Source organism: Bdellovibrio bacteriovorus (assembly GCF_001592735.1).
Taxonomy (GTDB): domain Bacteria; phylum Bdellovibrionota; class Bdellovibrionia; order Bdellovibrionales; family Bdellovibrionaceae; genus Bdellovibrio; species Bdellovibrio bacteriovorus_D.
Genome location: NZ_LUKE01000006.1, coordinates 1 through 57,671 on the forward strand (window position 1 = coordinate 1; position 57,671 = coordinate 57,671).

Annotated in this window: 53 protein-coding genes and 1 riboswitch; of the genes, 25 read left to right on the top strand and 28 right to left on the bottom strand. The window is 45.8% G+C overall.

Features of this window, described 5'->3' with window-relative positions:
- Positions 1-346: 346 nt before the first annotated feature.
- Complete coding sequence (locus tag AZI86_RS16865; RefSeq protein WP_061836468.1) at positions 347-1,267, top strand: hypothetical protein; 921 nt, start codon at positions 347-349, stop codon at positions 1,265-1,267.
- A 111-nt stretch (positions 1,268-1,378) separates the two neighbouring features.
- A complete protein-coding gene (locus AZI86_RS16870; protein ID WP_061836469.1) occupies positions 1,379-2,119 on the top strand; it encodes a hypothetical protein in 741 nt (246 codons plus the stop codon).
- 91 nt (positions 2,120-2,210) lie between these two features.
- Here the strand turns inward: AZI86_RS16870 and AZI86_RS16875 are convergent, their stop codons facing one another.
- Both AZI86_RS16875 and AZI86_RS16880 read right to left on the bottom strand, forming a co-directional pair.
- Positions 2,211-3,251, bottom strand: a complete 1,041-nt coding sequence (locus AZI86_RS16875; protein WP_437340146.1) for an alpha/beta fold hydrolase — start codon at positions 3,249-3,251, stop codon at positions 2,211-2,213.
- Positions 3,248-3,706 (bottom strand): hypothetical protein, encoded by a 459-nt coding sequence (locus tag AZI86_RS16880; protein ID WP_061836471.1) that lies wholly within the window; start codon positions 3,704-3,706, stop codon positions 3,248-3,250. Before AZI86_RS16880 ends, AZI86_RS16875 begins: the two co-directional genes overlap by 4 nt.
- Before the next feature lie 250 nt (positions 3,707-3,956).
- Here AZI86_RS16880 and AZI86_RS16885 point away from each other — a divergent pair, with 250 nt between their 5' ends.
- The 7 genes from AZI86_RS16885 (at position 3,957) to AZI86_RS16915 (ending at position 9,655) form a co-directional block, all read left to right on the top strand.
- On the top strand, positions 3,957-5,096 hold the full coding sequence (locus AZI86_RS16885; protein WP_253716001.1) for a hypothetical protein: 1,140 nt from the start codon (positions 3,957-3,959) through the stop codon (positions 5,094-5,096).
- 150 nt (positions 5,097-5,246) lie between these two features.
- Entirely contained in the window at positions 5,247-5,942 is a 696-nt protein-coding gene (locus AZI86_RS16890; RefSeq protein ID WP_253716002.1) for a FliG C-terminal domain-containing protein, read from the top strand.
- Positions 5,943-6,053: 111 nt separating this feature from the next.
- A complete protein-coding gene (locus AZI86_RS16895; protein WP_061836474.1) occupies positions 6,054-7,763 on the top strand; it encodes an alpha/beta hydrolase family protein in 1,710 nt (569 codons plus the stop codon).
- Positions 7,756-8,367, top strand: a complete 612-nt coding sequence (locus tag AZI86_RS16900; protein WP_061836475.1) for a pyroglutamyl-peptidase I — start codon at positions 7,756-7,758, stop codon at positions 8,365-8,367. The genes AZI86_RS16895 and AZI86_RS16900 overlap by 8 nt, the downstream gene beginning before the upstream one ends.
- A 51-nt stretch (positions 8,368-8,418) precedes the next feature.
- On the top strand, positions 8,419-8,853 hold the full coding sequence (locus AZI86_RS16905) for a Spy/CpxP family protein refolding chaperone (RefSeq protein ID WP_061836476.1): 435 nt from the start codon (positions 8,419-8,421) through the stop codon (positions 8,851-8,853).
- A gap of 14 nt (positions 8,854-8,867) precedes the next feature.
- A complete protein-coding gene (locus AZI86_RS16910) occupies positions 8,868-9,359 on the top strand; it encodes an RNA polymerase sigma factor (protein ID WP_061836477.1) in 492 nt (163 codons plus the stop codon).
- On the top strand, positions 9,356-9,655 hold the full coding sequence (locus tag AZI86_RS16915) for a hypothetical protein (RefSeq protein WP_061836478.1): 300 nt from the start codon (positions 9,356-9,358) through the stop codon (positions 9,653-9,655). The genes AZI86_RS16910 and AZI86_RS16915 overlap by 4 nt, the downstream gene beginning before the upstream one ends.
- Before the next feature lie 51 nt (positions 9,656-9,706).
- Here the strand turns inward: AZI86_RS16915 and AZI86_RS16920 are convergent, their stop codons facing one another.
- Positions 9,707-10,795, bottom strand: a complete 1,089-nt coding sequence (locus AZI86_RS16920; protein WP_061836479.1) for an OmpA family protein — start codon at positions 10,793-10,795, stop codon at positions 9,707-9,709.
- Positions 10,796-11,009: 214 nt separating this feature from the next.
- Between AZI86_RS16920 and AZI86_RS16925 the strand changes: the two genes are divergently transcribed.
- Positions 11,010-11,573: a hypothetical protein gene (locus AZI86_RS16925; RefSeq protein ID WP_061836480.1), complete on the top strand. Its 564-nt coding sequence runs from the start codon at positions 11,010-11,012 to the stop codon at positions 11,571-11,573.
- A gap of 55 nt (positions 11,574-11,628) precedes the next feature.
- On the opposite strand, the gene AZI86_RS16930 is transcribed toward AZI86_RS16925, so the two are convergent.
- From AZI86_RS16930 to AZI86_RS16945, 4 genes are read right to left on the bottom strand one after another with little or no spacing between them, the layout of a single operon-like run.
- Positions 11,629-12,876 (bottom strand): TolC family protein, encoded by a 1,248-nt coding sequence (locus AZI86_RS16930; RefSeq protein WP_061836481.1) that lies wholly within the window; start codon positions 12,874-12,876, stop codon positions 11,629-11,631.
- 6 nt (positions 12,877-12,882) lie between these two features.
- Entirely contained in the window at positions 12,883-13,299 is a 417-nt protein-coding gene (locus AZI86_RS16935) for a hypothetical protein (protein WP_061836482.1), read from the bottom strand.
- Positions 13,296-16,415, bottom strand: coding sequence for an efflux RND transporter permease subunit (locus tag AZI86_RS16940; protein WP_061836483.1), 3,120 nt, complete (start codon positions 16,413-16,415; stop codon positions 13,296-13,298). Before AZI86_RS16940 ends, AZI86_RS16935 begins: the two co-directional genes overlap by 4 nt.
- Positions 16,416-16,467: 52 nt before the next feature.
- Complete coding sequence (locus AZI86_RS16945; protein ID WP_157684750.1) at positions 16,468-16,836, bottom strand: hypothetical protein; 369 nt, start codon at positions 16,834-16,836, stop codon at positions 16,468-16,470.
- Between the two features lie 177 nt (positions 16,837-17,013).
- Between AZI86_RS16945 and AZI86_RS16950 the strand changes: the two genes are divergently transcribed.
- Together AZI86_RS16950 and AZI86_RS16955 are read left to right on the top strand one after the other, a co-directional pair.
- On the top strand, positions 17,014-17,454 hold the full coding sequence (locus AZI86_RS16950; protein ID WP_061836485.1) for a hypothetical protein: 441 nt from the start codon (positions 17,014-17,016) through the stop codon (positions 17,452-17,454).
- Between the two features lie 82 nt (positions 17,455-17,536).
- Positions 17,537-20,113, top strand: a complete 2,577-nt coding sequence (locus AZI86_RS16955; RefSeq protein WP_061836486.1) for a hypothetical protein — start codon at positions 17,537-17,539, stop codon at positions 20,111-20,113.
- Between the two features lie 3 nt (positions 20,114-20,116).
- Here AZI86_RS16955 and AZI86_RS16960 read toward each other — a convergent pair whose 3' ends face one another.
- Positions 20,117-20,548 carry a hypothetical protein gene (locus tag AZI86_RS16960; RefSeq protein ID WP_157684751.1) on the bottom strand — a complete coding sequence of 144 codons (432 nt, stop codon included), beginning with the start codon at positions 20,546-20,548 and terminating at the stop codon, positions 20,117-20,119.
- Positions 20,549-20,619: 71 nt separating this feature from the next.
- Positions 20,620-21,828, bottom strand: coding sequence for a phospholipase D-like domain-containing protein (locus AZI86_RS16965; RefSeq protein WP_061836488.1), 1,209 nt, complete (start codon positions 21,826-21,828; stop codon positions 20,620-20,622).
- A 140-nt stretch (positions 21,829-21,968) separates the two neighbouring features.
- Here AZI86_RS16965 and AZI86_RS16970 point away from each other — a divergent pair, with 140 nt between their 5' ends.
- Positions 21,969-22,700, top strand: a complete 732-nt coding sequence (locus tag AZI86_RS16970) for a DNA alkylation repair protein (protein ID WP_216635930.1) — start codon at positions 21,969-21,971, stop codon at positions 22,698-22,700.
- Here AZI86_RS16970 and AZI86_RS16975 read toward each other — a convergent pair.
- The 3 genes from AZI86_RS16975 to AZI86_RS16985 all read right to left on the bottom strand — a co-directional run bounded on the left by AZI86_RS16975 (position 22,697) and on the right by AZI86_RS16985 (position 26,771).
- A complete protein-coding gene (locus AZI86_RS16975) occupies positions 22,697-23,944 on the bottom strand; it encodes an NAD(P)/FAD-dependent oxidoreductase (protein ID WP_061836489.1) in 1,248 nt (415 codons plus the stop codon). The genes AZI86_RS16970 and AZI86_RS16975 overlap by 4 nt on opposite strands.
- Positions 23,945-23,992: 48 nt before the next feature.
- Complete coding sequence (locus tag AZI86_RS16980; RefSeq protein ID WP_061836490.1) at positions 23,993-24,763, bottom strand: TIGR02147 family protein; 771 nt, start codon at positions 24,761-24,763, stop codon at positions 23,993-23,995.
- Between the two features lie 160 nt (positions 24,764-24,923).
- Positions 24,924-26,771 carry a M3 family oligoendopeptidase gene (locus AZI86_RS16985; RefSeq protein ID WP_061836491.1) on the bottom strand — a complete coding sequence of 616 codons (1,848 nt, stop codon included), beginning with the start codon at positions 26,769-26,771 and terminating at the stop codon, positions 24,924-24,926.
- A gap of 204 nt (positions 26,772-26,975) precedes the next feature.
- Here AZI86_RS16985 and AZI86_RS16990 point away from each other — a divergent pair, with 204 nt between their 5' ends.
- Entirely contained in the window at positions 26,976-27,230 is a 255-nt protein-coding gene (locus tag AZI86_RS16990) for a zf-TFIIB domain-containing protein (RefSeq protein WP_061836492.1), read from the top strand.
- Between the two features lie 31 nt (positions 27,231-27,261).
- Here AZI86_RS16990 and AZI86_RS16995 read toward each other — a convergent pair whose 3' ends face one another.
- Positions 27,262-27,627 (bottom strand): STAS/SEC14 domain-containing protein, encoded by a 366-nt coding sequence (locus AZI86_RS16995; protein WP_061836493.1) that lies wholly within the window; start codon positions 27,625-27,627, stop codon positions 27,262-27,264.
- Positions 27,628-27,761: 134 nt separating this feature from the next.
- Positions 27,762-27,820: riboswitch (guanidine-III (ykkC-III) riboswitch) on the top strand.
- A gap of 21 nt (positions 27,821-27,841) precedes the next feature.
- On the opposite strand from AZI86_RS16995, the gene AZI86_RS17000 reads away from it, so the two are divergent.
- From AZI86_RS17000 to AZI86_RS17025, 6 genes are all read left to right on the top strand, one after another.
- Positions 27,842-28,162, top strand: coding sequence for a DMT family transporter (locus tag AZI86_RS17000; RefSeq protein WP_061836494.1), 321 nt, complete (start codon positions 27,842-27,844; stop codon positions 28,160-28,162).
- A 117-nt stretch (positions 28,163-28,279) separates the two neighbouring features.
- The gene (locus tag AZI86_RS17005; protein ID WP_061836495.1) at positions 28,280-28,729 is read left to right on the top strand and encodes a helix-turn-helix domain-containing protein; all 450 of its coding nucleotides are present in this window, start codon (positions 28,280-28,282) and stop codon (positions 28,727-28,729) included.
- Between the two features lie 72 nt (positions 28,730-28,801).
- Complete coding sequence (locus tag AZI86_RS17010; protein ID WP_157684752.1) at positions 28,802-30,403, top strand: hypothetical protein; 1,602 nt, start codon at positions 28,802-28,804, stop codon at positions 30,401-30,403.
- A complete protein-coding gene (locus AZI86_RS17015; protein WP_061836497.1) occupies positions 30,400-32,076 on the top strand; it encodes a hypothetical protein in 1,677 nt (558 codons plus the stop codon). The genes AZI86_RS17010 and AZI86_RS17015 overlap by 4 nt, the downstream gene beginning before the upstream one ends.
- A gap of 2 nt (positions 32,077-32,078) precedes the next feature.
- The gene (locus AZI86_RS17020; RefSeq protein ID WP_061836498.1) at positions 32,079-32,990 is read left to right on the top strand and encodes a hypothetical protein; all 912 of its coding nucleotides are present in this window, start codon (positions 32,079-32,081) and stop codon (positions 32,988-32,990) included.
- Positions 32,987-34,102 carry a hypothetical protein gene (locus AZI86_RS17025; RefSeq protein ID WP_061836499.1) on the top strand — a complete coding sequence of 372 codons (1,116 nt, stop codon included), beginning with the start codon at positions 32,987-32,989 and terminating at the stop codon, positions 34,100-34,102. The genes AZI86_RS17020 and AZI86_RS17025 overlap by 4 nt, the downstream gene beginning before the upstream one ends.
- On the opposite strand, the gene AZI86_RS17030 is transcribed toward AZI86_RS17025, so the two are convergent.
- On the bottom strand, positions 34,099-34,689 hold the full coding sequence (locus AZI86_RS17030) for a hypothetical protein (protein ID WP_061836500.1): 591 nt from the start codon (positions 34,687-34,689) through the stop codon (positions 34,099-34,101). The two genes, AZI86_RS17025 and AZI86_RS17030, sit on opposite strands and share 4 nt — an antisense overlap.
- Entirely contained in the window at positions 34,676-35,860 is a 1,185-nt protein-coding gene (locus AZI86_RS17035) for a hypothetical protein (protein ID WP_157684753.1), read from the bottom strand. The genes AZI86_RS17030 and AZI86_RS17035 overlap by 14 nt, the downstream gene beginning before the upstream one ends.
- Before the next feature lie 207 nt (positions 35,861-36,067).
- Here AZI86_RS17035 and AZI86_RS17040 point away from each other — a divergent pair, with 207 nt between their 5' ends.
- Complete coding sequence (locus AZI86_RS17040) at positions 36,068-40,564, top strand: IPT/TIG domain-containing protein (RefSeq protein WP_061836502.1); 4,497 nt, start codon at positions 36,068-36,070, stop codon at positions 40,562-40,564.
- A gap of 24 nt (positions 40,565-40,588) precedes the next feature.
- Here the strand turns inward: AZI86_RS17040 and AZI86_RS17045 are convergent, their stop codons facing one another.
- On the bottom strand, positions 40,589-41,668 hold the full coding sequence (locus AZI86_RS17045; RefSeq protein ID WP_061836503.1) for a hypothetical protein: 1,080 nt from the start codon (positions 41,666-41,668) through the stop codon (positions 40,589-40,591).
- Between the two features lie 189 nt (positions 41,669-41,857).
- On the opposite strand from AZI86_RS17045, the gene AZI86_RS17050 reads away from it, so the two are divergent.
- The 3 genes from AZI86_RS17050 (at position 41,858) to AZI86_RS17060 (ending at position 43,548) form a co-directional block, all read left to right on the top strand.
- On the top strand, positions 41,858-42,283 hold the full coding sequence (locus AZI86_RS17050) for a helix-turn-helix domain-containing protein (protein WP_061836504.1): 426 nt from the start codon (positions 41,858-41,860) through the stop codon (positions 42,281-42,283).
- 86 nt (positions 42,284-42,369) lie between these two features.
- Positions 42,370-43,134, top strand: coding sequence for a TIGR02147 family protein (locus AZI86_RS17055; RefSeq protein ID WP_061836505.1), 765 nt, complete (start codon positions 42,370-42,372; stop codon positions 43,132-43,134).
- Between the two features lie 99 nt (positions 43,135-43,233).
- Positions 43,234-43,548 carry a KH domain-containing protein gene (locus AZI86_RS17060; RefSeq protein WP_061836506.1) on the top strand — a complete coding sequence of 105 codons (315 nt, stop codon included), beginning with the start codon at positions 43,234-43,236 and terminating at the stop codon, positions 43,546-43,548.
- Positions 43,549-43,550: 2 nt separating this feature from the next.
- On the opposite strand, the gene AZI86_RS17065 is transcribed toward AZI86_RS17060, so the two are convergent.
- The 7 genes from AZI86_RS17065 to AZI86_RS17095 all read right to left on the bottom strand — a co-directional run bounded on the left by AZI86_RS17065 (position 43,551) and on the right by AZI86_RS17095 (position 49,366).
- Positions 43,551-43,928, bottom strand: coding sequence for a hypothetical protein (locus tag AZI86_RS17065; RefSeq protein WP_061836507.1), 378 nt, complete (start codon positions 43,926-43,928; stop codon positions 43,551-43,553).
- Entirely contained in the window at positions 43,918-44,520 is a 603-nt protein-coding gene (locus AZI86_RS17070; protein WP_061836508.1) for a hypothetical protein, read from the bottom strand. Before AZI86_RS17070 ends, AZI86_RS17065 begins: the two co-directional genes overlap by 11 nt.
- Positions 44,517-46,274: a FliG C-terminal domain-containing protein gene (locus tag AZI86_RS17075; RefSeq protein WP_061836509.1), complete on the bottom strand. Its 1,758-nt coding sequence runs from the start codon at positions 46,272-46,274 to the stop codon at positions 44,517-44,519. Before AZI86_RS17075 ends, AZI86_RS17070 begins: the two co-directional genes overlap by 4 nt.
- Positions 46,271-46,867 (bottom strand): tetratricopeptide repeat protein, encoded by a 597-nt coding sequence (locus tag AZI86_RS17080; RefSeq protein ID WP_061836510.1) that lies wholly within the window; start codon positions 46,865-46,867, stop codon positions 46,271-46,273. Before AZI86_RS17080 ends, AZI86_RS17075 begins: the two co-directional genes overlap by 4 nt.
- Position 46,868: 1 nt before the next feature.
- The gene (locus AZI86_RS17085) at positions 46,869-47,597 is read right to left on the bottom strand and encodes an OmpA/MotB family protein (RefSeq protein WP_061836511.1); all 729 of its coding nucleotides are present in this window, start codon (positions 47,595-47,597) and stop codon (positions 46,869-46,871) included.
- 1 nt (position 47,598) lies between these two features.
- Positions 47,599-48,387 (bottom strand): motility protein A, encoded by a 789-nt coding sequence (locus AZI86_RS17090; protein ID WP_157684754.1) that lies wholly within the window; start codon positions 48,385-48,387, stop codon positions 47,599-47,601.
- Between the two features lie 97 nt (positions 48,388-48,484).
- Positions 48,485-49,366 (bottom strand): hypothetical protein, encoded by an 882-nt coding sequence (locus tag AZI86_RS17095; protein ID WP_157684755.1) that lies wholly within the window; start codon positions 49,364-49,366, stop codon positions 48,485-48,487.
- Here AZI86_RS17095 and AZI86_RS17100 point away from each other — a divergent pair.
- Entirely contained in the window at positions 49,349-50,830 is a 1,482-nt protein-coding gene (locus AZI86_RS17100; protein WP_172798022.1) for a SpoIIE family protein phosphatase, read from the top strand. The two genes, AZI86_RS17095 and AZI86_RS17100, sit on opposite strands and share 18 nt — an antisense overlap.
- A 1-nt stretch (position 50,831) precedes the next feature.
- Here the strand turns inward: AZI86_RS17100 and AZI86_RS17105 are convergent, their stop codons facing one another.
- The 5 genes from AZI86_RS17105 to AZI86_RS17125 all read right to left on the bottom strand — a co-directional run bounded on the left by AZI86_RS17105 (position 50,832) and on the right by AZI86_RS17125 (position 57,595).
- A complete protein-coding gene (locus tag AZI86_RS17105) occupies positions 50,832-54,923 on the bottom strand; it encodes a tail fiber domain-containing protein (protein ID WP_061836515.1) in 4,092 nt (1,363 codons plus the stop codon).
- A gap of 1 nt (position 54,924) precedes the next feature.
- Positions 54,925-55,215, bottom strand: a complete 291-nt coding sequence (locus AZI86_RS17110; protein WP_061836516.1) for a hypothetical protein — start codon at positions 55,213-55,215, stop codon at positions 54,925-54,927.
- A complete protein-coding gene (locus tag AZI86_RS17115) occupies positions 55,212-56,369 on the bottom strand; it encodes a LysM peptidoglycan-binding domain-containing protein (RefSeq protein WP_061836517.1) in 1,158 nt (385 codons plus the stop codon). The genes AZI86_RS17110 and AZI86_RS17115 overlap by 4 nt, the downstream gene beginning before the upstream one ends.
- Before the next feature lie 510 nt (positions 56,370-56,879).
- Complete coding sequence (locus tag AZI86_RS17120; RefSeq protein WP_061836518.1) at positions 56,880-57,275, bottom strand: HEPN domain-containing protein; 396 nt, start codon at positions 57,273-57,275, stop codon at positions 56,880-56,882.
- On the bottom strand, positions 57,272-57,595 hold the full coding sequence (locus tag AZI86_RS17125) for a nucleotidyltransferase domain-containing protein (RefSeq protein ID WP_157684756.1): 324 nt from the start codon (positions 57,593-57,595) through the stop codon (positions 57,272-57,274). Before AZI86_RS17125 ends, AZI86_RS17120 begins: the two co-directional genes overlap by 4 nt.
- Between the last annotated feature and the right edge of the window lie 76 nt (positions 57,596-57,671).

The following is a 57,671-nucleotide window of genomic DNA, read 5'->3' on the forward strand; positions in this document are numbered from 1 at the left end:
AGATTGGGTTTTTTTTTGCCTCGGGCTCCTGCCCTCAACCCTTTTGAGCCTTTTTTTCTCTTCGAACGAAGAACGTCTCTTATAAGCTTTTTGCTGAAGGCATAGAAAATAGCCACCATAAAATTCTAAGGCTCTTGTGCTTGGGGTTTTAAGAAACGATAGACGAGTTACCACCGATGCGGTTCTGCGACGTGTCGGTTGCCGATCGTTGTGAGGCAATTTTTTACTTTCGAATTAATTGGACTAAGCCAATTTAAAAAACGTAATGCATGTGCAAGCTAATTACTTTGACCCACTAACTAATTCTTGAAATCATCTTCTTCATCTACATTTAAGAGGGGGAGCGATGAGAACTTGGGGGATGGTTTTCGGGGTCTTGATTTGTGCGCAAGGGTTCGCGCAAGAGAGTACGACTTCTTTGTCCGTGGCTGATGTGACTCCCGCGGCGGCGGCTTCTTCGGTGATGCCGGTCAACGAGGTGAAAACTTCTCCGTGGAAAATGACCTTGGCTTCTGAAAATTATAGCTATGAAGCCGATCAACGAAACTTTGAGTCTGCGCCTGTTATTTCTTACAACTGGCTTGGCGTTCGATATGCTCCGACCAAACTTTGGGAGTTGGAGCTGCGTCAGCAATTTCAATTCGTTTCAAATCGTGAACACCTTGGTGCGCGCGATACTCGTCTTCATGCTAAATCTTCATTAGAGATCGCCGAAACGGTTTTAAGAGCGGCTCTTCGTCCGAATGGATTCCTAGGCTCAAGTATGGCGCTTTTTGAAATGCGCTATTACGCTCCCACGGATAATGTGGCGCAAGAGAATCATGAACTGGGACGTTTGCGTGCCGATGCTTACGTTGAGTGGATGATGAGTCCGAAGTTTACGATTGCCGGTTATTTTTCTCCGCGTGTTTTGTTTAATAGCGCGGACAATCCAAACAAGGCCGTGGGGGCAGATGCAGAGTACTATCAGCTGCGAACCGCCCCTTATTTTTTATATAGCATCGATGACCACTGGCAGCCATACTATGCTTATCACTTTGTTGGTAAATCTAGCAGTGCCCAGCGCGGGAATTGGGATCCGGATATGGCCAATGTCGGTGCCCATGAGGCTGGCTTAAATATTTATTATGGTGCTTTTTATATTAACCCGGCGTTGTTAAGCGAAACGAATTTGGATGATGGCGGCGGATCTATTTTGACGGATGATTCACGGGCCTTTTCATACGAAAATATCAGCTATAACTTCAATGTGTATGCGGTGTTTTAACGGCCCACAAACGCCATTATTGTTAGCCTGATCAGATCTTAAACAGTCTCAGAGCTTCATCTGCGAGGAACAGCAAGAAGGCCCAGCGCCTCTTTTGCATGATTCCTCAATATGAAGCTCTTTGTATTTTTATTCGCATTTATATCTATCACCATAACCGACGCCAAGGCCGACCGTGCTGAGGGACTGGCTTCTCGTATGCAAGAAGCCGACGGAAAAACTTTTGCGGTGATGGGACCAAATTGTTTTGCGACCGCAATGAAAGTTTCCGGAGTTACCTCCTCGTACCGAGGAATGGATGCTAAAGAATTTGCAGTTATTCAAAAAAACTTTTGTCATAAGATAGACCAACCTCAACCCGGGGACATCGGAGTTTTTGAAACACCAGGTTTTGGATTTATTCATGCGTATGTTTTTGTTTCTAGCGACACGGGCATGCAAAAGCCTGGTGTTGATTACAATGGAAAAACGCCCATCTCATTTCAATCCTTAGAGAGCATTAATTATACTTACTTAGCCTCTCCTGAATGTCGTCGGTATTCTAAAGACATTTCAGAGTGCATGAATGCTCATTACTATGTACGATGTGAAAATTATGTGAGGCACTTAAGAAAAATCAATCCGGTTCTAGAGGACCAAGTACAAGCCATAGAAAAAAGTATGGATCTGCTTTTAGAAGGCGATAACTGGGGCCCCTCACAAGTACGACTTTCCCAGCAGGTGCAAGAGCAGGTTTTACAACTGCGGGGTCTAATGCCCACAGAAGAAAATAGCTCTTGGCAAAAGTTTGTGCGTGCTCGACAGGTCAGCTTAGAAAAGCAGGCCCAGTTCTTCATGCTTAAATCACAATAAAATAATTAATTTAGAAATTAGTAAACAGAATCTTAGATGTCAGATTTTAAAGAAAGGCCCACGAGATATGTGGGCCTGGTGGAACAATCCTCTATATTTGCTTAACAAAAACTTTCCAGAATGCCTCAAAGTCTTCAATAAAAGGCATATGGCCTAAGCCTTTTAGAGTGATCAGTTTTGATTTTGGAATCATTTTGGCAACCGTTTGGCTCATCACCGGGTAATTGCCCATTTTGTTTTTAATGTCTTCGGGCGCCCAAGCTTTGCCAATCGCGGTACGATCGCGATCGCCAATAATTAAAACCGTCGGCGCTTTAAGATTCTTAAATTCATAATACACGGGTTGAGTGAAGATCATGTCAGAGGTGAGGGCCGCATTCCAAGCAATCACCGGATAATCGGGTCCTTGCACCCAGCCCGTTGGGATCTCTAACCATTTGTCATAGTCTGACTTCCATTTGCCGTCGTAATAGCTTTCAAGCTGATACTGTTTTACTTTTTCAGCGTTGCTCGCAAGCTCAGCTTTATAGCCATCATCCACTGAACGGTAAGATGTCATCGTCTTCCAGTCTTCCAGACCAATAGGGTTGACCAAGAAAAGCTTGGTGACGCTATCGGGATACATTAATGCAAATCTTGTCGCGACCATGCCGCCCATGGAATGGCCTAAGACAAAGTATTTTTCGACACCCAGGCTGTTTAATAGATTTTTCGTATTTAAAGCCAAGGTTTGAAAACTGTATTGATAGTTTTTTGGTTTTGATGATTTTCCAAAGCCGATTTGGTCGGGAACGATCACTCGATAACCTTCTTGGTTTAGACCCAAGATCAACTGTTCAAAGTAAGCTCCGGGAAAGTTTTTCCCGTGCAGCATCACGATGACCTTTGCTGAAGGACGTCCGGCTGGGATATCCATATAGGCCATCTTTAAATCTTGTTCTTGTGAACGGAAGTTAAAAAACTTCACCGGGAAAGGGTATTGGTATTGAGTCAGCTCGGCATCAAAGCCGACCTTGCTGCCGACTTTGTTTTCGGCAGAGGCTTTTTTAAATTCTTCTTTTGGAGTTGTGGCGCAAGCGGTGAGGGCCAGGGTGAGAATCAAAAGATGTTTCTTCACGAGTAAAATCCTTATTTCTGTGGTTTGGCGGCCGAAGGGCGATTTAAATCATTCATCGTATAAGTACGACCGATTTCAAAGACTTTGTTTTTGGATTTGATATCAAACAGACTGGCCTGAATGATAATTCCGGGATTTTCATCATCCGGCAAATCCATCACTTCAAGTTCTAAAAATGAAGAGCCGTCTTTCACTCGATGAAATGTGGGACGATGTTTTCCCATCAAGGCTTTAGCTAAAGTGGAATTCATACGCAACTCCACGGTCGCGATGGAGTTCCATTCTTTGGGTAACTGACCTTCTTTGTTTAGTTGCGCAAAGTCTTCATCAATCATGCGAGTGAGTTGTTGAGCGGGAGTGAGCTGCGAACAAAACTCTGTCTTTTGAGTTTCAAATTCATCTTTAAAAACAACGACACCAAAAGCCACAGCAACAAGGATGATCGTTGCACCTATAAATTTGTAGACCATGCGAGGTCCTCCATCTTTATCTATTATGGCGCAAAAAAAGGCTTCGGGTCATGAGAATTTAAAGAAATCTAACACCTTGAAATTCCAGGTAAAAGCGCTGCCAAGGGCGGCACTCTGTCGACAATTTAGACAGTCTTGTGGGGCTCTAGGGTATTCTTTATAGGGGTAAAATTCATGTGTTTTCAGCTAGTTAGGGGGTTGTGAAAAGACTGGCACCGAGATTGGAAGTAAGAAGTTCGAAGAGGTGTTTATGTTTACCTTTACTAGAGCTGCAACATTGTCATTTTTAATTGGGCTTTACGTCGGCTGTTCGCCGGTGAAGTTCAATTTGGACGATAGTAAATGTAAAGAAAACGGCTGTATCGTGGTTGATGGGAAATATTCTTTTAATTACTCAGCGACGGCGGGCTATGGCAAAGTCGACATCCTTATTGTTAATGACAACTCGGCTTCAATGTCTTTTGAACAAGCTCGCTTGGCTCCGCGCTTTGCGAATTTTATTGGTGATCTTGATTCAAGAAATATCGACTATCGTATCGGAATGACGACGACGGATGTCTCTGGTACCGGGCCTTTGCAAGGCGGAAACCTGATCTCTTTTGGTGGGAATCCTTATTTAACTCCTAAAATTTCTAATCGCGTGGCTTTATTTAACCAGGAAATCCAACGCCCGGAAACTTTGGCGTGTGAGAAATTTATCGCGGATTGGATTCGTAATAATGGTGGCAGTGCGAGTGCAACGAATCGTCCCGGATATGCGGCCGCTTACGCGCAGAACTGTCCTTCAGGGGATGAACGCGGCATTTACGCGGCAAACTTAGTAGTAAAAAATAATCCAAATAGCTTCATCCGTTCGGATGCTCATTTAGCCGTTATTGTAGTTTCGGATGAAGATGAACGCAGCGGTCTTTATGGCAATCAAGGATACTATTTAGAAGATTATGACCAGCCAGGTACTTTAGTTAATAACGTAAAAAACACGTTGGGTGCAGATAAGTACAATTCATTCAGCGTGCACGCGGTGGTGGTGAAAGACCAAGCTTGCTTGAATCAACAAAACTCGCAAATTCTTGATGGTTATGCGCCGACGGCGGGGCTTGTCTCCGGCAGCATCGGCACCGTTTACCTGACATTCCCAAATGCGGGATGGGGTAAGGTTGCGGATATTTGTTCTAGCGATTACACATCTCAATTGGGTCAAATCCGTTCTAAAATCACGGATAACATCAAAGACATTCTTTTAAGCTGTTCGAACCCACAAGAGCTTGTTGTTACGGTGAATGGCAGCAACGTGGGTTTCACGACTTCGGGTAAAACGGTGAAGTTGAATTCCGCATTAACGCCCGGTACGACTGTGAATCTTTCTTATAAATGTACTAGCCTTGACTAAAAAATCCTAAGGGATCAACAGGGTGTTGCTGCTTACAGTGGCATCTTCTAAGATTGATCCTCTCGATTTGAGACGTTTCTTTTTTAATTAACAAATTAGTTTAGATCGCCTTTAGTCCGGGAAATCATTTCCGATACCTTAGTCATGGGCATGTTAGACAGATACAAAAAAAAGGGCGGCTTTTATCAACTTCTCCAATTGCTGGAGACTTCTCCGACAGCCAAGCGCGAGCAATTCCTCAAATTAATTGAGGCAGAAAGCCCGGCTTGGGAAGAAGCTTTGCGTAAGCGCGTGCTGACAGTAAATCGCGTGTATGGGTGGGAGTCACAATATCTTGTAGAGATCTTTTCGCGCATCCAGCCATTAACTTTGGCAAATGCCCTGCACGGAAGTCCTCAAGAACAGGTCGATCAGCTTTTAGGTTGTTTACCCCCAATTTCAAAACGTAAGATCACCGATCTGATGGCAGAGTCAAATCCTTCACCGGGTGAGAAATCTAGCTGTATCGTGCGTCTGCTTTCAGAAGTGCGGGGCTTTGTATCTCAAGGAATCATTCGTTTAGAAAAAGTGGACCCCGAACTTCATGTCCCAGAAAATATTGAAGAGGTGCTTAATGCTAGCGGCTTTGCCGTGCCATCATTTGAGTATGAGACAGGCAAAAAAGATTCCGCACCGCATGTTGCAGCTGAACCTGAACCGGGCGCGTCGCCGGCCCATGCAGCGATGTTACAAGAAAATGAATTCTTAAAACGTAAAGTGAACCAGCTCGTCGCGGAAGTGAATACGTTGAAAAACGAAAATTCGATTCTTAAAGACAAACTGTCTCAAATTAAGAAAATTGCGTGATCATTATTTCCGGAAATGTGTCGAGCGATTAGACGAAAGTACTTTTCGCTTAACCTAGGCTAGATCCAAGTCGATAGACCTTTTGTAGCTCGTTATAGCACAAGAGGATATATGACATCAAAGATTAGCATCGCTGTGGGCGTTCTGTTATCTATTTCATTAGTGGCTAAAGCCGAAGACGTTGAGTCTGAATTTTATCGCGAACTGGCAGCACGATCTGGTGTGAAAATGGAGCAGCCGGCGGCCCGCGGAATTTTTTCCAGTCCCCCATCTGATGGATTAAGTCTTGGTGATATCTCTCCGGGATGTGACCCACGACGTTTTGAAGACAGTGTCATCGGGAAAAAAATCAGCAATAAGCAATATTACAGCTTAGCGAAAAAATATTTCGAAAAGTGTGGGGCCGAATTAAGTGCCCATGGCTCCAAAGGCCTGATGGGTTTACTTAAGTTTTCATACGTGAATTATCCATTTTTACAAAATCCTTTGATAAAGAAAGTACAGCTTAAAATAGACGGGGCGATCATCCCGGGGATTTTGGCGTTGAAGGCCGATCCACGTCCACGTCCATTTGTGATTGTTCGTTGTGGAGTTTTCTGTTCAGCAGATGAAGGCACGTCGATGAAAAGTTTCATGATGCATTTGTTTGATCAATCTCCTTTTAACGTTCTACTGATTGCCAATCAGACGGGTGAAGATTATGTCACTACGAATGGCAAAGTCAGCATGGGCGGATGGACGGAAGGGTATGAGACCCTAGCTGTGGGTAAGTGGTTGATTGAAAAGTCTGAATACCGAGATCGTATATCAAGCTTACATATGATGGGTATCAGCTTGGGTGGAAATGGGGCCGTGATTGGGGCGGCGTTCAATGATAAATACTATTTAGATAATGGTCGTAAGGTCTTTAACTCGGTCACGGCGATTTGTCCGGTGGTCACATTGCGTCCCACCTTGGACTATCTTTACGGTAACGGTTTAGTGGGCGTGGTGTTTTCGGAAATGACACGTAAACATTTTAAAAATACACGCTACGCCGTCAAAGATGTTCCAGAGCTTTTAACAGATGATAAGATTCCTTGGGCGGCCCGCAGTATGCCGGCCTTTATTGGAACCTTGGGATCAGCGGCCCTGAATAAACGGGGCGTGGCAAGTACCCCGGATTCATTCTTTAAGAGCAATAACTTTTGGAACCTAAAAGAAGAAGTAAAAACTCCCTTGATGCTGTGGGCATCAAAAGATGACATTGTCGTAAATGAAAAAATTAATACGGCGGTTGTTGCCTCAAATAGTGTTTATGAGAAATCAGATTACGTCGGGGCGATCAGCGTTCCTTATGGCACGCACTGTGCGTTTTCGACAGCTTATGGGGACCAAGCTTCTGCGGCTCTTCTAAGAAGTTTTGTTCTTAATAACAGCCCAGAATTTATAGACTCTTATGACACCAAACAGTCACAAACTTGGACATTTGGTTTTGATAAGATGAGTTCATCAGTGCAGCATCTAAATCAAAAGTGGACTTTTGTAGCCAACCAAAAGTTAGTGAAAGTTGATTTTAAACTCTTCTTAAGTAAGGCGGACAATTCTTGTGCGGTCGGACCTCAAAAGGCAACGTCGGCAGTTTGTTTCCAGACGAAAACTCGTTGGGTTTCGATCTCGGCCTTAAAAGATTTGGGTGCTCGTGTACCAAAGACGGACATTGAAGCGCAAGCTCTGTCGCGAGAGTTTAACACCAAGGTGGAATTTAGAGTGAAAACCGGCCCTCTTAATGGTACCAATAAATCAGACTTCTTTATGACGTGGAGAAACCATTTTGAATGATCGAGTTTTAGTGACCGGGTTCAAACCTTTCTTGGGTGAAACTATAAATCCAAGTGAAGTCCTTCTTGAAGAGATCAGGAAGGATTTTGCCGTTTCAAAGAATGTAGATACGTTGGTTTTACCGGTGTCCTTTGGCAAAGCCTTTGCGGTGCTAGAAGAACAGCTCAACAAAAAATCTTATCGCTATGTGTTTTTGTTAGGGCAAGCGGGTGATCGTGACAAAGTCTGCTTTGAACGCGTGGGTTTGAACTGGATTGAAACACAGAAGCCTGATGAAGATGGGTTTACCCCGCAGCAGGGGCCGATTGCGGCTCAAGAAGCTCCGGCCCTTTTTTCGCGCCTTCCGCTAAGTGAGTGGAGTGATGCTTTGCGCGCTCAAGGTTTACCGGTAAAGGTGTCTTTAAGTGCGGGTGGTTATGTGTGTAATCAGGTGTATTTTAAGGCGCTACAAAAGCTTCAATCCGAGACCGGGGCGGGCGTGGTATTTATTCATGTACCGTATTTGCCCGAGCAGGTGCAAAACAAGGCCCCGGGAACTCCCTTCCTGGACCTAGAAACCCAGAAAAAGACCCTCTATTCCGTTTTAAATCGATACGTAAAATAATTTGAACCCGGCACCCGCCGCCTTCGTCTAAAGAGGCAAATTGGAGGAACAATGAAACTTTCAAGGCTTATCATGGTTCTTATCGCCACAACCGGAATTTCAAGCACCGCCCTAGCTCGTGGGGAGGGTCGTGGCGGCGAACACGGGCACGGACGAGATGAACTGGCGATCGAAAAGCAGTTCAGCATGGAAAAACTTAAAAAACTGGATCTTACAAAAGAACAAAAAGAGAAGTTAAAAGATCTGCGCGAAGCCCATAAAAATGATGCTGAAAAATTGCGTGAAGAACTTAAAGCCGCCAAGAAAAGTTTCAAAGAAGCTTTGCGCTCTAACGCCAGCAAAGAGGACGTGGTGAAATTGTACGAAGCGATGATGGGTAAAAAACTCCAAGTGGGAAAAGCCCGCATCACGGGGCTGTTGGAAGCTCGTGAGGTTTTAACGCCCGCGCAACGTGAAAAGCTCTTTGAAAATAAAGAAAAAGAATAAGGATTTGAGGTTAGGTGAGTCTGCACTCTCCCGAAGAATTTAAAAAATTTTACGAAGAACATGCTCCGAAAGTGCGGGGCATGCTTTTTCGTTTGGTGGGAGAGCAATCATTGAGCGATCTTACTCAGGAAGCTTTTTTAAAGGCTTGGGAGCATCGAGACAAATTTCGGGGGGACGCCGAAGCATCTACGTGGCTTTACCGTATTTCTTACAACTGCGCTGTTGATTATTTAAGAAAAAATAGAAATAAACAAATGCCCGCGGATGTGGAAGTGTCGGCGACATCTCAGGAGGAAGAACTTTCTGGCCGAGAGATTGTGGATTTGCTTTTACGTTCGTTGGATATAGAACAACGGGCCGTGGTGATATTGTTTTATTTTGAAGATCAGGGAATTAAAGAGATTTCAGAAAGCCTTTCGATTCCCGAGGGAACCGTCAAATCCCGGTTAAATCATGCACGACAAAAAATGAATGAGTTTTTAACTAAGAAAGGAGTCGCACAGTGAAAGATGATTCTTTAAAAAAGTATCTAAAGGAAAATGCATCTCCCTTGCCCGCGGGGAACTTGGACGAATCTTCGCGCATTTGGCGTAAGATCCAAGAAAGAAAAAAACCTTGGTCATTATGGTGGACGATGCTTCCTGTGGCCGTTACGGCAGCTTTGGTCGTTTTTGTGGTTCGTACGCAGACTTTACAAAATGAGAGCAAAGTCGAAGAAGAATATTTATACCAAGAATGGAACGCCATGATGTCTGAGGTGAACTCGGACGAGTCTGAATTGATAACGACCTTTGGAAAATAAAAACGGCCCCCGTGAAGGAGCCGTTTAGATTCAATCGGATTTCTTAAATACCTATTGGATTTGAGAAAGAGCCTCTTGAAGTTTCGCTTCATCTTTAACCCCGATAAATACTAATTCCGCACGACGGTCGCTTTGCATTGAGCCTGTAGATTCGGCAGAACCTTTACCCATTGCTACGACATCGTTAACGCCATTTCTTTTTAGAATTGAGCTCACTGATTCCGCACGTTGTTGCGAAATGCGTTGGTTGATCTCAGAAGAACCCGTAGCATCTGTATAACCGTGAACTTCCACGCGTTCATAAAGATCACTGTTGTCGGCTAAGACTTTAGCCACTTGATTAAGCTTTTGCTGATCCGCTGAATTTAAAGCTGTTCTTGATGTGTCGAAATTGATCGCTGTGCCACCCGCAAGCGCTGCATAACTTACATCACGTAAAGCAGGTTCTGGGACGACGGCCGCTACGGGGCGAGCTGGTTCCGAGGGAGTTTCCTCAACGAGCATGTCATCTTCTTCCATGACAGTTTCCGTGGCCGCTACAGGGCTTTGGCTGACAGATGGTTTATAGGCGCCAGGATTCCAACCAAGTTGTAGGTCCACAAGGTACATCATGACGTTACCATCTGTATTGTTAGTGAGTGACTGGGCACGGGCACCGACACGCGCTAACCAGCTTGGGGTCATGTTGAATTCTCTAAGAACTTGCAAGCCAGCAAAGTGAGCATCTGCTTGGTCTGCCGAGTAGTATTGACCTTGGTTATAGAACTGGTTTCCGATCACGCCGGCTTGCCATTTATCCCAACGATAGCGGATAGCTAGTTCCAAGGCGCCGTCGGTGATGGCCGTCTCTGCAGCGTTGTTTGATGAGAATTGCTGGTTATTCGCTCCGTAACCGAGGTCGATGACGGCAGGGGCATCAAAATAATAAGAACCTAAGAGTTTGATCGTGGCCGGTGTCCCTTCCACTTCGGCGATATTTTCATAACCCGTATAACCTCCACCAAAACCTAAGAATGGCAAAAGCCCAGCCGGTCTTGTGGCCGTCTCTTCGCGGGAGAACTCAAGGGCGCTGGTTGTTGTATCCTGTGCGTAGGCCGATGTGGCTGCGCATAACAAAGTGGCTAAAATAAACTTTTTCATATAAGTCTCCTTTTCTAAGTCACACACCCCCAATTATTGGAGTTCGGAGGATGGGGTCAATTTTCAGAGGCTTAATGTGTTGAGATAAATAAAAGAACCTGGCCTAGCGTCAGGATATGTTTCTGGCCTGTAAACAATATGCTTTTGCAAAGAAATTGACGTTTGCCAAAGCTCTCTCTAGGCTCAAAGAACCCATGCAGGAGGATTTCCGTTTATGATGCGTTATTTCATTCTTATTGCCGTAGTTTCTTTAGGCTTTTCGGTAGGGTGTTCTTCGAAACACAAAGCTAAAGATGTGGATACCACAGTGGAAATGGCTGAAACTGTGCGCGCAGACTCTGTCGTCGGTGTTAAAGACGGTGACATGGTTTATCAACGTAAAGTGGCTATCGGTGAAGAACTTCGCCGCTTAGAAATCGACGTTTACGATCTTGAAGCACGGGTGGTTGGTGGACCGCGATATCTAGACAACCGTGGCCTTTACGGCGTGTTAAGAGACTGCCGCGTTCAATTGGGCGATGCAAAAAACGGCGGCGATGGAAAAGTTCGTTGGACGGAGGCTCGTGAATACGTAACGCCGGACGATGAATATTCTAAAATCGGGATTGAGGACAAAAAGCGTATCGTGGGAGTTTCTGAAGAATTCCTAAAAGATCGTTTGGCTCGCTTTAAAGACTATCAAAAAACTTTGCAAAAGCGCCAAGATGAATACGAAACAAAAGTAAAAATGTGCGAAATGGAATTACAAACGCAAAAAGCCAAAGCCTCTGCGCAGTAATTTCAGTAAAATAAAATTCGACAAAAAAGCCAGCCCCGTGAAGAGGCTGGCTTTTTTATTTTCCTAAGACGGCCAGAGCTTGAGATCGAGACAGCTGGAAGTCTCTTAAAATTTCAAAGTACTTGTGGCGGCGTTCGTAAAGCTTTTCTGCGGCTCCTAAAACGTCCGGAGAGTTTTTAACTCCACGCGCGTATTCGGATTGCGTGAGCTTGTAATATCTTTCCGCCCGATTGATATTTTCTTCGGCTTCATGCACTTGATCGTGCAGAAAATGAAGACGTCTTGTTTCGTTTTCAAGAGCGACTGAAAGAGAGTTCTTTTGAAACTCCGCAAGTCTTTGTTCGGCCAGGGCTTGCTTTTTATAAGACGAGGAATCTTGAAGGGCCGTAAAGCCATCGGCTAAATTCAGACGCAAGCGTAAACCGACCACGGATTCGGTACGATCTGAAGATTCCGGATATTCTTTCTCGCGCTCATTGTACTGATTGTATCCGGCGAAAGCCTCTAATTTGGGCCACAAGCTTCTTCCGGACTGTTGAGCTGAAAGAGTTTTTTGTTCGGCTTCCGTTTGCTGCTCCAGATACCAAAAAGAATTTTGACCCTCTTGAGGCTTAAGCTCTTTGATAAACTCATGTTCATGACCTAATTCTTGCGTCAGTTTATAGCCGTTGTCAGGCGGCAGATTCAAAATCAAATTCATTTCTTGAGATAGATTTTGAAGTTCTAAATCTGTTTGCTTGAGTTCACGGCGCAGATCGACATCTTTCATTTCAAATTCAAACCGATCTGAATCGGTGGCGACACCACTGCGGATGCGCTTCAAGGCTCCTTGTAGATTGGAACTATTTAAATCCAAAGTCTTACCCAGCAGTTCTTTTTTCTTGGTTAAAAAAGACATCTGCCAATAAAGATTTCTCGCTTTGAGAAGTTCTTCGGCGACGGTTTTTTGCGATTGAAACCCGCGCTTAGAAACTTCTAAATGACGAACGTCGTTTTCAAGTCTGTCAGCACCGCCATTAAACAGGTTCAAGCGAACTTCAGCGCCATAGGTGGGCTGGTTTTTTTGTTCTGCTTGGCCCATTTTAAAACTTTCTTGGCTTGCATAAAGATCAACGCTGGGAATGAACGAGCGTCCTAAATACCCTGTGCGAGATTCTGCGGCTTCGACATTCAGCTTGGCGGCAGAAACGCGGGTGTTTTTTTCCTTTAAAAGCGATTCCAAATTTTCTGGCGAAATCGCGGTTTGGGCAACCGCGGTCCCCACAGAAAAGAGAGCTATCACGAATACAACATAATACTTCATAAGGACCTACTTTTTGGGTTCGATGACAAAAGTCAGCGTGTCTGAATGCTTCGTTGGCTTATGGACCAAAGATAAAATCAGATTATAACGATGCGCCCCTTTGGCATCAAAGTTCGCCTCTAAATAACCGTCTTTTGGCTCCAGTGTCAGATTGGATGTGCCCTTGCCGCGAGGCAGTTCAGCTTTTGCGGCCAGGGTGAAGTCTTCAAACTTAAGTGATTGAGGCTTTTCACTTTTCAAATCTAAAAGATAGATTTTAATATTTTTTCCCTTAGCCACGATTTCGACGTGAGCTTCCTCGATGCGTTGGACAATTCCGCCTTTCATGGGCCGAGACGATGCCGCGGATTCATGTTCGTGATCGCCGTGAGCAAAAGTGAGAGAACCTGCGAGCATAATAAAAGAAATAATCCATTTTTTCATAAAACATCCTTTTCTACGTGCGATACATATTTTTCTGAGGCCTTTTTGCCAAAACGATAAAATAAGGCCGGGGTTACAACGATATCTAAAAGACTGGAGCTGATCAGACCTCCGACGACCACGACGGCCACGGGATGTAAGATCTCACTGCCTGGTTCACCTTTGGCTAAAACCAATGGCAAAAGGGCCAACGAGGTCACTAGAGCTGTCATCAATACGGGCACCAGGCGCTCTTGCGAGCCGCGAATGATCATTTCTTTTGAGAAGCTTTCGCCTTCAAATTTCATGAGGTGCAAATAATGCGAAATCATCATGATTGAGTTTCGCGCGGTGACACCACACAAAGTGATAAATCCCACAAGGCTGGCCACGGTGAGGGTGCGATCCGTAAAGAAAAGCAAAATCAACCCGCCGATAAAGGCTAACGGAATGGTCGCTAAAATCTGCGCCGTCATCATTTTTGAACGGAAATGACTGTAAAGAACTAAGACGATTCCTAATATAGAAATCATTGAATACAGTAAGAGCGTTCTGGTTGCAGACTTCTGACTTTTAAACTGTCCATCATAGACGATGAAATATCCTTGCGGCAGTTGGACCGATTCTTCAATGACCGAGCGAATTTCTTCCACGACGCCGGCGAGATCGCGCTTGCTGACATTAGCACTGATGATCATGCGGCGTTGATTGTCCTCGCGGTTGATTTCATTGGGACCGCTGGCTTCATACACGTCGGCGACTTCATTTAAGGTCACCCGTCGGCCGTCGGGCATAATCTTCAAAATCGTGCGTTTTAGGGCGTCTAGATCAGCGCGGGATCTTTGGTCGTATTGTAAGAAGACTTCATAAGACCGCGTTTCTTCTAAAATATGCGTGACCGTTTTTCCGTTGAGGGCGGTCTCTAAAAGTTCCGTGATATCCCCCGGGCTTAAGCCAAATTTCGCGGCATCTTCACGCATGACAAAGATTTTTACTTGAGGAATCAAGCCTTGCTGTTCAACCCGCAAATCGACTAAGCCAGGAATTTTTTCGATGGCTTCTTCGATCTCAAAAGATTTTTCCTGCAAAGTCGCTAGATCCGGGCCAAAGACTTTCACGGCGACGGCGGCATTAACTCCGGACAACATATGGTCAATGAGATGCGAAATAGGTTGTCCGACATTCACGCTGACGTCAGGAATCTGTTTTTTGATTTCATCGCGGATATTATTTAAGACAACATCCCGTGGTCGACCCGTGGGATGAAAATCAACATCAATTTCACTGACGTTCACGCCCATCGCATGTTCATCCATCTCGGCACGACCTGTGCGGCGAGAAACCGATTTTACTTCTGGAATGGACAGCATGATTTGTTCGGCTAAAAGACCGCGCTCATTAGACTCGGTCAAATTCACTCCTGGGGGAGCTGATAACGCCACCATTGCTGTGCCCTCGTTAAAGTGCGGCAGAAAATCTTTTCCCATAAAAGGGACCAAGGAAAGGGCGCCAACCAAAACCACCACCGCCGCACCCAAGGTGACTGAACTGCGTGGTAAGCTCCATTCTAGGATTTTACGATCCCAGTTTTTTAACTTTGTGACAAGCCAGGTGTCGTGATGTTCTTTCAATGAACCTTTAAGTAAAAATGAACACAACACCGGAGTCAGTGTCAAAGAAACTAAGAGCGATGCCCCCAGTGCCGTTAAATAGGCGATCCCCAAGGGGGCAAACAAACGTCCTTCTAGACCATCTAACGTGAACAGGGGAATAAAGACCAAGGCAATGATCACGGTCGCTAGTACAATTGAATTACGAATCTCGCTAGAGGCTTCGTAAATGACTTTTAATAGTGGCTGCGGCATCGCTGCTTTGGCATTTTCACGGAGGCGTCGAAAGACGTTTTCGACATCCACGATGGAGTCATCGACAAGTTCCCCAATGGCAATAGCCAAACCACCTAAAGTCATCGTGTTTACGGTTAAGCCAAATATTTTAAACACGATGAAAGCGCAAATGAACGAGACCGGAATCGCCGTCAGCGTAATCACCGACATGCGCATATTGGCCAAGAAAATAAAAAGAACTACAAAAACTAAAATAGTTCCCAGTTTTAATTTTCCTTGAATGCCGTTGATCGAGGCTTCGATAAAATGGGCCTGCTTAAAGACGTCGGTATTGATGATCAACTCTGTTGGCAAGGAGGGGCGAAGCTCTTCCACTGCTTTTTCAATAGCGCGAGTGATCGTGACGGTGTCCGCTCCTGGTTGTTTTAACACCGTCATGATCACGGCCGGGCCGCCGTTAAAGCTGCCATCGCCTCGTTTTAAACGTGGAGCTTCGTGAACTTCGGCGATATCGCCCACCAAAACGGGACGGCCAAAGTGCAAGCCCACGAAAGTTTTGCGAATATCCTCAACAGATTCAACAACGCCGATGTTGCGCACAAGTTTTTCTTTGCCATCAGATTCTAAAAATCCGCCCGTCGTATTTTGACTGATACGGGTGAGCTGACCGTCGACCGCGTCCATGGACAGTTGATAGCGATTTAGTTTTTCAGCCGACACTTGGATTTGATATTGTTTTAATCCGCCACCGATAGAAATCACGTTGGAAACCCCCGGTATCGTCATTAAACGAGGACGTAGGTTCCATTCCGCGATATCACGGAGTTGTAACGGCGAAATCTTTTGATCTTTCGATGTAACGGCGATCTGCTGAATTTGGCCGAGTAAGGAACCAATGGGTGCCATCGTGGGAGTGATATCGGGAGGCATTCTTTCCTCTGCCAAGGTCAATCGCTCTTGCACGATTTGGCGCAGGCGATAGATGTCGGTATCCCATTTAAATTCTAAATAAATAACGGAAAGACCAATGCCGGACTGAGAACGGATGCGATCCATTCCGGGCATTCCGGTTAAGAATGACTCTAAAGGAAGTGTCACGCGCGTTTCAACTTCCTCTGGTGCCATTCCATGTGCTTCCGTCATGACAACGACTGTAGGCTTGGTGATATCCGGAAAAATATCAATGGGGAGTTTTTGTAAGGTGAGAACACCATACACAAGTAAAAGACAGGCACTTGCAACAACGGCCAAACGGTGCAGCAAAGCCCAACGAATTAATGCATTTAACATATTAATATACCTTCAAAAAAATTGGATGCGAATGAATGTAAGCTTTGAAGGATTAAGCTCGAGGAGGCTGGAATGGTCCGTCTAATAACGGAGAACTAGGTGGAGCAAAAAGATCTTGGCTGTAAGCCAATTCAAAATAAATAGAAACAAGGTTCAGCTTTGGTAAAGACGGAGCCGCTTGAAAATGACAGCAGTCGACGCGATGGGTAGGGCAGGCACAATCGTGAGATTCATGATGACTCGCACTGCTCTCTTCTGAATGTTGGTTTAGGGTTGTTACATCTTGCGAAACACTTTGTTGGTGGGAATCGCAGCGGTGCAAAGCGCTGGAAATGTTGGGGGAAAGCACAATCATCGCCATAAAGACGATCAGGATGGCTTTGACTGAAGAGTAATAAAGACCCCAACGCATAGAACTCACTTTAGCGAGGTTGCAAACGATTGTCTACTGAGATCTCGATTTGGTTCATGAGGTCATTTCTGTCAAGATTTTAGCCATCCTTGTATTTCCTTCGTTGAGAGGTCTTTGGATTTACGAAAGCATGGCGCCAAGAATGAAAACTTCGTATAAGTCTTCATTCTTAAACGAGGTCCTAAAATGAAAAAAATGATGCTTTTTGCTATGGTACTTTGTGCTGCAGTTTCTGCTCAAACACAAGAAAAAGCAAAAATCTTAGATTGCATGCAGCCCGTATATTTGGATGATCCCAATTTTCAACAAGGCACTGAAATGTTTTTTGATGTGCTATCAGTGGATGGAAAATTTGAAGTCAAGTTCACCTCAGGTGATCTGCGCAGCGAAACGATTTTCAAAAGTGAAGCAAACGCAAAAAGTATTATGAGTGTTGAAAGCGCATCGTTTTATGCTTCGTGGAATACGCCGGCTCGTGTGGATATGGTTTTGCGGGACTTCGGAACTCGATGGAGAGGGTTGATCATGTTTCCTGAGGGGTATCAATCTGAGACATTGACGATGGCTCCAGGATCCGAAGTTGATTTGGCCTGTGTTCTTAAATCGGGTGCGGCTCTTTATCCGTAAGTTTCAAGATCTTTTGAGGTCTAGTTCGTTTTAAAAAAGTCTATTTCCGCCCCTATTTCCCGATAAGAATGTGGGGGCGTTCTTGTTGAAGTTACTTCGGTTTTTACAAACCATATCGCTGATTTTGGGCTGGAATTTTTTGGCCCAAGCGGCAGAAATTTGTCCGCCTCAATCTAATCTTGAAATTCACGCTCAAGCACAAGCGCTAGCGAAGACATCTTGTGTTGCCCAATGCACGAAAATTTATAAAGAACAGTCGCAAGAACAAATCGATAAGTTCGAAAAAAACTGTGACATGTTGGCAAAAAACGGAAATCCGTTCACCCAAGCAGAAGGCATCAAGGAAGCCAAAGAGGCGGTTAACGAGGCGACGCTGTTGTGTCTTCCTGTAGCCACAAAAAATGCCGTGGTCGGAACCTATGAGCTTATCAAGGCCCTGCCTTCCATGGTGGGGTTTCTGGTGAGTGGATCGTGGGCTAAGGACGTCGACAGTGAGCGCATGGCAGGTATTGAATTCTGTAAAGGCAGCGTCGATTGTAGGCGCGCGATGGCCCGCAATACTATTTTATACCAAAATAAAAATCCCGATGGCAGCTGGCAGATATCAGATGAAGAGGTTGATAAACAGATCTCGAGCCGAGATTTTTATGATCTCCATCGCCAGGCGGTGCATGATGTTCCGCTCGCGAAGAACGAATGCTTAGGATATCTAGCATCGCTTCGTCGCAAAATGTCCGCAGACGGTGAAGATTGGACGGAAGAGAGGCACAAAGCGGTGGCCGCCCAGATGGGACAGCAGCATCCACACTGTCCGGGAATTTTAAAGTTCGCCGAGCCGCCGTATAAAGCCCCGACGAAAAAAGAAGAAACATTGGAACAGTGTTTAGCACGGCAGAGCTCACCTCTTTTATGTCTGGCGCCGCAAGATATGTTCGCCACCAGCTATGTGTGCAACGGGCTTTTAGAAACGTGTGCCGCGTTGACTGAGTTCTTCATCCCTTTGCCAGGTCCAAAGGTGGTAAAGCTTATTAAGCTGGGAAAAAAATCTGAAATTGCCGCTGTCGCCGTTAAAGATGGTGTTGAAGTGGCGGAGTCAAAACCGGTCAGGGCTTTGACGGGAGCTCAAAAATTTTTTGTGGGTGCGTACAAAGAGAGAGTCTTTGTTGATGAGGCGGGCAATCGGCGATTTATGGGGGTGGCAGAGCACACTCCGAAAACACTTACCGAAAACAAAACGCGGGTTTTGGACAATGAAAATTCCGTGATGAAGATACTAAACGATGAAACCAACGATAAAGAACTTGTCACCAGCCTTACAAATTATCAGAAGGACACCCTGATAAAGCGTTTGGATAAACTTAAGGAAAAATATCCAGACATGGATTTTTCACTCTATAGCGATTTTAAATCGGTAAAATTAGGTGTTAAATCAAAAAAAGAAATCGATGCTGTTACCGATAAACGGCTTATAGCAGATCTGAATAAAGTCCTTGCGGAAAGTAACAGAGAATTTGCGGCAAAAATGAAAGAGCTGGGAATTGATGTCCCCAAGGCGGGCAAAGCTGAGGAGTGGTTCAAATCCGGTTATGGAAGAAGTGCTGACGAAGCGGCAACGGCAGCAAGAAAGGCGCGGCAAACGGCGGGTTCTGACGCCGTTGCGTATTCCAGTGCCCAGGTGCAAGAGGATTTAAGCAAAAGCTTGGCGGACGTCGAAAGAAAACGTCAAGAGATTGCCGGGTCGAAAAGTTTTTCTTCGCTTATGCAGAGGACCAAAAAAGGTGTCAACCTCCCTAAAGAAGATGTTTTAGATTTGGTAAGAAAAAATAAAGATCCTGAGTCTTTGGCATCCGCCATCTCTAAGCGCTATGAATTATCAAACTTCACGGCGAAGGAAGCCGCGCAGCTTCAAGATTATGTCAAAGGGGTGGATGAATTCTCTCCGACGATCTTAATTGCCAAACGTGAGAACGTGAATCTTGATGAGGCCAATTTAGGGGGATTGTCAGCGGACTTCCTTGGTATGGGATCTGCAAACCTTCGGGCGACAGCCGAAGGAATTGCCCAAAAAGAAACGGTGGATGCCGCTCTTATTGGAGCGCGTGAAGGCGAAAAGAAGGTTACAAACCTATTTAAGGCTCGTATGGAAAAATTCCGTAAGATCGTGGGCGATGCGAGTTGCTCTGGCGACGACTGTGCGATGGCTAAAGTTATGACCGAAAAAGAAAAATTAGAGGTCATGAGAAAGCTTGCCCGCAATCCTGAAACCCGCGGCGTGCGCATGTCCTTTATCGGTTCTAATGTTTCCCCCGAAGTTCGCATGAAACTGGCAAGCCACGGGGAAAGCATTGAAAAGACCTTTCGTAAAGAACTAGAAGGAAAAATTCCGTATTCAAAATTAAATAAGATGACCTTCGGCTTTGACATGAGGTCCACAGAACTTAATCAGGGTTCCGTGAATTTAGTTTTAGGTAAGGGGCGGGGGACAAGGCTTTCAACCAAAGAACAAAATGAAATGAATGCGGCGTTTAGGCGGGCCTTAGAGAAACACAACCAAGAGAAATTGGCGACCTATTCGCAAGGCACGCAAAGTTACAGTGCTTCCCAAATTTACTGGGTGCCTGGCGTCAGCGTATTCGGTGCGGATGAGGACGAGCCTTAAACCTTAAAGTCCTCTAAAGAAGGGTCTTACAAAGCTCATAAAAGGCCAAGGCACAGATCCCAAAATCACCAAAAGCGCGACGACATTTCCGATTAAATATACTTTGCGCTGCTTTTGGGCGGAAGGTTTCTTTTTACCAATGGAATTTACAGCATGGGCGACCGCGACGCCCATAAACATGCCACCCCCATGATGAAAGATCCAAGGATGAATATGTCCCCCGGCAATCAAGGGTGTAACGATCAAAAGTCCACAGCCTAAAAGAAATTGCAGATCCAAAGTCGCGATAAAGATTTTTTGCCCCGCCATTTCAATCCGACTGAGGGGAGATGATTTCTTCAAGAGGCCGATAATCAAGGCGATGAGTGTCGTCGCTAGACAAAGTAAAACCAACCATCGATTCCACGAGTGGATAAATAAAAGTGATGTGTACATGCAGAATGTATAAAAGAGCTTCCTCAGGAAAGAAAGCTCTTTTCGCATGCGCATCTATTGGTTGCGCGCAGCTATTTACATTGAGTTTTAAACTTCAGCAGCTGACGAATTTCTTTAGGATAAAGAGCCATTTTGGGAATCGAGCACTCTCGGTGCAGCTGATTCTTTAAAGCTTCTAACAAAGTCGGATATTCGGTACGACCTAAATTCCAGATCGAAGCAAATTCATTTTCGTAAGCGGGTAAAACCTCTTGAGCCAATCTGCCGGAAAGGATCACGATGTTTTCAATGTGATTGTTTTCACTGCTAGATGACCAGTTAAATGACCCCGTTACAAGCGTATGGCCGTCGACGATCATGAACTTGTTATGCATTTGGTAAGTCATGTATTCCGCCACTTGTAAGTTGTAAAACTTCACACGCAAGTCGATGTTGGGATTACTTAAAAGATATTTGGCTCTTTTTCCCAAATCCATAAAGTCATCTTGGCTGATCACGGCTTGGATTTTAACTCCTCGAGCAGCCGCGGCTTGGAGGGCCTCAAGAACTGGTACCAGGCGAATGCGTGTGCTCGCTATTTGCAAATGGCTTTGCGAAGAGTTGATAAGATTCACGATTTCATCAGTTAAATTTGATTTCTCTCCGGATCCTGGCTCTAACCGTTTCGGGGAATTAAAATAAACATCCATGCCTTCTTGATCAACCGCTGAAACAGGGGTGATGTCGGGCGCTGAGCCCGTGAAGCCAAACTCTACTGAGTTCATCCACAAGCGGTTGAACTCAGTTTGATAGCGGCTTGTGGCTTCAGGCTCTTGCGTGAAAAAAAGTATGTTTTCATTATACCCACGGTATGACGATAAAGACCAGTTCGCGCTGCCTGTGATCACGCGATCTATCGATTTTAACGAGTCAATAACCGCGAACTTATGATGAACTTTGACCGATCGACCAAGGTAGCGGACGTCGACACCCAGATCTTCAATGGCTTGTCTTTTTTTAGTGTTTTCTTCTGGGGTGCCATAAAGCTCAAGCACCATGCGGATTTTTAAGCTGCCGTTGCGGATGCGGGCTTGGACTTTGGGGCTTTGGATGGTTTGAATGATCGGTGAAGCTGGGCCTGACTCTAAGTTGTACATGGCAATGTCTACGGTGGATTCGGCTTCATAAATCCACTGGGCGATTGTTTCTAAGGTCGGATCGTGAGGATGAAACAAGGCCTCGATACGAGCTTGGGCCGCTAAAGAGACAGTCATTAATAGAGCAAAAACGAATGTTTTCACAGGAACCTCCAAAAAGTCGATGGCGAGTTTTACGCCGAAAATAGAAATTCGGACAGTGCATGTTTCATAAGTTATTATTCATTATATGAATTAATTAGAGACTTTATATCTAAATAAACCGGTGCTAGGCTTAAGGACCTATGGAAATGGTGTTAAACGCTGTCCAAGCTCAAAAAAGACTCCGCCAATTTGCTACTGAACAAAACAGGGAGGCGGCGCTTTGGTTTTTTAAAACCGGTCCGGGAGGCTACAGTCAACATGATCAGTTTATCGGCGTGAAAGTTCCTAAGACGCGGTTGGTATCGCGAGAGTATAAAGATTTGCCTTTGTCGGAGATCCAAAAGCTTCTGAAATCAAAAATTCATGAAGATCGTCTTTTAGGGCTCATAATTTTAGTGAATCGAATGAAGAAAGCTTCTATCCAAGATCGAAAGACGATCGCTGATTTCTATTTTAAAAATCTAAAATATGTGAACAACTGGGACCTGGTAGATAGCTCGGCAGAATACATTCTAGGACCGTACTTAAAAGAATTTCTAACACCCTCACAGCAATTGAAGTTTTTAAAAAAACTTGCCGTTTCTAAAAACCTTTGGGAACGAAGAGTTTCCATTCTGACAACATTTCATTTTATCCGTCAGCACGAATTTGAAAATACTCTTTATATTGCCGAGATCCTATTGAACGATCCCCACGACCTGATCCATAAAGCCGTCGGCTGGATGGTGCGGGAGGTAGCGAATCGGGATTTAGCGCAAGCCAATGATTTTTTGCGCGGACGCTATGATCAAATGCCGCGAACCATGCTTCGCTACGCGATCGAAAAATTTCCCGAAACGCGCAGAAAAGCCTATTTATTAGGAAAAATTTAGAAGCGGTTGGCGTCCAAAACTTTTAGATCCACAAACGGAGTTTTACCTTCGATAAGATCAGCAACCAAAAGCCCCGTGCCCGCACCACTTTGCAGCCCCAACATTTGGTGACCTACAGCCAACATCAAATTAGAGATGTTTTTGTGATAGCCAACTAGTGGAACGCCATCCGGAGTGCAGGGGCGCAGTCCTGCCCATAGTTCTTGGATTTCTAAATCTTGAGGTAAGTGTAAAAACTCACGGGCGCCTTTTTTTATACTTTCCACGCGTCTTTGCGTGATCGTAAAATCCTGATCCACAAGCTCTAAAGTTCCCGCGATGCGCAATGAGCCTTGGCGTGGTGTGATAGCGATTTTCTTTTCCACCAACATGATGGGATACTGAGGTTGTTTTTCTAAAGGAGGAACGATCATCGCGTAACCTTTACCGCCCAAGATAGGCACACGCAAACGCATCAAGCGAGCAAGATCCTTAGACCAACTGCCGGTAGCCATCACCAGTTGCTGCGGTTTAAACTCCCCTTGGGACGTCAGGACCGATTCAACTTTATTTCCTGAAATTACGATGTCTTGAAGCTCACAGTTTTCAATGATCTCACCACCATAGGCGCGAATTTCATTTGCTAAAGCTTGTACGACTTGGAATGGTTCCGCCATGGCTTCATTTGAAAAATACACGCCCCCTAAAAGCGGTCCCTTCAGGGCTGGCTCCATTGCGGCAATATCATCGCCATTTAGAACTTTGCCGGGGACCCCCAGATTTTTAACATAGTTTAATTCCGCCACGGCAGCATCGACACCTGGTTGGGTGCGGCTGACCATCATCAGGCCTTTTTGTTCAAAATTAAGGGCGGGATATTTTTGACCTAACTTTTCATATTCGGTCAGACTTTTTTGAGAAAGCACGACCAAAGCTTCCACCGCCTTACGTGCTTGGGTTTCGTTCATGGCCTTCATGAACGCCCACATCCAATGAGCTAAGTTCACCGACAAAGAAGGTTTGATATAAAGTGGGCCTTCGGGATCTAAAAGCCATTTCATTGATTTAAGCAACATTCCCGGCATCGGCAGGGGCATCGCAAAACAAGGTGTCATCCATCCCGCATTGCCGTAAGAACATCCGCGTCCCACGGTGCCTCGATCGATGATGCAGACTTTAGCACCACGGCGAGAAAGTTCAGCTCCAATGGCGGTACCAATGATACCGGCCCCCACGATAAGTATTTCGACGTCCTTTTTTTGCATGGCTCTATTGGAAGAGTCTTTGCAGAAAAAGGCAAGTGAAGCTTTAGGCTATTTGCGGCCTTTGGGTGGGGAGGTTTTATAAATGTGACTTAAGGGGAACAGGGCAACGGTAAGGCTGTAGACTTCGTCGCATTCCTCGCCTTCGGCCAAAAAGTTTGCTAAATTCCGTCGGAAACGAACAATGCGGGCGCACGCCTCCTCCATTTTTTTGCTATTCATCGTAAAAGTCATGGCAGAGTAATTCGTACGATTTTCTGGGACCTCGTCCATGGCCCTGAGAGCTTTTCTTAAGTGCTGCTTGTAAAAGTGGTTATGGGTTTCGCCTTTACCAAGGTTTGATAAACTTCCTGTTGATTTCCATTGACCGTTTTTATCGACGGTAATTAAACCCACTCTTAAAAGTCTTTCGACTGCTTCATCAACCTCTTTAACCGAAAGTTCTAAGACCTTGGCGATCCATCTCCTATCGGGTTTGAAACCGTTAGTCGAAATCAAACTGCGGATGGCGAAATGATACCAGTCTTTAATGATTGTAAATTGATCAGCGGCGAGCGTTAGGTAATGTTGTTGCAACTGCGTCTCTTCATCGATCTCTTTGGTCGCTCGCTGATAAGCAGAGATGTCTTGGTCACTTAAACCCATTTTTTTACCGATTTGTTCAATCGTTTTTTTGCCAATCGGACGCTTCCCTTTCAGGATCTTAGAGAAAGTTGAAGCATCCATTCCTAAAGAGGCAGCAAAAGCTCTTAGGGAATAGCTGGGATTTTTTTTGGTCCGTTTTAAGAGTTCGTCGCGTAAAAAAGTTCGGAAAGACGTCATGCTACCTCTTGGGGTGATAGGCAATCATAGTAATTCCTAGGCTTCAGCGTCAATGACCCTTGACCAATTCAAATTAAGACCAGACTGTTTTGTCCATTTTTGGTTTAAAACGGACTCAGGCTTAAGCGATGGACTTCAGCCCTTAAGCCCATTTGATTGATTATACCAAGCTTTCAAAATGCGAAATTTTCTTTTCCACAATATTAATACTGTCTTGCCAAAATTGCGTCTGGCGAATATCCGCACCCAAATGTTTTTGCACAAGGTCTTCCGCGCTCATACGTCCGCTGTCGCGTAAAAGATCCACATAGGCTTGGTGGAATTTATCCCCCAATTTTTCTTTCATCGCATAAATTCCCAGGCTGAAAAGATAGCCGAAAGTGTAAGGATAGTTATAAAAACTGATGTCCGAAAAGTTAAAATGCATTTTCGTCATCCAGTATTGCTCCTCTGTTTTTGAAAGCTCATCGCCGTACCATTTGCGCCACGCCTTGTCGGTCAAAGCACTAAGTTCTGCCGCCGAAAGAACGCCGTCTTGGCGAGCTTCATAAAAGCTTTTTTCAAATTCAAAGCGCGCTGGAATATTGACCAATAAGGATACGGCGTCACTGGCTTCTTCCCAAGCGATGGTGAACTTCTCATCGCCTTGAGCTTTCGCCACGAGGCGCTCAGAAAGCAAGGTTTCAGCAAAAGTCGAAGCGGTTTCGGCCACGGTCATCGGGTAATTAGATTCAAAGATAGAAAGATCACGCATCACCCAGCTGTGATAAGCATGGCCGATTTCATGGGCCAATGTCGAAATATCTTTTAAAGAGCCCATATAAGACTGAAAAACGCGCGGAGTTTTAGATTTCAAAAATCCCGTGCAATGGGCCCCCGGACCCTTGTTAGGTAAGATACGCGCTTCCAGCCAATTATTCTTAGACATGGTGTCGACGAATTCAGCCATTTTCGGGTCAATGCTGGCGAAAGAATCGCGCACCATTGCTAAGCCCTCGGCGAAGGGATAGCTGCTGCCTTCACTCGCGCGAGGTGAAGGAGCTAAGATGTCCCAGGGATCCATTTTGGGCTTTTTTAAAGCCTTGGCCATCGCACGCATAGCGCGACGGGGAACTTCAATATTTTTTTCCACGGCTGACATCATGGCTTCAAGCGTGGCCGCTTCAATGCGGGAATCATTTAAAGGCTGCACCATGAAGTCCATTTTTTCCGTGTGCGAGCGTTTTTTATAAATCTCTAAGCGATAGCCGACCAGATTGTTGATTAAGACCGAACAAGGGACTTCCATCGTTTTCCAAGACGCTTGCAAGCCTTCCCAGGCTTCTTTGCGAGCTTGTTCATCCGCACCACGTAAAATTCCGGCAGCTTGAGCCACGCCGATTTCACCTTGGGAAGTCTTCACGCGCAGGGACCCGGCAATTTGGTCATAAAGTTCACCCCAACCCCCGTGAGAAAACGGATGCAGATCAGAAATGGTTTTTTCTTCTTCAGGGGAAAGCAAAAATGGCTTAAGACGACGCAAATAAAACCAAGTAAAGCGCGAGCTTTGAGTGTGCGGAGCTTCCAAAAAATCATTTAAGATCGTCTCATCACATTGTTTAAGAAAAACTTCATATGGAACCAACGCGCTAGACAGATTCGCCCAAAGAAGCTGGGCTTGAGAATTGAATTTAAGGGCGGCTTCATTTTTGGAGTCAAGTGAGGTTTCACAACGCGCATAGGTCGACAGATTTGCCAATAAGATTACAACCTGTTCTTGGAGGTGCGCGATATCTTGCAAACCCTGAATGAGGATTTTTCTTTCGCCAGTTTCAAAACTTGTTTTCTTAAAAAGCAGTTTCAAATCGGAATTCGTATTTTCGATTTTTGCAAGGAGGGCATGTACCTCCGCCAAGTCTTTATTGAAAGACGGGGAGTTTAAAGCCTCATACTCGGAGGAGTTATCCCATGCTGGAAGTTTTGCATTTTTATTATCTAATTCTTTTTGAGTGGTTTGAGATGTCTGCATAAGGTCTCCTGCAAGAAGTAAGTCTAATGGATATCCCAGATCCTTCTGAAACGCAACTTGCGCCCAGGTAATGAATATGTCGATTAAGATCAGATGTTTAAAAAAGCAATTGGTCTTTGTTTTTAGTGATTATCTTTTTTATATTTATCTATTATTTCAATGATCTTATGTTTGTTAGTTTGGTTTTATGAAAGGGAGGTGGTTATGAAATGCCCTCATTGTAAAGATAAAGACCTGGTTATGAGCGAAAGAAAAGGCGTCGAAATAGATTATTGCCCCGAGTGCCGCGGTATTTGGTTGGATAAAGGAGAGCTTGATAAAATCCTTGATCGTTCTCGGGAAGAAGAAGGCCGCGATCAGCCTCAAGGTTATAGTAATGGCCCTAGTGGCCACCATCCCACCTATGGGCATAAGCCTTATAAAAAGCGAAAATCGTTTTTCGAAGAGTTATTTGATTAATCAAGAGAGGGCCGGTAACGGCCCTCTCTATTTAGTGTAAGACCCAGTCGCGGGCTTCTTCGATTTGTGTGGGCTGGAAGACCTTGATTTCTGGCTTGAATAAGGGATCTACGGCTTCGGCGATGCTGCGCACCCATTTTTGATCGGCGACCACGGCACATTTTTCCAGGCGATTAAAAAGTCCCCAGTTTTTGAGCCCGAACTGAATATCTTTCATGAGTGCCATCACTTCTACACCGTCTAAGTTTTCAATCACTTCGACCATGCGTATGCCGTTCCATTTTTCGAGGCGCGGCTGGATTTTTTCCACGAAGGCTTCAAATTCCTCGCGGGTTAATTTGCCGGAAACCTTGAACTCAATAAATTTTTGGGTGTGGTCTTCTCTGTAAGAAAGCATGCGGTCTCCTTTTGGCGGAAAGTTTTCTGCCAATCACTATCTCACCACAAGCTGTTGGAAATTTGGGCTTGGGAGGCTATTTCATGTTGAAAAGCACCAGTTGCAAACTTATAGATAGTCACTTAACATAGGCATACATATTTAAATACCCGGACGAGACGCGCCGTACCCGGTTAAGACAAGACGACGCCATTAACAATAATGGAGGTTTGTCATGTTTACAGCTTGGAGCTATTTAATTCTTGCAGGTTTATTGGAAGTTTGTTGGGCCATCGGTTTAAAATACACTGAAGGTTTCACTCGTATCATACCCAGCATTTTCACTCTTACGACCTTAGCGGCCAGTATGTTTTTGTTAGCAAAGGCCGCGACCACTTTGCCGATTGGAACCGCGTACGCGATCTGGGTTGGTATCGGTGCGGTGGGTGCGGGCATCTTAGGAATTGTTTTATTTAAAGAACCTGTGACCCTTTCGCGTGTGGGCTTCATGGTTCTTTTAATTATCTCCATCATCGGTCTAAAGTTTACGGCTTAGCCTTACAACGAAGCGTATGTGCGGTGATTACTAGTGGTGTGCAGATATATTCTGGAGCCCCTTGCGATCAAAACGAAATAGCGGTTAAATTTTCGTTAAAGGTGGTCGCTGAAAGCCATGCAGTGGAATTCGCACTTCATTAATCTTTTGGAAGCTGAATTTAATAAGATCCGGTTAAGAAATCCTCGAATTTCTAGACGTGGTTTCGCAAGATTATTAGGTGTTTCACCAAGCACTATGTTTAGAGTTCTTTCCGGTGAGCTGCAAGTGTCTTCCGAACGTGCGCTTCACATGCTAGAAAACCTTGATGTCGAACCTGCCGCCTTAAATGAACTTATATATTTGATGAATCATCGGTATAAGATGGATCGTGCATCAGAGAAGATGCTTGACGAAACTTGCCGCCTTACTGTGACGGGAAGTCGTGAGGATTTAGAAGTTATAAAAAACGAAGTGTATGGCCTCTGCATGTCCCTAAAGAATAAGAATTCTTTTTCAGAGCTTAAGGCAAAATATTCTCTTCATGTTCTTATAGAGTTAAAAAACGACGGGCTCATGCGGTCCTAAGTGGTTACCATTAGTGGACAGAATTTGTGAGAATGAGTTGGGTAACCTCTTTGGAATGCCGACAAGATGGGCATGAAAAAGTCTTATTCGGTACTCTTGCTGTGCGTTTTTTTGGGAATTCAGACGGGAGTTTTAGGAAAGGTTTGGGCGAAATCCCTCTCTGGCACGGAACTCTTTGCGAAATGCTACATGCAGTTCACGGGACTGCCGTTGCCTTTACAGCATCCTTGGAAATTACAGATCATGGCGGGGACGTTAAGGGGAGAGCAAGCATGCGTCGATTTACTTGATAAGGCCGAACTAAACTCTCAAGGCATGGTCAGTTCCGACAGCGAAAGTAAGGCGGTTCTTAATCGCATCTATGAATTTCATCGCTCTTGGTTTGAAGTCGGTGTCTTTAATCAAATGCAAAATTTCGCCGGAGGCGATGTGGGCCATTACGGAGTGGCTGGAACTTCGGATGTCCTGGATTCCACAGAGCCAGCTTTAGCAATTACTTATAATTTGTTCTCTTCATCATTACCACATTACTCACAAGTATTGCGTACAAGTTCAGGCTTTGTAGCACAAAGAGAAGTCGATCCGACCATCAACCCTAGTTTTACCGGAAACAATCAACCCTATCAGCTTTTGTTCCGTTCTGCGACCAACTGGAATGCGACCACCTTTTCGGGCAGTTTTCCGTTGGCCTTTCCGCGAATTCAGAAAGGCGAGTTAACGGGCATCAAACCGCAAACGCAAAATATCATGGTTCCGGATTACTGGATTGATCCGCCCCTCAGTCAGGCGTCCGATACTAATTTGCGCGCGCGCCGGGCCAGTCTTAATACTCCGGGAACGCCTTCAGAGGGGTCGATTTCAAGTTTCAACTTTTTTGACAGCATGGGCGGTGGACTTCTCGGGTTTCAATCCACGATGCTTTTAAATTGGGGTCATGAAGATGCTCTTTTGGCCAATGGTTCCCTGAAGCTTCCTCGACGATGGATTAAAAACATGCTTAATACCATGTTATGCAAGGAGCTTCCGGTCCTTCGCGAGGCTGACGTTGTCGCGTTTGTCGACTCCAGTGGCGGTCCCGACGTAGCTCCTTTTAGAGAGGGGACCAGTTGTTTGCAATGTCACGGCACCTTGGATCAGCTGGCGATGGTAGGACGAAATTTCACTGTGGCTAGGACCGAGCCAGGCAATGGTCAGCGTGTCAGTGGGGGCGGTCGCAAATCAGCTGCGGAGCCTAATGGAATTACATCTCGCAACAGCTATGTCATGGGACGTTACTCGGTCATTAGCGATCCGGGGTACTCTTGGTCGTCAACGCCGGTAGCGAATTTTCATCGGAGTCAACCTCGAGGAAAAGTATATTTAAGAACATTTTCCGGTGCCCTGGTAAATCAGCCCGTCAATGGTTTGGCCGAAGCCGGAGCGGCTCTTTCGAATATCGATGATTTTTATCAGTGCGCGGCCAAACGCTATTTCGAATATCTCACAGGGAATGAAGTTTTACTTTATGATCGCGGGGACTCTCGATTTGCGAATGTGACAAAATCACTTTCCACCGAGGCGATTCGAAATAGACTCTTCATTGAAAAACTAAGCCGCGAGCTTAAAGCCACGGGGTCTTTAAGGTCATTGATTAAGAGTATTCTTCAATCTGAATATTACACGGAGTCAAAATGAGCTCATCCCAAAGTCGTCGTGCTTTTTTAAAAAACTCCGGTATCGTCATGGCGGGAGTGTCGTTATCACCTCATCAGGCCCTGGCGAATGCTTTAATTAAAAATCTATTTCGCTCCGCCCAGGCGGAGGCCGCCGATTTGGTGTCGCCTCGCTACTACGTAAATATTTATTTCGACAACGGTCCGGCTCGCTTCACCTTTGATCACTGGTTAAGAACTAATGCGAACGATCCGCAATTAAATTTCAATCCGTCGACGGGCACGGCCTTCACCTATGACGGCTCCAGAAACGTGACGGGCACCGAATACAGAACCTTTGATTACAACGGTGTTTTAGTGCCCCACATATTTCAAACTTTTTCGCCTTCAGAACGACAGTCCTTTTTAGATTCATTTTTGGTAATTCGGGGATACGGCAGTGGTATGGATGGACACGATCTCAACGCCGCATTACAGATGCATCCCCTTTCCAGCGCACCTTCTTTGTCTGCGCTATTAGCCGATCATTCCGATAGATATTTTCAGGCCGTGCAGTATCGCAACCGGGGGGCGAATTCTAGATTTTATTCCCAAAAATCTTTAGTGATGAATAAACTGACGAGCCCCACTCAGCCTTTGAGTGAATTGTTGCAGGCGATTAAGCCTTCAACAGATAACGCCCGCGCTATTCGTAATGCCAATCAATCTCTTTTCAGTGATGTTCGTGCTCTGTTGAATTCACTTCCAGATGATCGCAAGTCGGTTCAGATTGCTAGAAAAAATGTGAACACCACCTACCAGCTACTGCAAAGCAATTTGGGGGATTTTTCAAGTCAGTGGTCGTCGTTAGTGGCGGACTACACGGCCGTGATTCAGGCAGCGATGAGATCGACGTCCGTTCCCGGGATTAATGGAACCTTAGATGGATCACAGATTCTTACCTCTGTTTCAGATGGGCAGCGAACCAAGTTTGGCGTCGGTACTTCACCTGGGACGGATGTTATCATCGGCAGCGGAAAAAACTTCTTGGATGTTTCTCGCAATATGAGCTCATCATCGTTGGCGGAAAGCTTTGCGTTGGCGGAATATTCGATTAGGAATGGCTTGGTGGGGGCTTTGGAACTTATTGCCGGTCCAGCGACTCAGTTGCTTCAAGACCCGGCCACTTCCAATGTGGCGGATGCTTCTAATTGGTTTACCATGGATGGGGACATGCATATGACCCAGTCATATGGCATGATGTATCTGACCTCCCAGTATTATCGCGGCGTGATTTCAGCATTGCTATTGTTGCGCACACGGTTGATGGCAGCAGGAAAATGGAATCAAACTGTCATTCAAATGTATTCCGAGTTTGATCGCACCGTCGGCGCACCGGGTGCAGGTTCAGGGCATGGTTTTGACCAAATGGTTTCTTCGATTTTTTCTGGTGTTTTTAGTGGCGGACCTTATGTGGTCGGCAACACCACGACGAAAGCTCCCAAAGGGGGCGTGGGTTCGCAAGGATTGGGAGCGCCCATCGAAAATTATCCACAAAAAGGAATCCCAAGCCCCTTGGCTATGGCATCGACGTTATCTGCGTTGATGGATGTGCCAGAAAATCCATGGAAGAGCTTTGCGCTTCCTTTGGTGAATTTGCAAAGCGATGGAACATTATCTTTGCCCTACGGCAAGGGAAAGCTGATCGCGGAATAATTATGAAAAAATCTAGATCAAAATCTTACTTATTTTTTCTATTGTTAAATCTTGTGGTCCTGTCGGGGTGTTTGGATTTAAAACAAGTCGGCGCCCAAAAAACATCGGAAGGAAGCTCGTCTTCGCCGTCGACCGGTTCACCCCATCAAGGGGGTAGCAACGAACTGCCCTCTGTCAGCCCGATCGTTGTTGATCCGGTATTACAAAAATCAGAAGTCGGATCTCGAGGTGCTATGGTGCCCCGGCAATACATGAAACAGATTTTTAAAGATCTATTTTCGGCATCAGATTTTACCAGTCACCCTCTGCAGGACCCGGATTTAAGCTTGGTCATGAGTGCGGGCATCACTTCCCAGATTCACAATCTGGTTATCACACAGACCGGAAGTTTTGGTCCCTCGTGCAATTTTTACGGAAGTTACCAAACTTTAAGTACGACGGCGGCTCAAGATTGTGGTGGTGCCAGTGGCGACGCGGTCTCTAATGCGATATCTGACTTCGCGGCGCAATCTTCGACGGTGCGACATCTTAATACTGCCAAGGTGTGTGAGATGATTTTAGGCGGAGAAACAGTGCGTGTGACGCGAATTGGTTCCACGAACACGGATGATATCAATTTTGAGAGATCCATTTACGCTGCGGCAAAAAATATTTCGGGATCGACAGTTTATCTTTCTCCAAAAATAACTTCCAACGTGATTTCGGGCTATGAGCTGGCCGAGCTTGACGAAAATGCAATCACGGCTCTGTATGGACTCTTCAATCGCTCACGCGAAATATCTGCGGCCGAATTAGAAATCTACTCTGACTTTAATGAAAGACTTAAAATCACTTCGCCACCAACGACGAATGTAAATCGCTGGCGCTCTGTATTGTTAATGATGTGCGAAAGCCCAGAGTGGACGTTGTTATGAGAATTATTTTCTGTGTATTCGTCATTGTAACGGCGGGCTGTGAATTTGGAAAGACGACCTTCGGCGGTACCTTAGCCTCTAATACTTCGGCCGTCACATCTGATGATATCGCTAAAAACTTGATTAAGAGTGAAGTGACGCTTTTCCATTTTGATTCCACCTCCGCCGTCATGACGGGAAATGCCGTTGATGTCTTAAAAAACAGAAAAACGGAATTTGTTCAAGGCATCGAAGGTCCTCAAGATCTGTCTTCAGACGGAGGCGTCACCGCGACGTTGGTTGGCGATGTTTTGCATGTTGAGCCGACGGTCAGCCAAGGTCAGTTCTTAAGCCCCGTCGACAAAACAATCACGGGAACGTCAGCAAGTATCTTTATTGTGGCGAAAAATTCAAGTCGGGGAAATATTGTCTCTTTCAATTCGTTTGATCGCTATTCGCAAGGATTTAATATTTCGGTTAATGCTTCTGAAATTTCCGCGATATTTTATTCTTCACCGGATGATAAAATTTCAAATCAAATTGCGATTCCGTCTTCGGAATGGTCGATTATAGGGGCAAATTATGGAGATGAAGGCGAAATTGAGCTTTCGGTGAATGGCATTTTAAGTTCTGCCGCGACAACCGAGGGAGTTCCGGGAACATCTTTTTCGGTGCCGCGAGTTCTTTCATTGGGACCAGATAATATTGGTGACTCCTTAGAGTTCAAAGAGCTTTATGTTTTTGGGCGCCCTTTGACGAAATTGGAACATGGCTCACTGATCACTTACCTAGCCAAAAAAAACGGCGTCAGTGTGACCCTTGATCCCTCACTTAATGTTCCAATTGGTGACGGGGGAGGGAGTGGTGGCTCGACAGCCGATCCCAATTTTGCACCCGCGCAAAGCGTGATCGAAAGTAAATGTTTGAACTGCCATTCTAGTTGGGCGGGGGCCAGAGCCAGTTATTATGTGGGCTTGGGGTTGGTTTCGAAAAACAATGCGGCTAATTCTAAACTGTATTATCGACTGCTGGGAAGCGCGGGCTCAAATGGCCCGAAAAACATGCCTCAAGGGGGCAGCTTAACCCCGGCGGAGGCAGAACTCGTTCGTGTGTGGATTGATAATATGCCCTAAAGATTCCAGTTGGCGGATAAGATCCACTGCGTTTCTGTGGGCCCAAAAAATCCGAAGCTGTTGACGAATTCTAATTTTGAGCTGATGCGATACCTTAACTGCAACGAGGGCGCTCCTTGAATTCCACTTTGAGCCTCTATTTTTAAAGTCTGATCGGAAGGTTCCCAGTCCACCCATGTCAGACGACTGATGTATCCACCGCCTAAAAGAAACCGCGATTTTATGCGATAAAGGGCGTAGGGGTTTATCACAAATCCATACCAGGATCTGTTGGTTCCGTCGGTGAATTCTAAGTTGCGCGTGCCACCGCTGGCCGCCTTTCCGGCGGCGGCGGCCAAGTGAGTCCCTAACATCCACCACGATCCATTCCAGTTGATGTCCGTGTTTATCGCGGGACCACTGTAGGCGGCAAAACCTGTCTCACTGACGCTTCCTTGATTTAAAACCATCTTTTCATTCCATTGAATGTAGCCTACGCCCACACTGGTCCCGAAGCGAATTTTAGGGGCGCTGCGAACAGCTTGTGCATGTCCAAAAGAGCCTATGCAAAAAACGGCAAAAAGGAGAACACATTTAAAAAGAGGCATGGATTTGTCCTTGAAGTGCCCAAAGATCTTCGGTTGCCAAAAAGGGAGAAGTGCTACTTTCTTGGGTGATGTTGACTCGAGCTTCTAAGCGTTGAAAGGGAAATGTTAAAAATCCGACACCCCATTTTTTGCGATCAGGTTCGTTTAAACTATTAATCTCTTGCGAGCGTTCAAACGTGGTGACGAAGTTATATCCTCGGGTGAGATTGATCATTAGTTGGCCGATGGCATAGTTACCAAATTTTTCTTCATTGGAAGTTTCACTTATTTTGCGTTTAAGGCCCGCCTCTATCCATAGACTGCTGCCTTTGGCATTCGGTAAGCCATATCTGTCATGCACCGCCAACAACTGCGTGGACTCAAGTGAGGTTTTAAAATCAGCCACGGAAGCGCCGATGCGATGCTTTTCGCCCCAATCAGATTCGGCAATAGCCGAAAAACCTTTTTGACGAAAATTTTCGTTTTGACTTAGATTTCCCACAAAATAATTAAAGGCGGCATCCCAAGAACTTCCCATGTAATGCAGGATGATTCCGTGAGCTTGATCATCTTTACCCATGCCGATCAAGCCCCGATTATAGGCGGTATGATCTGGAGTCCTTATCCCGTAGGCCTTGTCCATAAGTCCTACTTGAACTAACAGGGATTTCGTGACGAAGGTCCGAATGTAATGTTCCTTTGAAACTCCCGAAACTTTTTCTCCGTTATTATAATAGTCCACAGGTTCTGGCAGTATATTGTAAGTAATAGCCAGCAACGTGCGGTTGGTGTTGCTGGTTGAAGAGACAATGCTTACGTCCGTCTGCATATTTATCCAGACACTTTTTTCTTTAGATCCCCCAGGGGAGCGAGTCAAAGAAAGGCCGCGATACTTGATCGAAGGTTGAAGCCAATGATTCAACACGACTCCGGGAAGCAATCCGGAATATTCACCGAGCTCTTCATCGCTGATTGAACTTGGAATGAAAGGACGCGCGGCGATTTCTTGCGCAAAAAGAGCCTTGCCGTAGGCGGTGAGTGGGCCTCCGCCTAAACTATTAGTATGGCAGACAATGCATGTGGTGTAGCCATAGGAAATAAAATCCGGATAAGCCAGGACCGTGTTCGAAAAAAAGAGTACGATTCCCAAAACGGCAAACGCCAGCGGCCATCTTATTTTCAGAATATTCATGAATTTCATTATTAGAAGATTTAAGGAGCTTGGCTAAAGACATCCGTTTTATGACCATCGCGTTGTCCTCATTTTGTACACTGTCGGTGTGCACATTAACGGTGTGCATTTTCCAGGGTGAAATATCCATCGAGAGACTTAAAAGTATGTAGGGTTCCTCAGAATGCACCGATGGATTATGTATATTCTATTCGCAAGGAAGAGATAATGATTCGGAACCCTGTGGCAAATCTAGTTATTTCTGCGTTCATTGTGATTTCGTTGACCGGATGTCTGCAGTCGGAGTCGTTGGTGTCGGGCCCGGTTGCAACGGCGACGTTTCAAGGTTGCATTTCTGCTTCGGGAGTCTCCAATTCGAGCGTTCGTGTGGAATTCACTTTTCCGAGCGAGGCTGATAAGGTCATCGTTTATCGCGATGGAATTCAAATCGGAGTATCATCCATTTCGACCATCACCTCCATTCTTGATACGGGGCTTATGGAGGGAGTGACCTATCAATATTCTTGTGACGCCTATAAAGGAGCCTCCAAGATTGCTGGTTCTGCTTACGTCACGGGCTCTCCCATTAACACCAATGCGCCTATTTTTAACGGAATTATCAATGCGGCTCGCTCCTCAAATTCTTCCGTCAAAGTGGATTGGAATCCTGAAAGTTCCAGCTCGTCTAAGGCTTCCTATTATTTGATCTACGCCAATGTTGGTTCGACTTTGGATTGGGCAGCGATACCTCGGGGTAAAGTGCCGGCCACGGGAACTTTCTCGATGATCGTAGATGGCTTGGGTGACGAGCTTCCTTATGTTTTTGGAGTCCGCGCATGCACCAAAGATGATATCTGCGATTCTAATACGACCTTAAAGTCCCTGACACTTCCGGATCGTGGTGCGCCCCAAACGGTCGGCGTTTCTTTGATGGCCGGCCGAAATCGAACATTGTACATCACGGCTCCTTGGGTGTCTTCTCAAGGGGGTATTGCCGAGCGACGCATCTATTCTTGTACGGGGGCAGGATGTACACTGCCAAACTCTCCAACAAAAACCGTCGCGGTGACCGACATTACAAATCCAGTTCAAGAAATGACGATAGAAAACTCTCTGGATTTCACCACCTACAAGGTGCGCGTCGATGATTTGGATCCTTCCGGGAATGTTAACAATTCTACGAACGTGATGACCTTTACGACCGGTGATATGACGGAGCCGGTGTTTTTAGGAATCGGGAGTATCATTAGCATCAGTCCTGTGGACAAGGCCGCCCGAATTGGCTTTACATCGGCACCTCGACAAGGCTCTTCAGACGCTGGAGCCGCCGACGGAATCAAAGAATATGTATTATACATTCAGTCGGCGCCTTTTGGGACTGTGCCTACGAATGCGTGCAATAAGGTTGTACCGGATGTGGTGATTTCTGCGGCGTCTTATCCAGGGGGAAATGCTCAGACTTATGATGTCACGAATCTTTCTGAACGGACCAATTATAGCTTTTGTATGAGGGCTCGGGATGCGGCTGGTAATACGTCCTCTATTAATGCTGAAGCCACTTTGACCACCGGCGACCTCACGGCGCCGAATTTTGGGGGCATCCAAAGTCTTACTTTCCGAAATACCGAAAAGGATCTGCTCTTAACATGGAACCCTCCTTTAAGTGCGGATCAAAATAACTATGTCGTGCGTATTTGGAAAAACAATCCCAATCCATCGGCCGCTGGTACACAGCTGGCTTCGTTTACAGCACCCAAGACCAGCACCAGCGGAAGAAGCATCACGCAATCCGATTACACCTTAAACGATAACGACGTTGTTTATGCCACTGTGGATGCTTGTGATAACGCGTCCACGTTGGGGTTAGGGCTGCCGGATAATTGCACTACATTTTACAACTCTTACACTTCGGCTAAGAAGACCACCATCCCTGACATTCGGCCTCCTCAAGGATTCACTTCCGGGATTAAGGCCGCAAGTGCGGGCGCCACGGAATCTTTGACCGAGGGAGTGGCGACGGTAAGATGGAATCGGCCTTCGGCTCCTTATCCGACAGACTATGCGGGTTTCCGGGTTTATTCCGTCGATCCCGCAAGCCCTGTTGGCGCTAAAATCTTACTTAAATCTTGCGCTTGTGCGGCGAATCCTTGCAGTACGGCTTCTCCGGATTCGGCCAATTCTGATTTGAAATGTGATGTGACGGGACTATCTCCGTATCGTTTATATCGACTGCATGTTGTGGCTTATGATGCCGTGGGGAATGAAAGTACCGATTTAAATCCTCTTTCAAGTTACACGGACTTGCGGATTCGCGACACCACACCTCCAGGCAACGGCGTTTTCGCCTCCAATTTAGAAGTCAGTGGTTTGGATTTTTCATGGTCGTCGACAACGGACAATCAATATTCTGTAGGTAATGCGATTACGTATAAACTGTATCGAAAAATTTCAAGCACCTTTGCCAACGCGGCAGCCCCGGATGCGGATGGGGTGCAGATTTATTCGGGCACTGTCAGAACGTTCACCGACACTCTTTCGGTCGGGGGAGTTTACTTTTACGGACTTTGCGCGTTTGATGCTGCCGGGAATAAGACTTGCGATGCGGGAAATATTAAACAAGTTGTCGCCACGGACGTAACCGCTCCCTTAATTTATTCCTTTAGCACCACGAAGTCTGCGGATACCTTGGGATTGCAAAAACGCTGGGTCTTAACATGGAGTGCTGATGATCCAGGTGGGACTATTGCCACGAACTTAAAAGTATCAATTTATTCGAAGTTTTCAGAAACTGAGAACTCTGTCATGGCCACCGTTTCGGACACCTTGGTCTTTACCGGTTTTGCCAACACCACAAGTTCTGGCAATCTGACGGGCCCTTTGGGTAAAGATGGATGGATTAACTATTTGATCGTGGTCGAAGATTCTGAGCGCAATCGGACCACGCGAAATCTGACAGTTTATTCGGCGAACAAGATGGCCTTTACGTCGGTGAAGACCTCTACGGCTTACTATGGGGGCGGAACTTTGGTGGTCTTCGAGGGACGAGGATTTTCAAAAGGCTCGGAAAATATCTATGGTCAAGACACTGTTGTTAAATTCAGTGGCACCACCTGTAACAATACGAAAGTTTTATCCGATGAATACATCTCTTGTGTGACCCCTGCCGGAACGGCAGGACCGGTGGATATTACTTTTACAAATCCTGAAGGCACTATCTTAACGGCTTCGGGTGCGTTCGTTTACAATGCGACTCGAACGGATTCGTGTGATATTTTTGATGCTGCGGGTGGATCGTCCACCTACTTTGCCAACGCCCCTCAAAACGGCGGCACGGCCAATGGGACCAGTGAATCCAGCGCTTATTTAATTTGCAATATCGCTCAACTGCAGCTCGCCTTAAATAATAGTGCTCTTATTTATTACAAGCTCGGAAGAAATTTGGATCTCAGCGGTATTTCCGGAGGGATTGTAAATACCTCTTCGTTTGGTGGAAGCTTGAATGGAAATGGCTTTGCGTTATTGGATTTAAATCGCACCGGTTCCGGACAGTACGTGGGAGCGATCGCACTGACGACCTCCACCATCCAGTCTGTAAAATTTCTGGGATTTAATATTACCTCGACCAACACCAGCTCCACGGCGGGGCAAGCGGGTTGCGGCATTTTTGGAAACAGCTCGGGATCTTCATCCTTTAAAAATTCCGGAGGCGTTCGGTCCCCCGTATTTAAAGGTATAACCATCGTTGCTAATATTGACTGCAGCAGTCCGGATGGAGCGCGCGTGGGCGCCATTGCTTCGGAATTTGGTTGGTCCGCAAATTCTTCATCTTTGGCGGTCGCAGATGACGATGCGGGTCTGCGATCAAAAATTGTTATTTACGTTAAGGTTAAACCTTCCAGCAATGGCGGCAGCTTGAACACAGTTCCCGGGGTGGGAGGAGTGGTGGGGCTTCTGGTCGGGCCGCAAAATTTAACAATCAGAAACACGGATATTAAAACCTATCTGACCATCCTTGCATCCACGGGAAATAGGTGGCTGATGGCGGGCGGGGCTTTGGGATTTGTAGATTCGTCGACGCAGAACTTTACGATGACGCGATCTACGGCCTCGCTTTCGGTCCTTTCTCAAGCGGAAGCCTCTAGTAACGTGTTCAAGGGGGGCGTGGCGGGTTGCATACCTTCGCAAGTTTCCATGGATCAAGTGAAGGCAAAAATCTTCGTTAACCAAAATCCCGGAGGTTCCGTCGGAGGACTGTTTGGAAGCAACGGATGTTATTATTTGATGGGGTCTGCTTCCATTACCGATTCTTATGCATTAGGCAGTTACACCGGGACCACTACTAGGAATCTGGCATTTGGTGGAACGCTCACTCCGGCTTCGGGAACTGATTCCGTGACATTACAGCGGCTGTATTCGGCGGTAAAATTCACGCCGCAATCAACGATGGCGACCAGCTCTCAGTCTCCCAACTTCCGTGTGGATATTACTAACAATCCCACGGTTTCATCATCCAGTGTGCTTTATCGGGTAGAATCATTTCCTTACGGAGTTGATGCTGCCAGCGCAAATAGCATTGGCGAGCTCGACGCCGACATGAAAAACCAGGCGCCGGGGAATGTTTATGAATCCAGTAACTTCGACTTTAGTAGCGGGGGTAAATGGAAATGGTGTAATGTGGGCGAGTATCCGCGCCTCAAATTTGAAGATTGCGGAATCAATCAATAAAACGAGCGGCCTGGTTAGCTATTGTCAGTGACAATAGCTATGGGCCGAAATAGTCGTATTTTTAGCGAAGTTTAAAATTTGCGCATATTGTATGAAAAGCGACATGTTACAACTTTTTTCATCTTTCACCACGACCTCTAAGGGAAACGATTGCGTCGTCGCAGCGACAGACAATGCGATTTGGCCGCTGTAAGCTTCTTTCTTGGAATTAATATAGCCGTTCTCTAAGACTTCCAACTTCGGGATCTGTGCGGATATTTTAATAATTAGCGGCAAGCCCGTTGCCGCTGTTTGCTGGCTAGCAAGATTGCAAAACCGGCTTAGATCACTGTAAACATCCGTGATTTCCGTAAAAGCCGCCGATCTGGTCGCGCGATATTTGGGCTCGCATTTATCGGTATCACAGGTAAGACCCTTTTGTTGAAGTATTTCGACCTTAAGCTCAAGTGCGGGATCTTTACACATTCGGTAAAGCGGGGCTATTTTCAGTTTGGAAAAAAGTTGATCAATAAAATCCACCGGGTGCGTTTCTTGAAAAAGCTGTGCTACCAACGGTCTTATTTCCTCAGAGCTTTGCTTGCACGTTAAAAAGTCCTCGCCACAGCTGGTTTTTGCAAAACTATACAGGCCTTCATGAATTAGCAGGGCGACTCTTTGTTGTGACGCCATTTTTTGCCAAAGCTTTTCATTGATGTAGACGTTTTCATAGATTCTGACCGCCAAAGCGACGAAGCCCGGCTCGACATTATCAACAAAAATTTTTTCGTCAGAGGAAAAGGTGAATTTCATGCGGTTTAAAGAAGAAATCAGAACGGCACCTAAGCCGGGTGTTACTTTTTCAGCGTCTGAAAACTTTTGAACTAAAAGCGGGGCTTCTGTAGCGAAGGTGCCAAAAAGAGGGGATTGGGCCCACCGACTTTGGATGGCAGGAACAACGTCCGATCCGAACCAAGGTGTTTTATGGATACCCATTTCATAAAGATCGCGCAGGTAAATTTCATCATGAACCAAGACACCATCACCATTATTTCCCACGCGAACGAAAAAAGCCTGGGCTCCCTGGCAAAGGGTGATGAAGATAAGAATATAATAAATGATTCTCATGGGGGTCTCCTCTGCGACGGACGGCGATCTTGTAAATTTTTAATAAGCTAGAAGCAACCTAAAATAGCTTTTTGGAAAATATGTTTTTTAAGTTCGCTCTCGGTGGTCAATCCCATTGCACAGAAAATGGTCCAATACCTTGATTGACACTCGAGGTCTCTAATAGTTTTGGGCTGGGGAAGATTATAAATGGGATGGAATGAGAACTTTATAGCGCTTCTAGAAGAAGAGTTTAAAAAACTCAAAGCCCGTAATTCTCGCATCTCCATGAGGGGGTTTGCGCGCATCCTAGGGGTGTCGGCAAGCACCGTGTTTAGAGTCATGTCAGGAGACTTACAGGTTTCATCGGAAAGAGCCCTGCAGATGGTGTCCAAGCTAAACGTAGAGCCGGATAGGCTTAATGATCTTATATTTCTTATGAATCATCCCTATAAGATTACGAAATCTGATAAGGTCACTGATAATCATAGATTTGTTTTTAGGGGCAGCAAGAACGAGTTTGAACTGTACCGAAATGAATTATATGGGCTTTTAATGAGATTGAAAATTCAATCGGTGGCGTCGGCCCAAGATGCCGATTTTGAACTGAAGATTGACCTGCTGGATCCTGAATAAAACGGTGACGCGAAGTTGCGATTTACATTTTTTCCCAGGTTTATCAGGAAGTTGAATGCGACTCTGCCTGAAGGTAAAAGGTTGATATGACGCCTTGGAGAGAAGATTTTGTAAATCTCCTTAGAGACTACTACAAAAAGCAAAAATCTAAAAATACCAGATATAGCATCCGGGCTTTGGCGCGTGATTTAGGCGTTGCACACGGTCCCTTAGCCGGAATTCTTAAAGGCACACAGTCCTGGAAGTTTTCCGCGAACTGGGCCGCCGCGATCTTAGAACAAATGAAAATTACGGGTGAGGCACGCAATCGAATGCTTTCTCGTATGGGGCTAAGACCTGTTCTTAAATCTCGTAGTATAATTAAGGCGGAAAGTTTGTTGATGATGCATTGGGCTTATTGGCCGGTGTTGTGCTTTTTTGAACTTGTTGAAAAACCCTCAATTTTACTCATGGCTCGAAAGCTGCAAATTCCAGAAACGGAAGTGCAGGCTATCGTCAAGGATCTGGTAAGTCGTAAATTTTTAAAAAAAACAGGTCCAGGGCAATACCGGGTGGATACTGAAAATGTAGTCTTGGAAGATGATCTTCCGCACGTAGCGTTCCGAGATATTCATCGTGATCACTTAAAAATTGCCGAAAAAGCTTTGAACGCCATCCCTGCCGGAGAGCGCGAATTCCAGACGCTCACCGTCTCGGGAAGCTTAAGCTCAGTCGAAGAAGTTAAGCAAGAGATTCGGGCGTTTGTCGAACGAATTGGTCATCTCCTTTCTCGAGAACAAGAAAATAATGAAGTGTTTCGATTGTCCGTGCAGCTTTTCCCGTTTGATTTTTCTAAGTCTCAAAAACAGTAAGCCTCTTTGTTCATTGCATACCTAAGATAAGCAGAAGTTTTCTCGACCATCTATTCATGGCCCGGTCCTTCTTTTACAATTTAAGAACTGGAGTCTTAAATGGGTGAAAAGGTCTTGGTCGTAAAAGCAACTGGACTTAAAAACAAAGAAGAGAATTTGCAGGTTCGGAATGATATTCGAAACGTAATTAAAAGTGTTCTGCGAATGATTCTTTCCCATTCCTTTCAAGTCGAATATGAAGTCGGGGAGCGAACCACCAAATATTCCATCGATATCAATCAGCAGGATTGTGGTCGTCTTCTGGGCAGTCACGGACGAACAATCGGGGGGCTACGGACGTTAGTGACAGCGATGGCGGCTAGCGCTGGTATAAGAGCTGTCGTCGAGATTAAGAACGAAGAAAGATTTTTCTGAACTCAGGGCTTTCTATTTTTTTTGGCGATCTCATCCAAAAACATGTTCTTAAGTTGTTTTCTTAGTTCCGCGTTCCCGGGATCTCCACATGACTCCGTATCCATCGAAAGGTATTTAAACAAATTCATCTCCAGCGCGGCGATTTTTTCTTCAAGGGCTTTAAAGGGAAGATCGGCTCCGGAACTGGGGCGGCTGAGCCTCTCAATTTGGTTTAAAAGCCTTTCTTGATTTTGCAACACATTCGCAAGTATATTTCGTAATTCCAAATTCTCTGCCACCACGGCAAAATGCTTTTCTTGAAGGTTCAAAAGATACCTTTCCACTTTTTCTTCAGAAATACGACGGACTTCGCTGAGCATGATTTCGTTTTTAAAAGACATAGCCAATTCCTATTCTTAAAAAAGTTTCCGAAAGATTCACACGGGCATCAGAGCTGGCAAAAGAAAGGGCGCTGGTTGATAGCTCGATATTCAAATCATAGCGATAATTCAAATAGTAATCGATTCCCGCCCCCAGGTTCATCACGGCGTATTCGCCTTTAAGAGTCGAGGTGGCGTCGTTGGACTGATAGTCAGGACCCAAATAAAAGTCTCTTTTGCCATAAACAAGGGCAAAATAAGCGTTCCATAAACTTCTTTGACGGGATACGCCCCAATCTGATTTTTCGGTCGTGGTCGTTCCGGTATTGTAGAAATAATATCTCGATCCGATTTCCATGCCAGAGACAGGCATCGAACCATTAGTCACGTCAAATTCAGCCATATAGCCAAATACAAGTCCCAGTCGTTCATTCAGAAATTTTAAATACTGTAAGTTTAAACTTCCTACGGAAACGGCACTTCCGCTCTGCGTTCCGGTATTGGTCAACTGTCCCATACCAGACCGCAAAATCAGTTTAGAGGAGTAGGTTTTCTCACCAGCTTTTGCCGTGAGTGAAAATAATAAAAGGACGGAAAGGGTTAGACTCTTCACGCGGCCAATCCCTTGTCCGAGCGCTTCGAAATCTTGCCAGCTTCATACAGCTTCATCGTCTTTTGTAGCGTCTCGCGCGTCAGGGAGATCGCCGCTTTAAGTTTAGCTTCGTCCGCTCGGGCCAAAGCCTGTTGTAATAGGTCAAGGACTACAGATTTTCGCATTCCTTCGGGAATATGAGATTTAAAGAGTTCCCTATCTTTTTCTGATGCCACATACAGCAAGGAAAAAAGTGTCTCGTTTGTCTGTGCATCGATGAAGTACTTTAGTGAAGCAATATCTAATTCTCGAAGATCACGGAATGTCCAAAACTGTTTACGAAGACGCTCGCTGATGCGTGGGCTGTCGGCGGCAATTTCATCCAAGAACACTTCGTCCTCGCCAAAAGGTAAGATTTGAAGCTTTTGCAGTAATGGTTCCGATATTTTATCTTCAAACCCTACATCAATGACTTGGTGTAATTCAGGTTTGCTGTAGTTGCTTTTTAAGGCGGCGATCAATCTTTCTGAGTTATCTTTGGCCTGATCCAAGGTCACCTTCGAGCTGCGAATAATTTGCGCCCACTGCGTGGTTTCAAGCTCGGTGGATTTCTTTAAAAGATAGTCTGAACTGGCAAGCTCGGCTAAGACCTTCCAATATGCGATATTGTTTTCTTTAGAGGCCAGTTGGAAGATATGATCCGTTTCTAGTTGATAAAGAAACGAAAGATCATCCCCACTGAAAATGCTTTCCAAGAAATCACGGCCCGCCAAATGTTTCAGCGTCGCTCTTTCATTGAGATCCTGCGCCCAGGCACCCATTGAAAAGTTCGCCGGCGCTAACATGGGCGTCATAATTTTTCTTAATCTTTCTTGGCCTAGGAACTTGTTCAGCCTTTCGGCGGTTTCGGTGGGCAATTGACTTAAAAACCACCTCAGCCCCAACATGTCAGAGGGAGAATCGGACAAAACCGAAATAAAGCGAACGGGTTCTTGATCGGCCAGCTTTTTTAAAGATTCCAGGAAATCCTTCGGGTTGATCTTTTCATTGACCAAAGTCTCCACCCGCTTGGGATCGGTTTCCGCTTCTTTCAAGTTTTGCGCAAGTTGCCCCTTCGGTTCGCTTCCACGAATTAGAATTCCTTCCGCCGCCAGATTTTTACTGGCGCTTCGAAGCGATTCGCTGAGTTTTGAGAATGCAAAATAAAGGGCCATAACTAAAGAAAAAGTTGAAACTGGCACGATGATCGCCCACAGGATGTCTTTTTTCGTAAAGTCCGGGGCCTTGATTTCTTTTGGCTGCTCCTTCGGGGTGGCTTCTGCGGCCGGTTTTGGTTTTATCACTTCAGTAAATTTGACTTTTTGAACGCGGATGTTCGGCCGATAGGGGGCAAACATTCTTTGTACGGACGTACGTAAAGATCGCACGGCCGCTTCATCTACTAAAGAAGATATGACCATAGAGATTTCCAGTCGATCAATCTCAAGTTCTTCTGATGAAGGACTTCCCATGGCCGCCACAGGGGCGGGCAAATATCCAACATCCAGGGCTTCAGTTTCTTTCGGGGCGGGAGCGGCGGTTTTTTTGGTAACGGCCTTTACACTGGCGGCAACATTTTCCGAAGTTCCAAAATGCACCGTGGAAAGTCTTAAAATTTGTTGCTCCACCTGACGTTCGAAATTTTCAACGCTAGTTTCAGACAGCGCCCAGGTAGTCTGAGGGGCGAGTAGAATTGTCGAAAAAATTATGAAAAATAAATTTTTAATATTTTTCATTGGGTTGTCCTTCCTGACAAGTTTTCAAGCATTCTTTTTACAACGGCGTCATTGGGGTCCAGAGACAGTGCCCGGACAATTAACTGTTTAGCTTCAGCGCGGTTGCCTTTTTCGATGGCGATGTTGGCCTGCAAGACATAACCGGCAGCGATATTCGGATAGGCCTTCATAAAGACTTGAAGGCGATTTTCTGCCTCGTTTGTTTTTTTTGAGAAAAGGAGACCCTGGATTTGAAGAAGTTCACGCACCAATTCATTCTGCGGACGTTGAAAGCTTTTAAGGACGATCGTTTCAAAGTACTTCTGGTTCAATTCCAAAAGATTGATTGTAAAGTTTTGTAATCCTTGTGTGGGAACAATGACCGATTTTTCTTCATGCTCAGCCTTCGTTATTTTTATATTTAAATAGTTTTGTTTAAATTCATCGGGATAGTTTGATTCAGATATTTCGATAGGCGTTTCGCCAATGACTTTATCCGAAATTATCACCGCGGCCGCGGACGGCGTCGACTCGATACGGATGGTTCGTGGAGACATGCACGCGGTCAGAAGTAAAGGAACTAAAATAAAAACGCTCAACAAATTTTTTTTCATTTTACTTTGCCTCGAAGTTTTTCAATATTTTTACGACCACGCGTCTGTTCTGTGCTTGGTTGAACTCGTTCCAGCTCCCATCAGGATTTTTGTCAGAGGCGATGGATCGGGTGTCTCCCCAGCCGAGGGCTTTGATTTTTGAAGCCGCAAAACCTTTTTCTAAGAAGAGTCTTAAAACCCGACATGCTCGGATACTTGAGAGTTCCCAGTTTGTGGCGACGGGACCATCGGTAAGCAGCGGTCGACTGTCTGTGTGTCCCTCAACTACGATGCCAAAGTCCTTCGCCTTTTCGGATATGACGGGAATTAAATCCGTCAACAGACGAATGGCTTCGGAGCGCAGTTCATAGGAACCCGTTTCAAAAAAAAGGGCACCGCGAAAGGTGATTTCGATTCCTTCTTCTGTTTGCGTAAATACGACCTGATCCCCAGCGTTCATTTTTTTCACGACCTCTTCAAGCTGTTTTTTTAAATCTTCGAAGGGCATTTGATATTCGCCCCCGAATAGCTGCGTCGTTTCTTTTTTCACTTTTTCAAAAGAACTTGAATCGATTTTCGAAAAGCTTTGTAAAACCACGAAAAAGCCTACCAGCAGGGTCATCATATCCGCATAGGACACCAGCCAACTTCCTTCGCCCTCTTCTTCATGCTCGGGGGGGCGTCGCGGGGGTTCATTACCGCTATCCCAAATGGATGGTTCTTCATCTGGTCTAATTTTTAGTGCACCCATATTAGCTCGCTTTCGCCTGCAGCTTGTGGCGCTCCGTCGGATTTAAGTAACTAACCAGGAACTCTTCAACGACCAGAGGATGTTCTTGGGCGCGAAGCAGTCGAATGCCGTCGATGACTAACTCGCGCAAAAGTTCGTCTTCTTCATTTAATTTGGCAAGGTTTTCTCCCAGTGGAATAAAAACAAAATTGGCCAGAGCGATACCGTAAAGTGTCGCCACTAAACCTATGGCCATGGCTGGCCCCAGGCGGGAATACGCGTCGGCAGAGCCTAAGCTTTGAAGTAAGGCAATCATACCAATGGTCGTTCCCATAAGGCCGAAGGCCGGCGGAAATTTAGCCAGGGTCTTAAAGATGTTGGCCTCTTTCTGATGGCGTCTAAATTGAACGTCGGCTCTTTTTTTAAGGATGGCATCCAGTTGTTTGTCGTTCATACCGCCGTCCACCAAAAGTTTCAGGCCATCGCGCAAGAAGTCTGTTTTAATTTGCGGTATTTTTTCTCGAAATAATTGGGCATCTTCTTTTTGGGTCTTCGACATTTCTACAATTTCGCGAATCGCATTGGCGTGACGATGTCCGTATTTTCCCAAAAACTTACGAATGACGACTTTCACCATTTGGGGAAAGGTGGACACTGGGAAACAGAGAAAGGCCGCGGCCATCGTGCCCCCGATGACAATGAGAATGCCGTGGGGATCTAAAAATATTTCGCGAGAAGACGTTGAGGTGAAGATAGCAACCCCGAAAACAACGATTGCCGCGATAACTCCAAGTGCCGAAGAAAAATTCATAAAGCCTCCAGAAAATTTTTCGGAGACTTGACCCATTTCGAGAGTCCAAGTTTGAACTGCAAAGTACTTTACTGCGCACTAACGAGCAACGGACTGGCTAGTTGAGGATATCTAAATCGCGGTTTTCCAGGAGGAACTTTTGAAGTTCGTCTTTATGATATTCGATGGCTTCAAATTCTCCGACCTCATCGACACCCAGACCTTTCAGATGCCATTGGTATGTGCCAGGTTTATTAACGGTGTACGGGATTTCTGTGGGAAAACCGGATCGCTTATAGGTGGCATCAAATTTTCCATTTAACGATATCTCAAAGACACATTCTTCACGACATTCAAACGGAAGCGATATCGATATCAAAGCCTGCTTGCGATAAAGCAGGATTGAATTTCGCTTAGGATAAAGTTGCACTCCCTTGATGACGAGATTTTGACTTTTGATTTTTGCAGAATCGGTTTTCGCCTTCGGCACATCGACGTTTTGGGTGTCGGTCATTGAGGATGTGGCAGGGGGCAAGGAATTTCGTGAAACTTCAACGTCGGCTCCCGGAGGGAGTTGGACTTCCCCTTGCTGGACGTCGAGGTGAATCATCCCATTTCTTAAACTTAATCGAATCAGAGAGTTTGGGAGCATTTTTATAACGGTGTACTTGCCATAGGTGGTTATCAATGCGCTCACATTCCCGGTTCGAAGATAATCACCGTTTCGGAGAATGGTATTTGGAGGCGTTAACATCCATCGTAATGAATCATAGGGTCGATACTCAAGCTCTCCCGAAGGTCCGTGAAAGTAGGCGATAGGCTGGGAATAACCGGCGCCCGCAAAGAAAAACTGATGCTGAGTGCGCATCAAAATAATTCCGGATACACACAGGCCGGCCACAAATAAGAGTGCTAAATTAAGAGTGCCGAACTGTAATAAGAGACGTTGAAGTGACACCTTTGTAGTAGAATGGATTCTTTGATGAAACTCAATGCCCAAATTAAACTTCTGATTTCTTTCTTACTTTTGGTCACGGTTTTGGCAAATGCCGGTATTTTTTTGTACAACCAGTATCACGAAAAAGTAGATCTGCTTGTTGATATGGTCATGCAGAAGAATCGGTTCTTAGAACGAATAAGCCAGGACGTGGATTCGAGTCATCTGATAGCAAATCTTCAACGGGAATTAAGTGTCCCTGAATGGTCCAGATCCATGTTGGTGGATGAAAAAGGCACAATTCTTTTTCAAGAACAGATGTCTGCAAAAAATGAGGATCAGGTTCTACTGAGAAGTGGTAAACTTCAACAAGTCTTAAAAAGTGGCGTGATAGAGGGTCTTGTTGAAGAGGAAGCCAAAGACGGAATGGCTTTCGTCGCTTACCGGGTCGTGCCGAAGCTGGGATTTTTTTTAACGGTGGCTCCTAAGCGCCTGGTGATCTCTAGTCTGCAATATCAAATGGCGATGGCCTTCTTAATCTGTGTTGCTTTTTTGGCCCTAGCTGATATTGGTGTTTCTTATGTTTTAAATAGAATTACTAACAGCCTTGAAAGGCTTTCCCAACAGGTGGAGCAATTTGGTCAGGACGGGGTCCGTATCGAGGCCCTTGAGCAAGGTGGATCAGAAGAAATTTCGACCTTATCGAAAAACTTCAATAAAATGACTCAAAGTATCGAGGATCTGATTGCCGTGAAAGAGAAAAAATCTTCCATGGATGCGGAGATTCGCATGGCCGAACAGGTGCAGATGAGTTTCTTTCCAGAGATGAGCGTAAGGACGCGGGAATACTCATTGGCTGGATACACTCAGCAGATGCATGGCTGCGGCGGCGATTGGTTGTATCACTTCGAGGTGGATCATTTTTTATTTATCGCGGTGGGGGATGTTACGGGGCACGGGCTTTCTTCAGCTCTACTGACCGGCGTCAGTCGAACGTATTTTTCAGTCATTGAGGATGTTCGAATTGCGGATCCAGGGGAACTCTTGGAAGGTCTCAATCGAGTTCTTCATAAGGTGGCCAAAGGCTCTTTAAGCATGACATTTTTTTTGGGACGGATCAATTTGGTTACTGGCGAAATGGATTTTGCCAACGCGAGCCACTGCGCACCTTTTGTGTTTAAAAATGAAAATGGTCAAAATGTCGGGACCGAGAGTGTGATGGCCGAGCCCGGATCCATATTAGGCCTTCGTCCTTCGTCAAAGTATTCCACTTCGAAGTATTTTCTTAAGGCGCAGGATACGCTTTTTGTATGCACCGACGGGCTGGTGGAACTGAGAACTCCCACGGGCCGCCCCCTTGGCGAGAGAAAGTTAATAAAGTCTTTAAAAGAGCTCTTTGCCCAGAATGAATTTGAGACTCTGTCGCCGAAACTTTCATCCTATGTAAAACAGGCCAGCGGGGGCCAGCCTTGTGAGGATGATATTTCTTGGATGATTTTAAGGATCAATCAGCTAAGATCTGTTTGAATCAAAGCCCCAATTTTTGTTTAATCAGCTGAAGTTCGCGATCTTGTTTTTCTAAGCGAGCCTTGAGTTCGGCATTTTCTTTTCTTAGCGCGCTCACGTCTTGTTCGACGGAAGCCACGCTGCGATGAAGATCGGCAGAATCCGTCGACCATTTTTTATGAAGCTCTTGCAAGCCGGCGGTCAGGACCGACACAAAATGGGCGTAATTCACTTGTTTGAATCCACGCTCATCTGTTTTTACGTATTCCGGAAATAACTTTTCCAACTCTTGCGCGATGAAGCCCGTCTGTTTTTCGTGTTTGAGATCTTTGATCCAAGTAAAATGCACGGTGCGAACTTTAAGCAGCTGATCTAAATTGGTTGTCAGATCCACGGTTTGTACATTTTCTTTTAAACGAATATCGGAAGAACACGATGTTCCGTTCCAAGAAATGCTACATCCTGCACCGCCTGATCCCGTCGAAACGAAATTTGCGATATTGCCTGAAACATTCGTCGTCGAAACGTGCAGGGGAGCATTCGGATTGGCTGTGCCGATACCTAAGTAGCCATTCTGATCAAGACGCATTTTTTCACTGCGAGTGTTATTATTATTACCTGTCGTTTCAAATACCAACGCGGTCCCGTTGGCCCCGGAGCTCCAGGCTTGTGTCGACCATCCCGTGATGCCGCTGGTAAAATTGTAATAGCCGCCAGAATTTGATAAGCCGCCAAAGCCGATAATGCCTAAGCGTTGATTTGCTGCCGTTGGGACCAGGGTGGTCATGATTAAATTAGAACCACCCGACAATATTCCTAAAGAAGCGGTACTGCTAGAACGAATGTTGCCCGAGGCCGAAGTGGACTGCACCTCTAATGAGGCGCCGGGATTTGTCGTACCAATACCCACCCAACCAGATCCCAGAATAGTCATTTTCGTGGATGGTGTGTTATCGGTGGTAGCGCCGGCAGTGCCAGCACTTGCAGTTTGGAAGGAAATACTACTTGCGCCGTTACCCGTAGAAATACCGCTGGATAAAATCAAATCACCCCCATTACGATCGGCGATGTTTTGTTTCGGCGCTCCCGAAATAACCGTCAACGATTTACCGTCTTGAGAACCGGTGTTGTTGCGGGCCATACCAATTTCAGCCGTATTGCTAAAACCACCCAAAGTCAGGGTGTGTCCCGAGCAGCCGGTGACGGAGTTGTAGGCCGAGCCAACCACCAAGCACGCATTTGAAGTGGGTAAGAAAACTCGCGACGCGTTCATTTCGATGCGCCCCGCGCCTTTGGCTGAAATCGCAATCGGAATATCGGTGTCTGAACCCGCCGCCGCCAGGGTGGGGGCTAAAGTCGTTGCGGCTCCGGTCACCGTCAAATAATTCACGGTGCTTGCTCCGCCGTCGACGACCTGGAATTGACGACCATTGGAATTTACAACGTCAAACAGAGAAGTGGGTGATGAAGTACCAATAGCGACTTTGCCGGCCGAGTCTTGGTAAAGTCCCAGAATGTTATTTACGCTCACGGAATAAGAACCTCCGCCGCCTGAAACTAATTTCGTGGAGCTGTTACCGCGATTGATCGTGAAAACAGAACTTGAATCTTGGTATAAGCTTGTTGACGACGTCGAACCCGATTCTTCAATGCGTAAACCCGCAGTGCTCGCAGATTGTTTGATGTGGAATCGATCTCCGGGTGACGTGGTCCCGACACCTACCGCGGTGCCACTGACATACAATGGAGAATTGGCTAGGGCCGAGGCGGAAGAAAGATAGGGAACATAACCCGTAGTTCCGGAGCTCGTCACGACACTTGAAGGTAAGCGAGCAGCATCGATTGTTCCAGAAACGATTTTAGATGCATCTAAAGAGATCGCGGTACAAGCTAAGTTATCAGTGGCGGCGGTCCAGGTTAATGTTTCTCCGGCCGTACATCCTGTGCTGCCCGCACCGAACGTCGCCGTCCCCGTGACCGTGGATCGCAGATCAAACATAGAAATAAAATTAGGTTTCCAAGTCGTGCCATCATAACGCAGAACTTGTCCTGAAGAATTTGGTGCGGTGGCGCTGACGGCTTTGTTTTGGATTTTCGTCACGGTCGTGCTGCCGTCGTTGGCCATACTGATGTCTCCGGATACCGAGACAGCGGCGGCGACGTTGGAAGCGTTGCCCACCCAAATTTTACCAGCTGTTAAGGCGGCACCTGAGGGATCCGTTCCTGAAATTGTGACGTCGGTTGCGGAAGTCACGCGCCCATAGGTGTCGACAGTCAATTGGGGGACGGTGGTCGCGCTGCCATAAGTATTTGCGGTGACTCCACTTGCTGTTAACGCGATCGTTCCTGAACCCGTGATTGTACCACCGCTTAAGCCGGTCCCTGCCGTGATGCTGGTGACGGTGCCTCCACTTGATGTGGGCCAAGCCGAACGACAGTCCGTATCAATGCAAAGTTCCGTGCCTTTGATTTTGCCGACCACTTCTAATTTTTCAGAAGGAGAATTTGTACCAATACCTACCGAACCGGTGGAACGATAAACATTTCCAGAATTCGCACTCCACAATGCATCGGTGACGGTTGATGATAATCCCACAGTCCCGGCGGTGTAAGTCAGGGGGGAGCTAACAGCAATAGGGGCAGCCCAAGTCAGGCCAGAGGCACTTGATGAATCCGCCTTTAAAACATTTCCGTTCGTACCTGTAGGCAAGCGAATATTGTTGGTCCCGTCATAGACGATGACGTCCCCTTTTGTCGTCGTTGGAGCTAAGGCATCGAAAGAATCACTGGCCGTGGTTTTACCTGTACCGCCCTTATTGATGGGTAATGTGCCAGAAGAAATTTGACTGAGTGACAAATTCGTCAAATTAGAACCATCAATCACCGGTAATTTGTCACCGCTCGCCACTTGAACTAATTTTCCCGCGGTTGTTCCTACATCGGCCGTTAATGTGCCAGCGGAATATGAAAGTGGAGATACCACGCTTACGCTGCTATAAGAGTTGGCTCCATTTCTTTGCACAATGCCTGTTGTCGTCATCGAAGCGATGTCCGTGGCGATGGGCGCACTCCAAACAAGTCCTGAGGATTGAGTTGAATCGGCCTTTAAGACATATCCATTTGCGCCTACACCTAAGCGCACGTGATCAGTCCCGTTGAAAACAGGAATGTCTCCTTTGGTTGTTGAGGGAGAAAGAGCATCAAACGCCTCTGTCGCCGAAGTTTTTCCGGTACCACCGTTGGCGATGGGTAAAACTCCGGAAACGCCAGTCGCTAAGGGAATTGTTGGCAAATCGCTTGCTGAGATGTTGCCTGCTGACTGTACGATACCTTTTACGTCGACCGTCACTTTCGTATAAGTGCCCGCGGCAACGCCCGTGGATTTTAAATCAATTGTACCTGGACCCGAGAGGGTGCCCCCGGCAACACCACCGGCGGTTAAGCCAGATCCTACGGTCAGGGAGGAAACGCCGACACCGCCGCCGCCGCCCGAGTTTGAAACATAAAGCGTGCTTGTCCCGGAAACGAGGGATCTTAATTCATTGTAGTCTGCGGGAGAAAGTGGCGTCGTTGTTTGCGGTCCCGAACCGTTAGCTACGCGTAAAAGAGAATCCGAAGTGAAGCCGCCTACTTGAAGGGCATCAATCGACTGAGGAACTTGATTGATCATCTGTTGCGGTGCAGGTTCCCAACCCGTAAATGTTCCATCATTAAAATAGACTAAAAGGCTGCGACCTGAAGAAGCTAGGGGTGAAAAAGTGGTTCCCGAAGAACAAGTCCCTGAGGGGAAAGTGAAGGGAACGCGGTTTGAAAAGATATCTTGAAAGGAGTATCCACTCGTGTCCGTACGTGATCCAGCACCGGAATTTAAGCTTATGGAAAATACACCGGCACTGGCCGAAAGATCTTTAGTCAGCGTTTCCTCATACATCAAACAGTTTTCCGCGCCTGATGTACGAATTTGGACTTTAAATCGAACGGTTGGTGCATTTAGTGGAGTGCCATCAGACTTCATGATGCGTCCGTGATAGGTAATCGCCGGCCCGCTGGCTTTGACCTGTGTCGCTATTGTTAAAACCAATAAAAAGAAGAAAGTGGTTAATGATGTTTTCATATTATTGGGTCTCCGAAACGAACACGCCTTGGATGCCAGAATAAACCTGATATCCACGAGGAGTTGTGGTTGTGACTTCACTACTTAGTTCACCGGCGGAATGAGAAACCACGTACCCGCGGGGGGTGACGGAGTTTTGTTTTCCCATACTTAACACTTCTGAAAAAGCTCCAGCCGGATAAGTACTTTGGACTCCCGGGTGATGACCTTCATCGACCACGGACTGGCCGCCACCAAATGGGTTTGAACACGCCGCTAAAAATAGCAATGCCGCGACAGACACGTACTTCATGGCATCCTCCACCCTAGTCCGCATTTAAGGCCCGTACTTTTTTCTTCTAATTCCAGTAAAGATGTATTTTGCTTTCTGATCTCGAAATAAGCCTGACAGTGAAAATCATTTCCGCTGTCCATTTGATGTTTTACGGATAAAGACAGATCGGCTCCAAGGCCGTTGTCGACGGTGTAAGTATCGTAGGTTCCACCGCTATACCATGAAGCTCCAGCTTGCCCACTTAATGAAAGGTGGCGGCGTTCGATCAAAAGATATTTGAATTCTGGATGAAGTTTCAAAAGTGGAATGGTATTAAACTCCAAACCGTTGCCGACGCCGGAACCGCGATAAAATATTTCACTATCTTGAGAAAATCCCAAGCCCCATTCCAGACGGTGGCTATGGTTGAAGAAGATAGAAGCTCCGAAGCCGGTTTTTACAAACTCATTGTTTTTTAGTGCGACGCCGTTTTTTTCTGATTGATAAGATGCGTTCAACATCGAAAAGTAAAGCTCTGAGCGCATTTCGGAATCCCACTGCTGAGACCAAGAGAGTTTCACCCCTGGATCCATTTTGGATAAAAGTTTTCCAGTTGTGCCGTTGGCTTTATCAACGCCGATCAATGCTGAATATTCGCCATAGATGTCAACTCCCACTGTTGAATAGTCTGTGGTGGATGCGTCTATTAAGGGCGCTGGTGTTAAGGTCGGAGGAGGGGTTGGAGTTGGAGTTGGAGTTGTCGTAGCAACGGGGGCTATTAGGGGAGCGGGGGCCGGAGTTTCCGCTGCTGTTTGGCGAACGTCCTCGGTCTTTAAAGCCACTACATAGATGTCGCCATTTTTTTCTTCGGTGATGAATTTATCCAGTTCATTTTGGCAGTGAAGAGGCAAAACAATCGTATCATTCACGCGCAGAGTATCGCGTTTCGGTATTTGGTTTGATGATGCTGTTTTATCAACGAAGCGTTGCGGTCCCCACAACGGACCGATGTTGAAGCGATAAAGAACTCCGCCTAAGGTGTCGCCGGTTTTAATTTTATAAAAAACTTTTTGCTGAAGTGGTGAACATTCGGACGAGGAGTTTCGAAGGACATACGTCTCAGCTTGAGCTCCCTGCACACAGCTAAGTATTATGGCCATCAAAATTCTCGAGTAGCGTCCAAAACGTTTCATTCACTTTCTCGTTGACTAGATTTTAACATCTCACCCCTGACTTCTCGGATGTTTAGATCTAAAATCAAAGGGTCTTTGTCTTACATATTGTTAACTCCTCGCATTTTCGCGACCAACGTTGAGATTTTGGCTCAAAACAAGTCGTCGTTTGTTAAGGAATTTTACCAGTGTAATGGGGGGACTTAAGTTTGGTTAAATGGATATGAATGTCTCAAAACGAGCAGGGCGAGTGAAGACAGTCTTGCCAGCACGACCGAACCAACTTCGGGTGTGATGTTGTTCGCAATGATGAACTTCATCAACATTGTCGACCACCGCATCGACACGTACGAGCTCGCTGAATATATGCCAGTTCGGATCAATTGTCTCATCTGCCTTCCAGCTGATGTTTTGCTGGCGTCACGCGATTCCGAGCCGCTCAAATTGCTTTTCGCAATTGTTGAGGCTACGTCTTAGAAGAGTTAGAAACCTAACTAAAACGGCTGATGAGAATGTGATTGTTTGTTCAGATCACGAAGATTTTATGGCTTTAAGGCAAGCTTCGAAAACTTCCTCAGCAATCTGAATGGCCTTTTTTACTTTAGCCACTGTCATAGTTTTTCTTTCGGCGTCAGGATATCTGTATGTGACGGCATAGATCGTGAGGCCTTCAGCCTTTGAAATTTTCTTGGCAAGGTTGGGATCTATTTTAGCAACCTCAGCTAAAAGAAATTCCATGTCATGGGTCTTAGGTGTGCGAATTCTTTTGAAAGTTAAATAGGCTTTTACGATTTTTTCAGCACTTTGCTGTGCAAGAAAGGCTGCGCCATTTTTGTACTGGCTAGAAATCTGGAGTGAAGCCTTCGCCATACTAAGATCCGTACGAGCATATTTAATCCATTGCTGAACGGTCTTAGAAATTTTCATAGCTCGATTTCTTTGCCAGTATTCAAAGCCGTTTCAGGAATAGAGTTGAATTCATCCTTCCACTGATCAAATTCTTTTTTAGAATAGATAAAGACATCGGCGATAACGCCATGATTTTTAAAGATCAAGGATCGAGCTCGGCTCATTTCGTCAATAGAAGATTTTTTTGAATCGGTAACCACCATGACAAAATCATAGTCACTATTTTTCGAGGCAGTACCATTAGCACGCGAGCCAAAAAGAAAAAGACGAACTGGCTGAAACTCAGCCTTAAGAGTATTTTTAATCTGATCTAATTTCTTCTGATCAAAAGTACCCAAAGCCACCCTCATCAAGAAAAAAGAAAGGGGGCAAAGCCCCCAAAATAGGCCCCAGCGCCTCAGCGATGGGGTCTAG

What these genes read in the sequence shown, in the direction of transcription:
- AZI86_RS16865 (WP_061836468.1), top strand. Translation starts at nt 347, where the DNA reads ATGAGAACTTGGGGGATGGTTTTCGGGGTCTTGATTTGTGCGCAAGGG.
- AZI86_RS16870 (WP_061836469.1), top strand. Translation starts at nt 1,379, where the DNA reads ATGAAGCTCTTTGTATTTTTATTCGCATTTATATCTATCACCATAACC.
- AZI86_RS16880 (WP_061836471.1), bottom strand. Translation starts at nt 3,706, where the DNA reads ATGGTCTACAAATTTATAGGTGCAACGATCATCCTTGTTGCTGTGGCT.
- AZI86_RS16885 (WP_253716001.1), top strand. Translation starts at nt 3,957, where the DNA reads ATGTTTACCTTTACTAGAGCTGCAACATTGTCATTTTTAATTGGGCTT.
- AZI86_RS16890 (WP_253716002.1), top strand. Translation starts at nt 5,247, where the DNA reads ATGTTAGACAGATACAAAAAAAAGGGCGGCTTTTATCAACTTCTCCAA.
- AZI86_RS16895 (WP_061836474.1), top strand. Translation starts at nt 6,054, where the DNA reads ATGACATCAAAGATTAGCATCGCTGTGGGCGTTCTGTTATCTATTTCA.
- AZI86_RS16905 (WP_061836476.1), top strand. Translation starts at nt 8,419, where the DNA reads ATGAAACTTTCAAGGCTTATCATGGTTCTTATCGCCACAACCGGAATT.
- AZI86_RS16920 (WP_061836479.1), bottom strand. Translation starts at nt 10,795, where the DNA reads ATGAAAAAGTTTATTTTAGCCACTTTGTTATGCGCAGCCACATCGGCC.
- AZI86_RS16925 (WP_061836480.1), top strand. Translation starts at nt 11,010, where the DNA reads ATGATGCGTTATTTCATTCTTATTGCCGTAGTTTCTTTAGGCTTTTCG.
- AZI86_RS16930 (WP_061836481.1), bottom strand. Translation starts at nt 12,876, where the DNA reads ATGAAGTATTATGTTGTATTCGTGATAGCTCTCTTTTCTGTGGGGACC.
- AZI86_RS16935 (WP_061836482.1), bottom strand. Translation starts at nt 13,299, where the DNA reads ATGAAAAAATGGATTATTTCTTTTATTATGCTCGCAGGTTCTCTCACT.
- AZI86_RS16940 (WP_061836483.1), bottom strand. Translation starts at nt 16,415, where the DNA reads ATGTTAAATGCATTAATTCGTTGGGCTTTGCTGCACCGTTTGGCCGTT.
- AZI86_RS16950 (WP_061836485.1), top strand. Translation starts at nt 17,014, where the DNA reads ATGAAAAAAATGATGCTTTTTGCTATGGTACTTTGTGCTGCAGTTTCT.
- AZI86_RS16960 (WP_157684751.1), bottom strand. Translation starts at nt 20,548, where the DNA reads ATGTACACATCACTTTTATTTATCCACTCGTGGAATCGATGGTTGGTT.
- AZI86_RS16970 (WP_216635930.1), top strand. Translation starts at nt 21,969, where the DNA reads ATGGAAATGGTGTTAAACGCTGTCCAAGCTCAAAAAAGACTCCGCCAA.
- AZI86_RS16975 (WP_061836489.1), bottom strand. Translation starts at nt 23,944, where the DNA reads ATGCAAAAAAAGGACGTCGAAATACTTATCGTGGGGGCCGGTATCATT.
- AZI86_RS16980 (WP_061836490.1), bottom strand. Translation starts at nt 24,763, where the DNA reads ATGACGTCTTTCCGAACTTTTTTACGCGACGAACTCTTAAAACGGACC.
- AZI86_RS16985 (WP_061836491.1), bottom strand. Translation starts at nt 26,771, where the DNA reads ATGCAGACATCTCAAACCACTCAAAAAGAATTAGATAATAAAAATGCA.
- AZI86_RS16990 (WP_061836492.1), top strand. Translation starts at nt 26,976, where the DNA reads ATGAAATGCCCTCATTGTAAAGATAAAGACCTGGTTATGAGCGAAAGA.
- AZI86_RS16995 (WP_061836493.1), bottom strand. Translation starts at nt 27,627, where the DNA reads ATGCTTTCTTACAGAGAAGACCACACCCAAAAATTTATTGAGTTCAAG.
- AZI86_RS17000 (WP_061836494.1), top strand. Translation starts at nt 27,842, where the DNA reads ATGTTTACAGCTTGGAGCTATTTAATTCTTGCAGGTTTATTGGAAGTT.
- AZI86_RS17005 (WP_061836495.1), top strand. Translation starts at nt 28,280, where the DNA reads ATGCAGTGGAATTCGCACTTCATTAATCTTTTGGAAGCTGAATTTAAT.
- AZI86_RS17010 (WP_157684752.1), top strand. Translation starts at nt 28,802, where the DNA reads ATGAAAAAGTCTTATTCGGTACTCTTGCTGTGCGTTTTTTTGGGAATT.
- AZI86_RS17015 (WP_061836497.1), top strand. Translation starts at nt 30,400, where the DNA reads ATGAGCTCATCCCAAAGTCGTCGTGCTTTTTTAAAAAACTCCGGTATC.
- AZI86_RS17020 (WP_061836498.1), top strand. Translation starts at nt 32,079, where the DNA reads ATGAAAAAATCTAGATCAAAATCTTACTTATTTTTTCTATTGTTAAAT.
- AZI86_RS17025 (WP_061836499.1), top strand. Translation starts at nt 32,987, where the DNA reads ATGAGAATTATTTTCTGTGTATTCGTCATTGTAACGGCGGGCTGTGAA.
- AZI86_RS17030 (WP_061836500.1), bottom strand. Translation starts at nt 34,689, where the DNA reads ATGCCTCTTTTTAAATGTGTTCTCCTTTTTGCCGTTTTTTGCATAGGC.
- AZI86_RS17035 (WP_157684753.1), bottom strand. Translation starts at nt 35,860, where the DNA reads ATGAATATTCTGAAAATAAGATGGCCGCTGGCGTTTGCCGTTTTGGGA.
- AZI86_RS17040 (WP_061836502.1), top strand. Translation starts at nt 36,068, where the DNA reads ATGATTCGGAACCCTGTGGCAAATCTAGTTATTTCTGCGTTCATTGTG.
- AZI86_RS17045 (WP_061836503.1), bottom strand. Translation starts at nt 41,668, where the DNA reads ATGAGAATCATTTATTATATTCTTATCTTCATCACCCTTTGCCAGGGA.
- AZI86_RS17050 (WP_061836504.1), top strand. Translation starts at nt 41,858, where the DNA reads ATGGGATGGAATGAGAACTTTATAGCGCTTCTAGAAGAAGAGTTTAAA.
- AZI86_RS17055 (WP_061836505.1), top strand. Translation starts at nt 42,370, where the DNA reads ATGACGCCTTGGAGAGAAGATTTTGTAAATCTCCTTAGAGACTACTAC.
- AZI86_RS17060 (WP_061836506.1), top strand. Translation starts at nt 43,234, where the DNA reads ATGGGTGAAAAGGTCTTGGTCGTAAAAGCAACTGGACTTAAAAACAAA.
- AZI86_RS17065 (WP_061836507.1), bottom strand. Translation starts at nt 43,928, where the DNA reads ATGTCTTTTAAAAACGAAATCATGCTCAGCGAAGTCCGTCGTATTTCT.
- AZI86_RS17075 (WP_061836509.1), bottom strand. Translation starts at nt 46,274, where the DNA reads ATGAAAAATATTAAAAATTTATTTTTCATAATTTTTTCGACAATTCTA.
- AZI86_RS17080 (WP_061836510.1), bottom strand. Translation starts at nt 46,867, where the DNA reads ATGAAAAAAAATTTGTTGAGCGTTTTTATTTTAGTTCCTTTACTTCTG.
- AZI86_RS17085 (WP_061836511.1), bottom strand. Translation starts at nt 47,597, where the DNA reads ATGGGTGCACTAAAAATTAGACCAGATGAAGAACCATCCATTTGGGAT.
- AZI86_RS17090 (WP_157684754.1), bottom strand. Translation starts at nt 48,387, where the DNA reads ATGAATTTTTCTTCGGCACTTGGAGTTATCGCGGCAATCGTTGTTTTC.
- AZI86_RS17100 (WP_172798022.1), top strand. Translation starts at nt 49,349, where the DNA reads ATGAAACTCAATGCCCAAATTAAACTTCTGATTTCTTTCTTACTTTTG.
- AZI86_RS17105 (WP_061836515.1), bottom strand. Translation starts at nt 54,923, where the DNA reads ATGAAAACATCATTAACCACTTTCTTCTTTTTATTGGTTTTAACAATA.
- AZI86_RS17110 (WP_061836516.1), bottom strand. Translation starts at nt 55,215, where the DNA reads ATGAAGTACGTGTCTGTCGCGGCATTGCTATTTTTAGCGGCGTGTTCA.
- AZI86_RS17115 (WP_061836517.1), bottom strand. Translation starts at nt 56,369, where the DNA reads ATGAAACGTTTTGGACGCTACTCGAGAATTTTGATGGCCATAATACTT.
- AZI86_RS17120 (WP_061836518.1), bottom strand. Translation starts at nt 57,275, where the DNA reads ATGAAAATTTCTAAGACCGTTCAGCAATGGATTAAATATGCTCGTACG.